38 protein-coding genes (2 of these 38 cut by a window edge) are annotated in these 57,671 nt (G+C 68.3%); 13 read left to right on the top strand and 25 right to left on the bottom strand.

Annotation, left to right across the window (positions count from 1 at the left end):
* From MNI96_RS18170 to rfbC, 12 genes are all read right to left on the bottom strand, one after another.
* On the bottom strand, positions 1-203 hold the 5' end (the start) of the coding sequence (locus MNI96_RS18170) for an HAD family hydrolase (RefSeq protein WP_249695448.1). It extends 2,668 nt beyond the left edge of the window; the window shows 203 of its 2,871 coding nt (coding positions 1-203); it begins with the start codon at positions 201-203; its stop codon lies off the left edge, out of view.
* A 25-nt stretch (positions 204-228) separates the two neighbouring features.
* Positions 229-5,301 (bottom strand): glycosyltransferase family 2 protein, encoded by a 5,073-nt coding sequence (locus MNI96_RS18165; protein ID WP_249695446.1) that lies wholly within the window; start codon positions 5,299-5,301, stop codon positions 229-231.
* Between the two features lie 32 nt (positions 5,302-5,333).
* A complete protein-coding gene (gene galE, locus MNI96_RS18160) occupies positions 5,334-6,323 on the bottom strand; it encodes a UDP-glucose 4-epimerase GalE (RefSeq protein ID WP_249695444.1) in 990 nt (329 codons plus the stop codon).
* A gap of 139 nt (positions 6,324-6,462) precedes the next feature.
* Positions 6,463-8,364, bottom strand: a complete 1,902-nt coding sequence (gene cysN / locus MNI96_RS18155) for a sulfate adenylyltransferase subunit CysN (protein WP_249695443.1) — start codon at positions 8,362-8,364, stop codon at positions 6,463-6,465.
* A 2-nt stretch (positions 8,365-8,366) separates the two neighbouring features.
* Positions 8,367-9,275, bottom strand: a complete 909-nt coding sequence (cysD, locus tag MNI96_RS18150) for a sulfate adenylyltransferase subunit CysD (protein WP_249695495.1) — start codon at positions 9,273-9,275, stop codon at positions 8,367-8,369.
* Between the two features lie 323 nt (positions 9,276-9,598).
* The gene (locus tag MNI96_RS18145; protein ID WP_249695441.1) at positions 9,599-10,351 is read right to left on the bottom strand and encodes a class I SAM-dependent methyltransferase; all 753 of its coding nucleotides are present in this window, start codon (positions 10,349-10,351) and stop codon (positions 9,599-9,601) included.
* The gene (locus MNI96_RS18140) at positions 10,351-11,220 is read right to left on the bottom strand and encodes a class I SAM-dependent methyltransferase (protein ID WP_249695439.1); all 870 of its coding nucleotides are present in this window, start codon (positions 11,218-11,220) and stop codon (positions 10,351-10,353) included. Before MNI96_RS18140 ends, MNI96_RS18145 begins: the two co-directional genes overlap by 1 nt.
* 17 nt (positions 11,221-11,237) lie before the next feature.
* On the bottom strand, positions 11,238-12,560 hold the full coding sequence (locus MNI96_RS18135) for a rhamnan synthesis F family protein (protein WP_249695436.1): 1,323 nt from the start codon (positions 12,558-12,560) through the stop codon (positions 11,238-11,240).
* A 12-nt stretch (positions 12,561-12,572) separates the two neighbouring features.
* Complete coding sequence (gene rfbA / locus MNI96_RS18130) at positions 12,573-13,442, bottom strand: glucose-1-phosphate thymidylyltransferase RfbA (RefSeq protein WP_249695434.1); 870 nt, start codon at positions 13,440-13,442, stop codon at positions 12,573-12,575.
* Positions 13,439-14,314: a dTDP-4-dehydrorhamnose reductase gene (gene rfbD, locus MNI96_RS18125; protein ID WP_249695432.1), complete on the bottom strand. Its 876-nt coding sequence runs from the start codon at positions 14,312-14,314 to the stop codon at positions 13,439-13,441. Before rfbD ends, rfbA begins: the two co-directional genes overlap by 4 nt.
* Before the next feature lie 7 nt (positions 14,315-14,321).
* Positions 14,322-15,344: an NAD-dependent epimerase/dehydratase family protein gene (locus MNI96_RS18120; protein WP_249695430.1), complete on the bottom strand. Its 1,023-nt coding sequence runs from the start codon at positions 15,342-15,344 to the stop codon at positions 14,322-14,324.
* A gap of 232 nt (positions 15,345-15,576) precedes the next feature.
* The gene (gene rfbC, locus MNI96_RS18115; protein ID WP_249695428.1) at positions 15,577-16,134 is read right to left on the bottom strand and encodes a dTDP-4-dehydrorhamnose 3,5-epimerase; all 558 of its coding nucleotides are present in this window, start codon (positions 16,132-16,134) and stop codon (positions 15,577-15,579) included.
* Positions 16,135-16,325: 191 nt separating this feature from the next.
* Here rfbC and MNI96_RS18110 point away from each other — a divergent pair, with 191 nt between their 5' ends.
* The 7 genes from MNI96_RS18110 (at position 16,326) to MNI96_RS18080 (ending at position 23,503) form a co-directional block, all read left to right on the top strand.
* Positions 16,326-17,420: an NAD(P)/FAD-dependent oxidoreductase gene (locus MNI96_RS18110; RefSeq protein ID WP_249695427.1), complete on the top strand. Its 1,095-nt coding sequence runs from the start codon at positions 16,326-16,328 to the stop codon at positions 17,418-17,420.
* 106 nt (positions 17,421-17,526) lie between these two features.
* The gene (locus tag MNI96_RS18105) at positions 17,527-18,312 is read left to right on the top strand and encodes an ABC transporter permease (RefSeq protein ID WP_249695425.1); all 786 of its coding nucleotides are present in this window, start codon (positions 17,527-17,529) and stop codon (positions 18,310-18,312) included.
* Entirely contained in the window at positions 18,309-18,962 is a 654-nt protein-coding gene (locus tag MNI96_RS18100) for an ABC transporter ATP-binding protein (RefSeq protein WP_249695423.1), read from the top strand. Before MNI96_RS18105 ends, MNI96_RS18100 begins: the two co-directional genes overlap by 4 nt.
* 28 nt (positions 18,963-18,990) lie before the next feature.
* Positions 18,991-20,274: a KpsE/RkpR family capsule polysaccharide export protein gene (locus tag MNI96_RS18095; RefSeq protein ID WP_249695421.1), complete on the top strand. Its 1,284-nt coding sequence runs from the start codon at positions 18,991-18,993 to the stop codon at positions 20,272-20,274.
* Between the two features lie 79 nt (positions 20,275-20,353).
* Positions 20,354-21,730, top strand: a complete 1,377-nt coding sequence (locus tag MNI96_RS18090) for a KpsE/RkpR family capsule polysaccharide export protein (protein WP_249695419.1) — start codon at positions 20,354-20,356, stop codon at positions 21,728-21,730.
* A 27-nt stretch (positions 21,731-21,757) separates the two neighbouring features.
* A complete protein-coding gene (locus tag MNI96_RS18085) occupies positions 21,758-22,849 on the top strand; it encodes a hypothetical protein (protein ID WP_249695417.1) in 1,092 nt (363 codons plus the stop codon).
* Positions 22,850-22,996: 147 nt separating this feature from the next.
* On the top strand, positions 22,997-23,503 hold the full coding sequence (locus tag MNI96_RS18080) for a hypothetical protein (protein ID WP_249695414.1): 507 nt from the start codon (positions 22,997-22,999) through the stop codon (positions 23,501-23,503).
* Positions 23,504-23,529: 26 nt separating this feature from the next.
* Here MNI96_RS18080 and MNI96_RS18075 read toward each other — a convergent pair whose 3' ends face one another.
* The 8 genes from MNI96_RS18075 to MNI96_RS18040 form a co-directional block, all read right to left on the bottom strand.
* Positions 23,530-24,372: a class I SAM-dependent methyltransferase gene (locus MNI96_RS18075; RefSeq protein ID WP_249695413.1), complete on the bottom strand. Its 843-nt coding sequence runs from the start codon at positions 24,370-24,372 to the stop codon at positions 23,530-23,532.
* A gap of 114 nt (positions 24,373-24,486) precedes the next feature.
* Positions 24,487-25,251: an ABC transporter permease gene (locus MNI96_RS18070; RefSeq protein WP_249695411.1), complete on the bottom strand. Its 765-nt coding sequence runs from the start codon at positions 25,249-25,251 to the stop codon at positions 24,487-24,489.
* Positions 25,248-26,036 (bottom strand): ABC transporter ATP-binding protein, encoded by a 789-nt coding sequence (locus tag MNI96_RS18065; protein ID WP_249695400.1) that lies wholly within the window; start codon positions 26,034-26,036, stop codon positions 25,248-25,250. The genes MNI96_RS18070 and MNI96_RS18065 overlap by 4 nt, the downstream gene beginning before the upstream one ends.
* A gap of 168 nt (positions 26,037-26,204) precedes the next feature.
* Complete coding sequence (locus MNI96_RS18060) at positions 26,205-27,215, bottom strand: ABC transporter substrate-binding protein (protein ID WP_249695398.1); 1,011 nt, start codon at positions 27,213-27,215, stop codon at positions 26,205-26,207.
* 174 nt (positions 27,216-27,389) lie between these two features.
* Positions 27,390-29,276, bottom strand: coding sequence for a sulfate adenylyltransferase subunit CysN (cysN, locus tag MNI96_RS18055; RefSeq protein WP_249695397.1), 1,887 nt, complete (start codon positions 29,274-29,276; stop codon positions 27,390-27,392).
* Between the two features lie 10 nt (positions 29,277-29,286).
* A complete protein-coding gene (gene cysD, locus MNI96_RS18050; protein ID WP_249695396.1) occupies positions 29,287-30,192 on the bottom strand; it encodes a sulfate adenylyltransferase subunit CysD in 906 nt (301 codons plus the stop codon).
* A 428-nt stretch (positions 30,193-30,620) separates the two neighbouring features.
* The gene (gene cysQ, locus MNI96_RS18045; protein ID WP_249695492.1) at positions 30,621-31,463 is read right to left on the bottom strand and encodes a 3'(2'),5'-bisphosphate nucleotidase CysQ; all 843 of its coding nucleotides are present in this window, start codon (positions 31,461-31,463) and stop codon (positions 30,621-30,623) included.
* Between the two features lie 56 nt (positions 31,464-31,519).
* On the bottom strand, positions 31,520-32,839 hold the full coding sequence (locus MNI96_RS18040; protein ID WP_249695395.1) for a UDP-glucose dehydrogenase family protein: 1,320 nt from the start codon (positions 32,837-32,839) through the stop codon (positions 31,520-31,522).
* Between the two features lie 297 nt (positions 32,840-33,136).
* On the opposite strand from MNI96_RS18040, the gene galE (MNI96_RS18035) reads away from it, so the two are divergent.
* The 3 genes from galE (MNI96_RS18035) (at position 33,137) to MNI96_RS18025 (ending at position 43,580) form a co-directional block, all read left to right on the top strand.
* Positions 33,137-34,132, top strand: coding sequence for a UDP-glucose 4-epimerase GalE (galE, locus tag MNI96_RS18035; RefSeq protein WP_249695394.1), 996 nt, complete (start codon positions 33,137-33,139; stop codon positions 34,130-34,132).
* Between the two features lie 407 nt (positions 34,133-34,539).
* Positions 34,540-42,153 carry a type I polyketide synthase gene (locus tag MNI96_RS18030; protein WP_249695393.1) on the top strand — a complete coding sequence of 2,538 codons (7,614 nt, stop codon included), beginning with the start codon at positions 34,540-34,542 and terminating at the stop codon, positions 42,151-42,153.
* 86 nt (positions 42,154-42,239) lie between these two features.
* Complete coding sequence (locus MNI96_RS18025) at positions 42,240-43,580, top strand: aminotransferase class I/II-fold pyridoxal phosphate-dependent enzyme (RefSeq protein WP_249695490.1); 1,341 nt, start codon at positions 42,240-42,242, stop codon at positions 43,578-43,580.
* A gap of 31 nt (positions 43,581-43,611) precedes the next feature.
* Here MNI96_RS18025 and MNI96_RS18020 read toward each other — a convergent pair whose 3' ends face one another.
* From MNI96_RS18020 to MNI96_RS18005, 4 genes are all read right to left on the bottom strand, one after another.
* Complete coding sequence (locus MNI96_RS18020) at positions 43,612-45,192, bottom strand: capsular polysaccharide export protein, LipB/KpsS family (protein ID WP_249695392.1); 1,581 nt, start codon at positions 45,190-45,192, stop codon at positions 43,612-43,614.
* A gap of 32 nt (positions 45,193-45,224) precedes the next feature.
* Entirely contained in the window at positions 45,225-46,523 is a 1,299-nt protein-coding gene (locus MNI96_RS18015; protein ID WP_249695391.1) for a capsule polysaccharide biogenesis protein, read from the bottom strand.
* Complete coding sequence (locus MNI96_RS18010; RefSeq protein WP_249695389.1) at positions 46,507-47,859, bottom strand: capsule polysaccharide biogenesis protein; 1,353 nt, start codon at positions 47,857-47,859, stop codon at positions 46,507-46,509. Before MNI96_RS18010 ends, MNI96_RS18015 begins: the two co-directional genes overlap by 17 nt.
* A gap of 93 nt (positions 47,860-47,952) precedes the next feature.
* Positions 47,953-49,086 carry a polysaccharide biosynthesis/export family protein gene (locus tag MNI96_RS18005; protein WP_249695388.1) on the bottom strand — a complete coding sequence of 378 codons (1,134 nt, stop codon included), beginning with the start codon at positions 49,084-49,086 and terminating at the stop codon, positions 47,953-47,955.
* Positions 49,087-49,652: 566 nt separating this feature from the next.
* Between MNI96_RS18005 and MNI96_RS18000 the strand changes: the two genes are divergently transcribed.
* Together MNI96_RS18000 and MNI96_RS17995 are read left to right on the top strand one after the other, a co-directional pair.
* Positions 49,653-51,515, top strand: coding sequence for an autotransporter assembly complex protein TamA (locus MNI96_RS18000; protein WP_249695387.1), 1,863 nt, complete (start codon positions 49,653-49,655; stop codon positions 51,513-51,515).
* A gap of 248 nt (positions 51,516-51,763) precedes the next feature.
* On the top strand, positions 51,764-55,819 hold the full coding sequence (locus tag MNI96_RS17995) for a translocation/assembly module TamB domain-containing protein (protein WP_249695385.1): 4,056 nt from the start codon (positions 51,764-51,766) through the stop codon (positions 55,817-55,819).
* A gap of 450 nt (positions 55,820-56,269) precedes the next feature.
* Here the strand turns inward: MNI96_RS17995 and MNI96_RS17990 are convergent, their stop codons facing one another.
* A complete protein-coding gene (locus MNI96_RS17990; protein WP_249695383.1) occupies positions 56,270-57,298 on the bottom strand; it encodes an Ldh family oxidoreductase in 1,029 nt (342 codons plus the stop codon).
* A 281-nt stretch (positions 57,299-57,579) separates the two neighbouring features.
* Here MNI96_RS17990 and MNI96_RS17985 point away from each other — a divergent pair, with 281 nt between their 5' ends.
* Positions 57,580-57,671: the 5' end (the start) of a GntR family transcriptional regulator gene (locus MNI96_RS17985; RefSeq protein WP_249695382.1), read on the top strand. Its footprint extends 625 nt past the window's final position; only the first 92 of its 717 coding nucleotides appear in the window; its start codon is at positions 57,580-57,582; the stop codon falls past the right edge of the window.

Below are 57,671 nucleotides of genomic sequence, written 5' to 3'. Positions count from 1 at the left end.
CCGGCCCGCTCGCCGATCGTCAGGAACAGGTCGATGGGCCGGAACACGCCCTCGCGCCGCAGCAGCGTCTCGAAAATGTCGAAGGAGATCACGTCGAAGGGCGCGAGCCGGCGCAGGACGACGTCCAGTTCCTCGCCCGCATCCGCGGGGATTGCGGCAACGGGAAGGCGCGCCACGTCCAGATCGAGATGGTTCAAGGTCATGAGCGTTACCCTCGCGCGCGCCCGATCAACGACGCTTGGTGATCAGCTTCTCGATATGCTTCATGTGCTCGCCCCGGTCGTTGAGCAGCTTTTCCAGCCAGTGTATGTGCTGGCGCAGCTGGTTCAGCTGGTCGGTGACCTCCCGGTGCATCTCGCCCATGTAGAGCATCTGCCCGTCGCCGCGGCCCTCGCCCACGCCATCGCGCATGTGCCGGTTGATGTAAAGCGCGCGCTGGATCCGATGCACGTCCTTCTGCGCCACGACCGTGTTGCCGTACTCGCTCGTCGTGCCGGCGGAGCGGTGGTGGTAGAAGGCGAGCGGCTCGCGCAGCACGTCGATGCGGAAGCGCTGCGCCGCGCGCAGATGGAAGTCCCAGTCGCCCAGCACCGGCAGCTCGCCGTCGAACAGGCCGACCGTTTCCATCACCACCCGGCGGAACAGGAAGGAGATCGGCGGGAACTGGTTCTCCACCGAAAGCCGGGTCAGCTCCAGCGCCTCCATGTTCTTGAACAGGAAGCGCTGGCGCTCAATGACCTCGTCGCCCTCGATATCCTCGATCACCACCGTGGCATGGGTGACCACGCCGCCGACATCCGGCGGCGACGTGTCGAGATGGGCGATGCAGCGCTCCAGGAAGGTCGGGGCCCAGGCATCGTCGTCGTCATGCACGACGAGGAACTCGCTCGCCGAGTTGGTGACGCCGGCATTCGAGGCGTTCTCCATGCCGGTCGAGACCGGATTGTTGATCACCAGCACCCGCCCCTGGAAAGCGGCGCGGCGCGCCTCCACCAGCTGACGCACCGGCTCGGGATCGCCGCCGTCGTTGACCACGACCAGCGCCCAGTCGGTGTAGGTCTGCGACAGCACGCTGTCGAGCGCGCGCTGCAGCAAGATCGGCCGGTCTTTGGTGCGCATGATCACGGCGACGCGGCCATAGGCGATGCGGCCGGCGACCGGCAACCCGCTGCGGGCCGGCAAGTGCGGATCGACCGGCGGCTGGCCCCAGCGCTGGGTCAGACCCTGCGCCAGCATCAGCATGCGGTGGATGCCGTGCGGCAACTCGTGGGAATAGGCGCGGATGTTGCGCTGAAAATCGACCTGCGCGCTCTCGCGCCCGCGCAGCATGCTTTGCGCCGCCACCCGGTACCAGAAATGCGCCCGGTTCAGCAGCTCGTGCCGCAGGCCGAGCGTGCTCGCCCGCGCAAACAGCTCCCAGTCCTCGTGGCCGCGGCCGAAATCCTCGGTGAACCCGCCGATGGTCTCGAAGGCGGCCCGGGTGATCAGCATGTTGGCATCGCCGAAGCAGTTGGACAGCACGCCGACGGCAAGATCGGGGATCAGCGGCACGCCGATCTCACGCGGGATGTCGCGGCCCGGCTCGATGGCATCGGTGCCGTCGAACATGGCAAAGCGCGACGTGACGATGTCCGCCCCCGTCGCCAGATGCGCGTCGACGAAGGCGTCGATCATACCCGGATGGGCAAGATTGTCGTCGTCCATGAAGACGATCAGCTCGCCGGTGGAATTGCGCACCGCCGTGTTGCGGGCCGCGCCCAGATAGCTGTTCGGCTGGCGCACGACCTTGCCGTTGACGCCGGCAAGCTCCGCCTCGATCTCCGCCAGTTCCCCGGCGATGCCCGGCACGGCGCTGCCGTCGTCGACGACGACGATCTCCAGCTCCGGATAGCCGCAGGCCAGCACGGAGGCGAGCGTCTGCCGCAGCAGACTGGTGCGGTTGAAATGGCTGATGCAGACGCTGACGCGCGGCCGCGAGGCAGCGCTCGCGGCGGTCGCCGGTTGCGGCACGGCAGCCTCGATCTCTCGCGCCAGGGCAGCGCCCATTGCAGCTGTCGCAACGCCCGAGGGCTGCGGCGCGCGGGTCCCGGCGAGCGTTGCCTCCAGCGCATCGGCAAGGTCGGTGGCATTGCCCGCCCGCACGGAGGTCAGGTCGGCCAGGGGTAGCCCGGCAGCGACCGCCAAGCCGTCCCAGGCGGAGCCTTCCACCGCCGGCAGGCGAATGCCGATGCCGTTTGCGGCGAACGAGCCGAGCAGCCCGGCGAAACTGTCGAGCGTCAGGTCGAGATGGATGCGCAGGCCGAAGCGCCACTTGCGGGCCCGCTCGCGGATATAGGCGCTGGCGCGCCGGCCGCGCACCCAGTCCTCGGTGCCGGCGAAGACCACGCCGACCGTATCCGGATCGAGGCCCGGGCGACGCATCAAACGGTCGAGGGCATCGCAAAGCTGGACGAGGCCGGTGCGGGTGCGCAAGGGGGCCGCAAAGACCAGCCAACGGCGCGCGTCCGCCTCCTGCGGGAAACCGGCGGCACTTGCCGCCGTGCCGATCTCCGCCGGGACGACGAGCGCGCGCTCGCCGACGGACGGCTCCAGGGCGGTGCAGGTCTCCAGCACCTGAGCGGAGGGCGCAAGGATCCGGGTGCAGGCGGCAAGGGCGGCCTTTTCCAGCGCCTCTTCCACCAGCAGTTCGGGCCGTTCCAGCAGCTGGTCGCGGTCGAGCAGATCCTGCACGGCGAAGGTGTCGGCCAGAATCACCACCTGCGTCGTGGTGGGCAGCAGGCCCTGGCGGCGCGAGGCGGCGCAATAGGACAGGATGCCGGACCGGCTGGTGCCGGCGATCAGCGAGAAGGCATTGGCCCGCGCCCACAGGTCCAGCGCATAGGCGCGCTCCTGCGCACCGCCGGCCGTCGAGGGCAGCACCGCCTGCGGCAGCGGCACGAAGGCTGCGGCCGCCAGCAGGGCCGCATTCTCGCGGCCGATGAGATCTTCCACCAGCGGGGCGAGATCGCCGCTCGCACCGCGCAGCGAGGCGCGGTGGCCGCAGGAGACGACGGTGATCGGCGCGACGCCGGCGCGCGCGGCAGCGGCCGCCGCCAGCAGCACGGCACGCGCCTCCTCGCGCGACTGCGCATTGGCCAGCGGATCGGGCATGACGAAACAGGCACCGGCGCGGCCATGACCGGCATCCTGCAGCCGGTAGGCCCCGGCGCCGAGGGCGACCGCCTGGTCCAGCAGCACCCGCCCGTCGAACGTGGCGCGCACGCGCACCGCCGCCTTTTCCGGCAGGGCGCGCTCGAAGCGGAAGCCATGCGCATCGGTGAGGAAGCTTTCGGCGGCCAGCTGCGGATGGGAATCGCGCGCGGGGCGCGTCTCCACCACCTTGCCGTCGACGATCAGCGAGACCTCGGCGACCGCCTCGCCGTCCCAGGGCAGCACCACCCAGCCGGACACGACGCCGCCGAAATATTCGACGCGGGTCAGCGCATTGGTGCGCGGTTCGCCCGCGCGGAACATCAGCGGCCGCTCGGGCCAGCGGCGCTCGTCGCCGACGATGCGGGCCTCGACCCGGTGCGGCAGCCCGTCGCGCCAGCGCGCCGAGATGGACACCGCGAACCGGCCGACACCGGCATCGTCGTCCGGCAGCCCGCGTGCCACCTCGATGGCCACCGGCTTGTCGTCGATCAGGATCTCCACGGCCGTTTCGCGGTTGTCCTGCCAGCGGTCGGCGACCTTGCCCGATATCCGGTCGTCGGCAATGTCCATCGACAGGTCGAAGCGGCGGAAGGCAAGCTCCCGCGAGACCGCCACGGCACCCGCCTTGCCGTCGGCATCCGCCACGCCGATACGGACCTTGTGGGTTCCGTCTTCCAGCTTCAGAGCCGGCACATGCGTGTCGAAGGAGAAGGACGGCGCGGCGGAAATCTCCGCGACCCGCCCCTCGCCGATCCATATGCCGCAGGCCCCGCTCGCTGCCGTCAGCAGCAGGCCCTCGCCTGCGATCCTGCGGTCGGAGACCTCTTTCACCGCAACCACAAGCGAACCGTCGGCGGCGATGTGCAGCGGCACCTGCGCCGAACCGGCCGGCTGGCCGTTGGCGCTCACGGCAACGCGCACCGTCACCGGCCCATTCTTGCCCCCCTGCATGCCTGCGGACTTGATCAGGGCGGCGATGTCGGCAGGCGCCGCCCGCCAGGAAAAGGCATGCAGGGCATCGGTCGCGCCCTTGTGCACCACCTTGCCGTCGAGCGAGATCTCGATATCCACCGATCTGCCGGCGCCGTGCGGCAGCCAGGCCGAACCCTCGACGGCGAGCGGCGTCAGCAGCGACAGCTCGCAGCGCACCTTGGCGAAGCTGCGGGCCTGCACCACGTAGAACGGCTTGGGCCGTCCCTTGCATCGCAGCTCGATGGCGTGCGAACGGCCGTCGCGCAGAACGGCCGGGATAGCGAAGCGGAACATGCAGGAGCCGCCGGCCTTGCCGGCATCGGCAAGATCCTGCCGGTAGAGGTCGGCCACGGTCTCGGCAAGAACGACGCCGTCCTCGACCAGTTCCAGCGGCAGGCGTTTTTCCGGCGTCGCCGGGGCCCAGATCCAGCCGACGATCCCCTCGTCGCTGACCGTGTCGATAGCGAAGTCCAGCGCCGAGGCGGAGGCCGCCTGCGGAAAGACGTGAAACGGCACGCGCGCGCCGGCAAGCCGCAGGCTGAGCCGCGCCGGCGGCGTCTTCGCCACCTCCTCCGGCAGATGCATGTCGAACGCATGGGCGCCGCCGCCCTTGCCGGCCTGCTTCAGGTCCTCGCGGTACCCGTCGGCAGTGGCGGTGGCGACCACCCGGCCGTCGGCCACGGCCTCGATGCGCAGACGCTCGCCCGGCCGCTTCGGCATCCAGGCCCAGCCGGTGATGCGGCCTGGCGTCTTGCTGTCGATGTGGAACTGCACCTTGCCGGCGGCAACGCGCGGCGCCTGCCAGAACGGGCGACGCGCGCCCTTGCAGCGCAGGCCGAGCCGGCCGGTGACGCCCGGTTCCGGCAGGGTGATCAGGAAGCCATGGGCACCGTCGCCCTTGCCCGCTTTCAGCAGGTCGTCGCGGAACTGATTGGCCTCGACCGTGGCGACGACCTGCGCGCCGTTCAGAATCTCGATGCTGATCCGCTCTCCAGGACGCTCCGGCCACCAGGCCCAGCCCGCGATCAGCATCGGTCCCGTCTTGTCGACATGGAAATCGGGACGCGGCCCGCGCCAGAAGACAAGATTGGCCAGCAGATTCTTCTTCGAAGGCCTGTTCGTCCCAGTGTTCAACATCGCTGTCCCGATCTTCAGGTCTTGCCGATCATTCAGGTCTTGTAGGCGCCACGCTGATGCCAGCGCCATGCATCGGAAATCATCTCATCGAGCGTCGAGCGCTGCGGGTCCCAGCCCAGCTCCGTGCGCGCCCGGGTCGAGCCGCAGACCAGCTGCGTCGCATCGCCCTCGCGGCGTGCGCCTTCCAGCACCGGCACCGGCTGGCCGGTGACGCGGGCGGCGACCTCGATCACCTCGCGCACGGAGAACCCGCGTCCCGTGCCCAGGCAAAAGACGCGGTTGCTGTTCCCCTGCCTCAGCCAGTCGAGACCGGACAGATGCGCGTCGACCAGATCGCACACATGGACATAGTCGCGGATGCAAGTGCCGTCCGGCGTCTTGTAGTCGGTGCCGAAGATGGTGATCGCGTCGCGCCGGCCGCTGATCGCGTCGAGCACCAGCGGAATGAGGTGGGTTTCCGGCACGTGGCACTCTCCGATCTCGCCGTCGGGATCGGCGCCGGCCACATTGAAATAGCGGAAGATCGTGTGGCGCAGGCCGGCCGAGATCGAGAAGTCGCGCAGCATGTCCTCGATGGCCCGCTTGGAGGCGCCATAGGCGTTGATCGGAGCCTGAGCAGTGTCCTCGTCCAGCATGACGCCGTCCTGCTCGCCATAGGTGGCGCAGGTGGAGGAGAAGACGAAGTCGAGGCAGCCAGCGGCAATCGCCGCCTCGATCAGGGTGAGCGTGGCGCCGACATTGCCGCGCCAATAGCGGCCCGGATCCTTGATCGACTCGCCCACCTGGGACAGCGCGGCAAAATGCATGACGGCCACCGGCTTCCACCGGGCGAAGACCTCGTCGAGCCGCGCGCGGTCGGAAAGGTCGCCCTCCTCCAGCGGCCCGAAGAGCACCGCCTCGCGCCAGCCGGTGGCAAAATTGTCGAAAGCCACGGGAAGATAGCCCGCACGGCGCAGCGCCTTGCAGCAGTGCGAGCCGATATAGCCGCCTCCTCCCGTCACCAGAACAGTTTCTTCGGCCATGCCCCGATTCCCGTCGCTTCCGTTTGTTGCAGCGCATCATGGCCAGCCGTCGCAGCAACATTGTGACGCGTGTCACAAGCTTGCCGTTCCCGCCGCCATTGGTCCCCACTCCTTCCGATCACGGAGCCGGGGCCGGCGTTTAGATCAGGTCGTTCGCCTCCAGGTAGGCGATGATCTCGTCGACGATCTCCTCCGGGTCGCGGCCCATCGTGCGGATGTGGATTTCCGGATTTTCCGGCGCTTCGTAGGGGCTGTCGACACCCGTGAAGTTGCGCAACTCGCCCGCATCCGCCTTGCGGTAGAGGCCCTTCGGGTCGCGCCGGCGGCACTCCTCGATGGGCGTGTCGACGAAGACCTCGATGAAGCGCCCGTCCGGAAACAGCTCGCGTGCCATGGCGCGCTCGCTGCGGAACGGCGAGATGAAGGAGACCAGCGTCAGCAGACCGGCATCGACGAAAAGCCGCGCCACCTCGCCGACCCTTCGGATGTTCTCCACCCGGTCGGCATCGGTGAAGCCGAGGTCGCGGTTGAGGCCGTGGCGCACGTTGTCGCCGTCCAGCGTGTAGGTGTGGCGGCCGCGCACATGCAGCTTCTTTTCCAGAAGCGAGGCGACCGTCGACTTGCCCGAGCCCGACAGGCCCGTGAACCAGAGCGCCGCCGGCGTCTGGCCGAGGCTCTGCGCGCGCGCCGCCTGGTCCACTTCCAGCGCCTGCCAGTGGATGTTGGTCGCCCGCCGCAGGGCGAACCAGACCATGCCGGCGCCGACCGTCGCATTGGTCAGCCGGTCGATCAGGATGAACGAGCCGGTCGTGCGGTTCGCCTCGTAGGGGTCGAAGGCGACCGGCACCGTCAGCGCCAGGTTGGCGAAGGCGATCTCGTTCAGCTCCAGCGTCTTGGCCGCGGCCCGCTCGAACGTGTTGACGTTGATCTTGTGCTTGATCTCGGTCACCGAGGCGGTGACCGTCCGCGTGCCGATCTTGAGCAGATAGGACCGACCCGGCAGCAGCGGCTCCTCGGACATCCAGATCAGATGCGCGGCGAACTGGTCGGCGACATCCGGACGGGCGGCGGCGGCGGCAATGACATCGCCGCGCGAGGCATCGATCTCGTCGTTCAGCACCAGCGTTACCGCCTCGCCGGAGCTCGCGCTTTGCGTCTCGCCCACCTGCGACAGGATGGTCTTCACCGTCGAGGTGCGGCCCGAGGCGGCGACCACCACCTCGTCGCCGACGCTGACGCGCCCGCCGGCGATCGTGCCGGAAAAGCCGCGGAAGTCGAGGTTCGGGCGGTTCACCCACTGGACGGGGAAGCGGAACGGGCGGGCATCGTCGTCGCGGCCGACCTCGACCGTCTCCAGATGCTCCAGCAGCGTCGGCCCCTCGTACCAGGGCATGTTGTCGCCCGGCGCCGTAACATTGTCGCCGTAGCGCGCCGACAGCGGGATCGCCACCAGCGTCTCGAAATCGAAGCCTTGCGCGAAGGCGCGGAACTCCGCCTCGATCTGGTTGAAGCGCTCCTGCGAATAGCCGACCAGGTCGATCTTGTTGATGGCCAGCACCACGTGGTGGATGCCCAGCAGCGAGGCGATGAAGGCATGACGGCGCGTCTGGGTCATCAGCCCGTTGCGCGCATCGACCAGCAGCACGGCCAGATCGGCGGTCGAGGCGCCCGTCGCCATGTTGCGGGTGTACTGCTCGTGGCCGGGCGTGTCTGCGACGATGAACTTGCGCCGGTCCGTCGCGAAGAAGCGATAGGCGACGTCGATGGTGATGCCCTGCTCGCGCTCGGCCTCCAGCCCGTCGACCAGCAGCGCCAGGTCGATGTCGTCGCCGACCGTGCCGTGGCGGGTGGAATCGCGCTCCAGCGCGGCCAGTTGGTCCTCGAAGATGAGCTTGGTGTCGTAGAGCAGCCGCCCGATCAGGGTGGACTTGCCGTCGTCGACGCTGCCGCAGGTGAGGAAACGCAGCTGGTCCTTGTTGACCTGGGACAGGATGTACTCGCGCACGGCCTCGTCGGAGGCGGTCGGATCCGGATTGCGCATGGTCAGAAATACCCCTCGCGCTTCTTCTTTTCCATCGAGGCGCTGTCGTCGTGGTCGATCAGGCGGCCCGAACGTTCGGAGGTGCGGGCGATGAGCATCTCGCGGATGATCGCCGGCAGCGTGTCGGCGTCGGACTCGATGGCGCCGGTCAGCGGGTAGCAGCCGAGCGTGCGGAAGCGCACCATCAGCTCCTCCACCCGGTCGTCCGGACCGATCGGCATGCGCTCGTCGTCGACCATGATCAGCATGCCGTCGCGGCGCACCACCGGCCGCCGCTTGGCGTAGTAGAGCGGCACGATGGGAATGCCCTCCAGCAGGATGTACTGCCAGATGTCGAGCTCGGTCCAGTTGGACAGCGGGAAGGCACGGATCGACTCGCCCTTGGCGATGCGCCCGTTGTAGAGGTTCCACAGTTCCGGGCGCTGGTTCTTCGGGTCCCAGGCATGGGCCTTGCTGCGGAACGAGAAGACGCGCTCCTTGGCGCGGCTCTTCTCCTCGTCCCGGCGGGCGCCGCCGAAGGCCGCATCGAAGCCGTACTTGTCGAGCGCCTGCTTCAGCGCCTCGGTCTTCATCACATGCGTGTGCACGGAGGAGCCGTGGCTGAACGGGCCGATGCCCTGCCGGATGCCGTCCTCGTTCGTGTGCACGATCAGGTCGGCGCCGATGCGCTTAGCCGTCTCGTCGCGGAAGGCGATCATCTCGCGGAACTTCCACGTCGTGTCGACATGCATCAGGGGAAACGGCAGACGCGAGGGCGCGAAGGCCTTCATCGCCAGATGCAGCAGGACGGAGGAGTCCTTGCCGATCGAATAGAGCATGACGGGATTGCGGAACTCGGCCGCCACCTCCCGGATGATGTGGATGCTTTCCGCCTCGAGCGTCCGCAGATTGTCGAGGCGGCCGGGCGCCATCACGTCTTCTTGCAAGTTCGACCCTTCCTGATGCATCACGCCGCCTCGCACCGCTCAGCGGCCCCGTTCGCGACGAGGCCGGTGCGATGGTGCACAAGGCAGGCCGGTGTCTGGCTGCCGGATTGTCCGTACTGGCTCTTCTGGCCTGCTCCGCCCCCGCCTGCCGCACAATCGCGCGGCCCGGTCGGGCTCCCTGGCGAACGGAAGGACCGGCGGCTGAAACCCGCTTCGACACTCATTCCGCGCACTCCTTCTAGTTGCTCGGTGCGGCGCGATCAAGCCGCTGAAACAGCGTCCTGAACCACGGTTTTCCGCTACCTGCCCTAGCGTTCGAGACGCCGCAACACGGCGCCGGTCTGACCGAGGCGCCCGTCCGGCACGATTTCGCGGTTGCCATCGATGTAGGTCTCGACGGCAAAGCCGAGCTTTTCCGCCCAAAGTTCGATGACGTTACGCTCGATGAACATGTTCATCACCGGCTTCGTCCCGTTTCTCTGCTGCTCGACACTGCCGAGGAAGACCGGAAAATGGCCGCGGCTGCCGAATTCCAGGAACGAGAACAGGAAGGTTCCGCCCGGGCGCAGCACTCGCCCCACCTCCTCCATGTAGAGGTAGGTCTCCTCGTGCAGCAGATGGGTGAACAGGCTGAACGAGTAGACGATGTCGGCGGACGCATCCGCGGCCGGGATCTTCAGGTCGGTGGAGATGTGGAAGCGGTAGTCGGCCGGGGTATGGGCGCGGGCATAGTCGATGAGGTCCTTGACCACGTCGATGCCCAGATAGGCGTAGCTGCCGTTGGCGGCCAGTTGCCTCGCCGTGCGGCCGCTGCCGCAGCCGAGATCGATGAGGCTGTCGCCGTCCTTCAGCCCCAGCGAGCGCAGCAGCTCCAGGTGTATCCGGCCCTGGATGTCGTAGTGGCCGCCGACGGCCAGCGACATCGCCTCGTCCAGCGGATGGCTTTCCTTCAGCTTGCGGACGTGGCGCTCGTAGTCGCGCTGGAAATGCGGCTTTTCCGCCTCCTGGCGCGCCTTGGCGCCGGTCAGCGCGCCGACGATCCGTTGCAGGACCCCGGCCATCAAGCGCTCTTTCGCTTCCTGGCGACAAAGGTCAGCGCCGGACCATTGGCGTGGGCCGGGTCGTCCTTGCCGATCTCCACGTCGAAGCCGAGCACGTCGAACAGGCGCAGCAGCGAGTCCTTCTCCACCCAGCGGGTCACCCGCTCGGCGCCGCCGCAAAAGCCCTTCCAGTCGAGCACCTGCTGCACATAGGTCTGCCGGCTCATGGTCAGCGGCACGCCGCGATGCTCGATCGTCTCGGGCGCAGCGAAGCGGCTGGCATAGACCGGATGGCGCGAGAGGATGTCGTGATCGTAATAGTGCGTCCAGATGCCGATGGCATCCGCCGTCCTGCACATCGCTTCGATCAGCGCCACCGGATCGCTCATGTGGTAGAGCACGCCGCTCGCGACGATGGCGTCGAAGCTGCGCGGCTCCTCCTCGAGATATTTCAGGAAGTCGCCGAGCAGGAACCGCGCCTTGTGCAGACCGTAATTGTTCTTGACGATCAGGCATTTGAAATAGGCGCGCGTATTCGCCTCGATGGAGGTGATCGAGGCTGCGCCCTTCATCTGCAGCATATAGGTGTGGCTGCCTTCCAGCGGCCCCAGTTCCAGCACGTGCTTGTTGACATATCCGCCGCTGGCGCGCTCGAAGAAGTCGACGCGCGGGTCGGTATAGAAGGCCGGCTTGCCGTTGGGCGGCAGGCCCGGCAGCGCGCCGGACCATTCGCCCTCGAACAGGTCGACGGCGTTCTCGGGCCGTGCCGTGCGCATGTCGTAGCGGTCGTCCAGCGCCTTGTCTTGGTGCCCGCGCGCCTGCGGCAGCGCCACCGCGCGCCGCACCCCCGCAAGCGTGTTCATCAGCCGGCCGAGCAGCCTGCTTGCCATGATTGCTGCCCTCATCCTCAGATCGAGCCGTAGCGGAACAGGACCTTCTTGAAGCCCTTGTAGTAGCGCCCCATCCCCTTGCTGCGGATGTCGACGCGAATTTCCTCGGCGAACGGCAGGTCCAGTTCGTCGATGATCTTGTTGATCTGCTCGAACGTGTAGACGCCGCGATAGACCAGGTCGCGCTTCAGGACCGGGATGCCGAGGAACTTGTAGTAGAGAAATCCGCCGAAATGGATCTGGTTGCGCTCGGTCAGCAGCTTGACGTAGCCCTCGATGAATTCGGCCACCTTGAAGTCGCTGAGGTTGCGCCGGCTCTGGAAGTCGTAGCGCAGGTCCAGCGCCTTGGTGACGTCGTCGTCGTCGGCCAGCGACGTGCCCTTGGCGCGCGCCGCCGTGACGAGATCGGCGAACCGCTCGATGAACTGGCCCTGCGCCAGCGCCTCCTCGGAGATCGCCTGGCTGGAGCGCATCTCGATCAGCTTGTAGAGCTGCTTGCGCAGCAGGTTTCTGTTGCGGAACGGCACCAGGTCGATGGTCGACTTGAGTTCGCCGAAGTCCATCCCGACGAGGACGTTGTAGACCTCGACCGGGTTGACGATGATGTGCGGGCCCTGGCCGACCTTGCGCAGCACGCATTTGGTCAGGCCCACCTCGCCCTTGTGCACCGACCAGCGACGGGTGCTGATCGGCAGGTACGTGTCCCAGTATTCCAGGAAGGCCGGCGCCTCGATCACTTCGCGGTTGAACGCCAGCAGGAACGACTGGACGTGATAGTGGTGCTCGAACACTTCCGTGAGGCCGATGAACGGTTCGTCCGCGTCCAGCTTGGCGAAGATCTCGTCGAGACCGCTCGGCAGGTAGTAGACGCTGTCGTTCATCAGGATCAGCTTGTCGATCACCGGCTCGCGCTTGCGCAGCAGGCTGAAGCCGTCCTTGTAGGCGCCGAAGTCGCGGCCAAGGTTCTCGCGCTCGATGAGCAGATGGCAATTGTCCAGCAGGTCCTCGCGCACATCGCCGCTCGCCCGCATGTTGGTCACGAAGACGATGTTGATGCCGCGCGCGTTGAGCGCGTCGATGGCCGTGCGGGTGAAGACCTGGATGTCGGCCTTCGTGTAGATCACGAAGATCGCGAAGCGCTTGCCCTCGTGCGAGCGGCGCCCCTCGGTCACGCCCAGGATGCGGCGCTTTTCCGAGTAGAGCTTGGGGTCCAGCCGGCAGACGAAGCGGGCATAGACCTCGTAGGGCATGATGACGAGGAAGTACCAGTACAGGTACCAGAGCCTGTTCAGGATCTTGTAGAAGAAGAAGATGACTGGGTGGATGACCTGCCCGAGCATGTTCCGTCTGGCCTATTTTCGTCCGCTGATCTGCAGGAGGTACTCGCCATACAGCGTCTTGGCGAGCGGCTTGGCGAGTTCGGCGACATCTTCCGGGGCGATCCAGCGGTTCACCATGGCGATCTCTTCCAGGCAGGCGACCTTCAGCCCCTGCCGGTGCTCGATCGCCCGGATGAATTCCGAGGCTTCCATCAGGCTGTCGTGGGTGCCGGTGTCGAGCCAGGCAAAGCCCCGGCCGAGCTTTTCCACCGTCAGCTGGCCCGCCTCGAGATAGCGGCGGTTGATGTCGGTGATTTCCAGCTCGCCGCGCGCGGATGGGCGCACCTGGTGGGCGTGCTCCACCACTTCGGCATCGTAGAAATAGAGGCCGGCCACCGCCCAGTTGGACTTCGGGCTCGCCGGCTTTTCCTCCAGCGACACCGCGCGGCCGGCCTCGTCGAACTCGACGACGCCGTAACGCTGCGGATCCTGCACGTGATAGGCGAAGACCTTGCCGCCCGCGGTCAGCGCCGAGGCCTTGACCAGCCGCTCGGACAGGCCGTGGCCGTAGAAGATGTTGTCGCCGAGCACCAGGGCGCAGGGGCTGCCGTCGATGAAGCGCTCGCCCAGGATGAAGGCTTCCGCCAGGCCGCGCGGCTCCTGCTGCACCACATAGGAGAGCTTGATGCCCCACTGGCTGCCGTCGCCCAGCAGCGCCTCGTAGCTCGGCAGGTCGCGCGGGGTGGAGATGATCAGGATCTCGCGGATGCCCGCCAGCATCAGCACCGACAGCGGATAGTAGATCATCGGCTTGTCGTAGACCGGCAGCAACTGCTTGCTGGTCACCCGGGTCAGCGGATAAAGGCGGGTGCCGGACCCGCCGGCAAGCACGATGCCCCTCACGCCAGGTACCCCTTCTCGGCGAGATAGTCGTCCAGCGCCTCCTGCCAGGGGCGCGGGGCGCCGATGACGGAAGCCAGTTTTTCGTTCGACAGGACGGAATAGGCCGGCCGGCGCGCCGGCGTCGGGAATTCGGAAGACGGGATCGCCTCGACACTCGCCTTGATGCCGGACCTGCGGATGATCTCCTCGGCGAAGCCGTGCCAGGTCGTCGCGCCGGAATTCACCACATGCCAGATGCCAGAGGGCACCTCGTCGCGCAGCATGGTCAGCAGCGCGGCGGCGATGTCCTTCGTCGAGGTCGGCGACATGTGCTGGTCGGCGACGACGCGCAAGTGCTCGCGCTCGCGGCCGAAGCGGATCATCGTCTCGACGAAATTGCCGCCCTTGCCGCTGGCGCCGGCCACGCCGAATAGCGAGGCGACGCGCAGGATCAGCGTGTTCTCGCAGGCGAGCCGGGCCAGATCCTCGCCCATCGCCTTGCTGGCGCCGTAGACGTTGACCGGTGCGCGCGGGTCGGCCTCGTCGAGAGGCTCACGCTTGTCCTGGCCGCCGAACACGTAGTCGGTCGAGACATGGACGAAGCGGGCCGACCTCGCCTGCGCCAGTTCGGCCAGCAGCGCGACCAGATGGGCGTTGATGGTGAAAGCCTGCTGGGCGTTGCCCTCGACCTCGTCGGTCTTGTGATAGCTGGAGCAGTTCACCAGCACGTCGAAGTCGGCCGTCGACAGCAGCTCGCGCACCCGGTCGAAGTCGGCAAGGTCGAGCCGGTCGCGGCCGACGGGGACAATGTCCAGCACGCTGCCCGCGGCCTCGTTCGCCCGTCGGATATCCGTACCGAGCTGGCCGCCGGGACCAAGGAGGATCGTCTTCATGGGAACCTCAGATGCGCAGCATGCCGCCGTTGAGCTCGAGCTCCTTGATGCGCTCGTGCCAGGTGACCAGTTCCTTGTACCAGGCGAGCGTGATGGTCTGGGTCGTCTTGTCGGTACGCCCGTCTTCCAGCGCCGCCAGAACGTCGCGTACCCCGTCCACCGCCGTCAGCTCGGCCTTGAAGCCCAGCGCCTCGATCTTGTCGAAGCCGACTCGGTAGGAGCGGTGGTCGGGGTCGCCGTACCATTCGATGGCGACATCGTTCGGCAGGGTGTCGGCGACGATCTGCGCCAGCGGGCCGATCTGGTAGTTGTTCTCGTCCGAGCCGACATTGAAAATCTGGCCGTTGATCTTCTCGGCCGGGGCGCTCAGCATGAAGATCTGGGCGCGGGCCGTGTCGCGCACATGCACCATCGGGCGCCACTGGGTGCCGTCGCGCATGAGCGGCAGCTTGCCGGTCTTCCAGGCGCCGAACACCATGCCGTTGATCGCAAGGTCGAAGCGCATGCGCGGGCTGTAGCCGTAGACGGTCGCCTGGCGCAGCACCACCACCGTGAAATCGTCCGAGGCGAGCGGCAGCACGCCGTGCTCGGCCATCTCGTTGGCGCGCGCATAGGCGGTCAGCGGATTGGTCGGCGTCGTCTCGGTGGCGATGACGCCCGGCTCCTGGAAGCCGTAGAGGCTGCAGGAGGACGGCAGGACGTAGCGCTTGACGCCGGCCTCGCGGGCGAGCTTTGCGGTGCGAACGCGCGAGACGTGGTTGATCTGGTCGGTCTCGCGGCTGAATTCCTCGCCGGAGGGGTCGTTGGAAATGGCGACGAGGTCGATCACATGGTCGATGCCGGCAAACAGCGCCGGATCGATCAGCCGGGCATCCTGGCGCACGATCTCCAGCCGCTCGTGCTCGGGCAGCAGGTCGCGGCCGAAGAAGAAGCGGTCGACCGCGCGCACCGCGTAGCCCGCCTCCAGCAGCAAGGGCACCAGAGTCGTGCCGATATAGCCGCCCGCACCTGTAACCAGAACAGTTTCCATGCAAACACCGACCGCGTTCGAGTTGCAGGCCGGCACAACTGCCAGCCCCTTGCATTTCCAGGAAGGCCTCCTGCCCCGGATGCCTTCTTCCCTGCCCGACTCTCGCCCAGGATCACGCGATGTCGCTTACCGACGGCCGCATTTTGCAGCGCAAGACGATCCGATCAACCCGCACTTTCGCGAATCTTCAAGAAATCGTCGTCGCGTGCCGGCCCGCTTCGCGCAAGACGTGTCAGAACCAGTGGACCACATCCTTGAAGAAGGGCTGCGCCTTGTCCTTGTCCGAGAGGATCACCTTGTCCTCGTCGACGCCCCAGTCGATGGCGAGGTCCGGATCGTTCCAGCGGATGCCGAAATCGTGGGTGGGCGCGTAGTGGCCCGTGACCTTGTAGATGATCTCCGTGTCCGGCTCGAGGGTCAGGATCGCGTGGGCGAAGCCGACCGGTACCAGGATCTGGTTCCATTCGGCGGCGGAGATCTCCGCCGACACCCATTTGCCGAAGGTCGGAGAGGCCTTGCGGATGTCGACCGCCACGTCGAGGATCCGGCCGCGTATGCAGCGCACCAGCTTGTCCTGGGCGAACTCCCCGCCCTGGTAGTGCAGGCCGCGCAGGGTCCCCGCTTCCGCCGAGTAGGAATGGTTGTCCTGGATGAAATCCAGCTCGATCCCGGCCTCCGCGAAGGCCTTCCTGTTGTAGACCTCGGAAAAGAAACCGCGATGATCGCCGAATTTCCTTGGCCGGATAATCTTCACTTCGGGAATTTCGAGGCTGACAACATCGACCGACATGAAAAGAAAGCCTGTGCTTGAGAGTTCGGGTACCGGAACGGACCTGGCGTTGTATAGAAGACGCAACCGAGGCGAACAAGGCCGCAGCGCAACCAGAACGATTCCCGCCTGTTGCGGCGCCCCTGCCGATGGCCTAAGCGACGTCACACGGAAATGCGGCGCTTTGCCGGCAGCTGTTGAAGGAGCGGGGGATGGATGTCGAGACGGTGGTGATCGGCGCCGGCGTGATCGGCCTTGCGGCCGCGCGCGACCTCGCCCTGCGCGGCCACGAGGTGATGGTGCTGGAAGAGCACACGATCATCGGCTCGCAGACCAGCGCCCGCAACAGCGAGGTGATCCATGCCGGCATCTACTATCCGGCCGGCAGCCTCAAGGCGCACGCCTGCCTTGCCGGGCGCGAGCTGCTCTACCGCTTCTGCGAGGAGAACGGCGTTCCCCACCGCCGGCTCGGCAAGCTGATCGTCGCGACCGCGCCCGACCAGGTCGAGACGCTGTCGGCGATCCGCGCCAGGGCGGAGGCGAACGGCGTCGACGACCTGCGCTTTCTCACCCGCGCCGAGGCTCTGGCGCTGGAGCCGCATCTTGCCTGCGAGGGCGCGCTGCTCTCCCCCTCCACCGGCATCATCGACAGCCACGCCTTCATGCAGGCCCTGCAGGGCGGGCTGGAGGCGCATGGCGGCCAGGTGGTCTGCGGCACGAAGGTGACGGGGCTCGGCAGGATCGACGGCGGCTACCGGCTTACGGTGGCGGATGGCGCCGACGGCTTCGCCCTCACCTGCCGCAACCTCGTCATCGCCGCCGGGCACGGCGCGCCCTCGCTTGCCGCCCTCCTTTCCGGCACGCAGGCACCGAAGGCCTATTTCGCCCGCGGCTGCTACTTCTCCATTTCGGGCCGGGCGCCCTTCTCGCGGCTGGTCTATCCGGTTCCCGAGCCCGGCGGCCTCGGCGTCCACCTGACGCTCGACATGGGCGGCCAGGCCCGTTTCGGCCCGGACGTGGAATGGATCGACGGCCTCGACTACACGGTCGACCCGCGCCGCGCCGACGGCTTCTATGCCGAGATCCGCAAATACTGGCCGGGCCTTGCCGACGGCGCGCTCCGGCCCGACTACAGCGGCATCCGGCCGAAGATCTCCGGCCCCGGCGAGCCGGCGGCGGACTTTCGCATCGACGGACCTCGCGAGCACGGCCATGCCGGCCTCGTGGCGCTTTACGGCATCGAGTCGCCCGGCCTCACCTCGGCTCTGGCGCTGGCCGGTCTCGTCGCCGACCGGCTGGGGGAATAGCCGCATTGCCCTGCCGGTCCGGACATGCCATGGAATCGTCGCGTTCCCCGGTCAATTATCCCGCAATGCAACATCCGCCGGCGGGACCGGAAGCTTCGGGAGTGACATGAGGACGTCCTTCGTCGCCGCCCTGGCCAATCAGAAGGCCGTGCTGGGCGCGCTCATCCTGCGCGACATGCGCACCCGGTTCGGGCGCACGGCGATCGGTTTCGTCATCGCGGTCGCGTGGCCGCTCACCCACCTTCTGGCGATGCTCGGCGTGTGGGTGGCGATCGGCCGCGCGGTGCCGCTCGGCACCAACAATGTCGTGTTCTTCGGCACCGGCATCATGCCCTACATCCTGTGCCTGTATCCCGGGCGGATGATGATGCTCGCCATCCAGCAGAACAAGCCGATGCTGCTGTTCCCGGTGGTGAAGGTGATCGACATCATCCTGGCGCGCGCGCTGCTGGAGATGATCACCGCCATGTGCGTGCTGCTCGCCTTCTGCACGATCCTCTACATCGCTGGCGTCGACTTCCTGCCCAACCGGCCCGACATCGCCATCGCCGCCATCGCGGTCACGGTGCTCTACGGCATCTCGGTCGGCCTGCTCAGCTGCGTGATCCTGGTGCTGTTTCCCATGTGGGTGGCGATCTTCATCCTGATCATGATCGCCCAGTGGATCACCTCCGGCGCGCTCTACCTGCCCAGCATGATGCCGCACTGGGTGCTGGAATACATCGTCTACAACCCGCTCTATCACTGCATATCGTGGCTCCGCACCGCCTATTACGACGGTTACGGCGGCAGCACGGTCGAGCCCATGTATGTGGTGCAGGTGTCGCTCTTCACCCTGCTGCTGGGCTTTGCGGCGGAGCGGGCGGTGCGCGGAAAGCTCTTGATGAAATGATCAGGTTCCAGGACGTCTTCAAATTCTACCGCACGCAGAAGACGCTCAAGATCGTGCTGGACCATATCAGCTTCCGGCTGGACAAGGGCGTCAGCTACGGGATCATGGGCATCAACGGCGCGGGCAAGTCGACCCTGATGCGGCTGATCGCCGGCACGGAGATGCCCAACAGCGGCCGCATCGTGCGCGAGGCGCGCGTGTCCTGGCCGCTCGGGTTCGCCGGCGGCCTGCATCCGGCGCTGACCGGGCGCGAGAACATCCAGTTCGTCGCCCGCGTCTACCGGCAGGACATCCGCAAGGCGGTGCGCTTCGTGGAGGACTTTTCCGAGCTCGGCCCCTTCATCGACGCCCCCTTCGGCACATATTCCTCCGGTATGCAGCAGCGTCTCGCCTTCGGACTGTCGATGGCGATCGACTTCGATTGCTACCTGATCGACGAGGTCATGGCGGTGGGCGACTCCCGCTTCCAGCAGCGTTGCCGGGACGAGTTCAACAAACGCAAGCAATATTCGGATATGATCATGATCTCGCACAGCATCGAGCTTGTGCAGATGTATTGCGACCGTGGCATCGTGCTGGCCGATGGAAAGATGTATTTCTTCGATTCGGTCTCGGATGCGGTCGAGATGTACAAGCAGTTGAACATGTAGCGGTGCCGGGCCGGAAGGCCTGGCGCGGATGGCGGAGAAGATGTCGGACGCGCTGATAGACGTGGTGCTCGGCGGCGGCGACCTTGTCGAGGAAGCGCCCAGAAGCGGCAAGCGAACGGAAGCGATCTCGGCGGCCCTCAAGGAGGCCAGCCGGCGCATCCGCTCGAACCGTCGCGTCATCGGCGGCGGCGGCTTCCGCCGCCGGCGCGGCGAACGGCTGTTCCTCATGTCGGTTGCCGCCAGCTGGCTGCTGGTGGTGCTGGTGCCGGTGCTGGTGTCCGGCATCTATTTCGGCCTCATCGCCTCGGACCGCTACGCGTCCGAGATGCAGTTCTCGCTGCGCAACTTCAAGGCCTCCGCGCCCGCCGCCTTCATGTCGCTCACCGGGCTTCCCACCGGCAACCTGATGCAGGAGGCCAAGGTGGTGGAGAGCTATGTGCACAGCCGGGCGCTGATCGACCGGCTGCAGGAGCGCATCGACCTGTTCGCCAAGTTCAACGCGCCCGGTATCGACTATTTCTCGCGCTTCCCCCAAGGCGATCCGATCGAGGACTTCATGGACTACTGGCGCGAGCGCGTCGGCGTCCATGTGGAGAGCCTGTCGGGCATCGTCACCGTCTCGGTGCAGGCCTTCTCGGCCGAGGACGCGCAGCAGATCAACCGGCTGATCCTCGAGGCCATCGACGAACTGGTCAACGACCTGTCGGTCCGCGCCCGCGCCGACCTGTTGCAGTTCAACCGCCAGGACCTCGACCAGGCGCAGGATCGGCTGAAGACCCTGAGCGAGGACCTTGCCAACCTGCGCAACACCACCGGCCTGCTCGATCCGGAGACCTATGCCAAGTCGATCTCGGCGGTCGCGACCGAGCTGGAGGTGCGCCTCACCGAGATGAAGGTGCGGCGGCAGACCCTGCTCGGCTCGATGGACGCCGACACGCCGCAGATGCAGTTCCTCACCCGGCAGATCGAGACACTGGAGGGCGAGATCGCGCGCCTGCGCCGGGAAATCGCCTCGCCGGGCAGCACCGGCGAGACGCTGTCCACCACCAAGGCGCTGTTCGACCGCTACCTGCTCGACCAGGAGATCGCCCGCAAGCAGTACACCCAGGCGAGCCTGGAATACGAGCGGGCCCGGCTGGACGCTGACCGGAGGCAGGTCTATACGGCGGTCGTGATGCAGCCGACCCTGCCGGAAGATGCCGAGTATCCGCGCCGGATCTGGTCGTGGACAGTGGTTCTGGTGCTGTGCATTTCCGCCTGGGGCGGCCTCGTCGGCCTTGCGGTTCTCATCCGCAACCATCTGGCGGCATGACGATGGGAGCGAGGCTGGAGCAAATGCTGCGGGCCGCACACCCGCATGCCGCGGAACCCGCGAGGCGCTGGACGTGACGATGCAACGATTGCTTTCGCGGCTTCCCGGCACCAGGGAACGGACCCCCAAGACGCAAGGAGCGAAGTCCGAGGGGACTGCGGGCGGGCGCAAGGCCGCCAGGCCGGAGGGCGTCGCCGCCCGCGCCGTCAAGGTGACCGGCGGCGACACGGATCCCGACAGCCTCGTCCCGCGCGGCCGCGGGCCGCTGGCACGTGCCGGCAGCAAGGTCTCGGGCCTCGTGCGGACCGTTCGCGAGGACCTGAAGGAGCTGCGCGAGACCGACGCGACCGGCCGGCGCGGCGGCGGGTTGTGGCGCAGCTTCGGCATCTTCGTGCTGATCCCGACGATGCTCGCCGCGCTCTATTTCCTCGTCCTCGCCTCCGACATCTTCGCCTCCGAGACCCGCTTCATGGTGCGCAGCGGCGATACCCAGCAGGAGGTCGGCTCCGGGGCGTTGGCCATGGTCGCCAAGGTCGCCGGCGTGTCCGGCACCAGCCCCGACAGCTTCGCCGTGCTCAACTACGTCAAGAGCCGCGCGATCATCGAGGACATCGGCGGCAAGGAAACCGTCTTCCGCCTGTTCAATCGGGAGCGCGGAGACTATTTCGCGACCATCGATCCCGAGGCGACGTGGGAGGACATCGTCGAGTATTGGCAGGGCCGGGTGACGGCCTCGCTCGACACCCAGTCCGGCATCATCACCGTGGAGGCGACGGCCTTTTCCGCTGAAGAAGCCGACTGGCTGGCCCGGCAGGTGGTGGAGAAGAGCGAGACGCTCGTCAACGAGATCTCCCGCCGGGCCCGCGAGGAGGCCTTGCGCGTCGCCCTGGCCGATGTGGAGCTTGCCCGCTCCGAGCTTGCCGAGGCGCGCGAGACCTTGCGGGTCTACCGGAACACCAGCGAGATCATCGACCCGACCATGACGGCCGAGTCCATCGGCGAGGTCCTGTCGCAGCTGATGATCAAGCGAATCGAGCTGGAGGCGCGGCTGGAGACGACCGCCTCGATGATCGACCAGGACTTCGCGCCGCGCCAGGTGATCGAGCGCGAACTGGCCCAGGTCAAGGCCCAGATCGCCGAGCAGGAAGGCCTGCTCGCCTCGCAGGGGCGCAGCGGCGGCACCGTCTCGGACGTGGTCGCCAGCTTCGAGAACCTGCGGCTCGAAGAGGAATTCGCCGCCAATCGCTATTCCATCGCCGTCTCCTCCTACGAGAAGGCACGGCAGGAAACCGAGCGCCAGCAGCTTTACCTCGTCGAGATCGTCCGCCCCGCCGTGCCAGACACCGCGCTCTATCCGCGCGTTGCGGCAGGCATCTTCATGATCTTCTTCATTTCCTTCGTCCTGTGGGCGATCGCCTCGCTGATCGTCGCATCGGTGAAGGACCACGCGATCTGACGGGACAGCCCCGGGAGACCCGGCACAGTGCAGTTTCACATCGACCGACAGGCCAACGGCGTTCTTTCCGGCTGGATCGTGCCCAACAATCCGGGCGGGACGCCGCATGTGAAGGTCATCGTCAACGACGAGGAAATCGCCGTCATCGGCCCGAACGTGAACCGCCAGGACATCAAGGACCTGGGGCTTCACGCGACCGGCTTCGTCGGCTTCCACATCGACGACAAGATCGTCAAGGGCATCCAGAAGGCCGACAACGTCCAGCTCGTCGAGCAGGAAACCGGGCTGATGGTGCACCGGCACACGGCCTCGCCCTTCCGCATCGAGAAGCGGGTGATGTTCTTCAACCTTTGCGTCGTGCCGCAGATCCGCATGCGCAACATGGCGAGCGACCTGTTCAGCCTGACCTATACCAACAGCGAGCGCATCACCTTCGCGACGATCTCCAGCATCCTGATCAACCACAATGCCCATTCGCAGTTCGTGATGGGCCGCAACAACCACAATCGCATCGCCGAGTTCCTGCTGAGCCGCGAATACATGCGCATCGCGCTGCTGCGCGATCCCATCGTCGAGCTCGCCGAGCGGCTGATCATGATCAAGCAGATCTCGCGGTCCTCGAATCGCAAGCTGCTGGAGAACCTCGTCTCGGGCCTCGAGAACCTGTTCGGCCTGTGCGAGACCATCGACCTGGAGAGCGAGGACTCGCTGCAGGACGCCTTCACCCGGCTGCGCCCGCAGCAGGCCCAGGCGATTGCCGACCCCTTCGTGCGCACGCTGGTCTGCGACCAGGGCGACGCGCCGGAGGAACGGCATATCAGCATGGCGCTGGACCGGCTGGCCGAGTTCGATGCGGTCGGCGTCGAGGAACGGATCGACGCATTCAATACCTGCGTCGAGGAAGTCACCGGGCGCGACATCTTCGGCGGCTACGAGCCCTACGTTCTGCCGGGCACGATGGAGCTGGCCGAGCGGCTGCACGGCATCGACAAGGTGCAGGAATACCTGGAGTTCGACGCCCTGCTCTATCGCGAGCTGCGCGGCGTCATCGACACCGAGTTCGGCACCGCCTCCCCGGCTCCTGCGAGCGGCGTCCCGCAGGCCGCCCAGCGGCGTTGAGACAGCTCACACCCCCTCCGCGCGCGTCCGCCTCGACAGCAGTCTCCGATAAACGCACCTGTGTCGCTCGGACAGACACATAAGTTCTGAAGCTCAGAAATATTCCTGTATGTTCATTCTGGTTACGCTTAGAGAAATCAAGCCATCATGGTTCAAGGCATTGTACTCCCCCGCTTCAAACCACTCACACGCATCCTGACAGCGCTCTTGATAGGGCTTTGCATTCTCAATTTTGTGATCAAGCTCTGCGGAATACAGATCTTAAAGACGCCTCACTCTACAGGCTCAAGAGGATTCGGTGATGAGACCTGGAACCTCTGGGTAGAGTACACGCTATTCAAACTGGTGCTGGTGGCGGTCGCGCTGCTCATGTGGATGACCGCAATGCTGCGCGAGATGTGGCGTGTCGTGGCGCAAGGATGGCCGGCTTGGCGACTTTCCTTTCAGACGGTTTATCTCATTCCGTTCAGCGCCATAATCGCCGCGATGCCTGTTCCCGTTGCAACGAGCTCGCCAGCTGCAAAGTTCATCGTCTTTGCGCTTGGCCAAATGTTTGTCTTGCTTGGCGCCTTGAGCCTTGCAGGGCAACTTATGCTGGAGCCGGCGAAGATGGACACGATGCTACGACGCACAAAGGCTCGCTTTCCCTCATAGTCGAAAGCTACCCCCGTGCTCTCCTCTCAGCGCTTGACGCAGCAGACCGCGTAGTCGAGGCGGCGGCCGTCGACATATTCCTGGTAGCGCATGGTGCCGGGCATGTCGGCCCAGTCGAGCGCGTAGTCGCGGAACGGCCAGGGCACCCGGTTGATCAGCTCGCGGCGGCGCGGCACGTCCTCGGCGATGGCCGCGAAGACGTTCTCGGTGATGTCGACCACCTTGTGCACATCGAGCCCGTTCTTCTCGCAGAGCTCGTCGACGATCTTGCGCTGGTCGGCGAACTCCTTGTCCGTGTAGCCGACCGAGAAGCTGAGGACGCCGCCGGGGCGCAGCACGCGCGCCGCCTCCTTCATGAAGGCGTCCATGCCGACATAGCTCGCCGCGCCGACGCTGAAGATCATGTCGAAGGAGCCGTTGGCCAGCGGCAGGTCGCGGGCATTGCCCTGCAGGATGCGGATGCCGGGGAACGGCTGCATGCGCTTGCGGCAGACGCTGACGGCGCTCGCATTGACGTCGACGCCGGTGATCCGCGCCTGCGGGAAGCGGTGATGGGCGACCTGCACGCCGCCGCCGAGGCCGCAGCCGATGTCGAGGATGTCGGCCCAGTCGGCGCCGCTGCGTCCCGCGTCCCGGGTCAGCTCCCACAGGACCTTGTCGTAGAGCGTCGCCTGCAGCGGCTCGCGGTCGAAGGGCGCCAGCTCCGTCCAGGGCGCCTCAGCCGGCGAATAACCGCTGTTGAAGAAGTTCTGGTGGCGGGCCGGCGACAGCCGGTAGAGCGCGAAATAGATCGCCTCCTGGAGCTTGCGCTGGAGCGGCTTGGGCAGGTTCCGCTGGATGCGGCGCTTCAGGACATAGAGGAACGACATGCAGGTCTCCGGCCGGCTGGATGCGCCGACCGTGTTACAGGCTCGCGTGCCGCTTGCCTACACCCTGCCGACACTCCGGCGGCAGGTTCCGCCGGAGTGTTGCACGGGAAACGATCAGTTCCGGCCCGAGCGGTGCGCCCAGCCGGTCATGCGCATCTCCAGCCAGGCCATCGCCGCATACATGACGATGCCCAGCACGGCGAGCGCCACGAGGCCGGCCCAGACCAGCGGCACGTTGAACTGCGACTGCGCCGCCAGCATCATGTGGCCGATGCCGGCATTCGCGGCCACCGTTTCGGAGATCACCGAGCCGACGAAGGCCAGCGTGATGGCGATCTTCAGCGAGCCGAAGAAATAGGGCATGGAGCGCGGGATGCCGACCTTCAGCATGATGTCCATCTTCTTCGCGCCCAGCGCGCGCAGCACGTCCTCCATCTCCGGCTCGATGGTGGCGAGCCCCGTCGCCACGTTGACGACAATGGGGAAGAAGGCGATCAGGAAAGCGGTCAGCACCGCCGGCACCGTGCCGATGCCGAACCAGATCACCAGGATCGGCACAACGGCGACCTTCGGAATCGAGTTGAAGCCGATCATCAACGGATAGAGGCCGGCATAAATCGCCCGGCTCCAGCCGATGGCAAGGCCGAGCGCCAGTCCGCCGGCCACCGCCATCAGGAAGCCGACGGTCGTGGTGAACAGCGTCTGCAGCGAGTTCTTCCAGATCGGCGACCAGTACTTGACGATGGCCGCCCAGATGTCGGTCGGCGCCGGCAGGATGAAGACGGCGATGTCCAGCCCCTTGCACGCCGCCTCCCAGACGACGAACAGGCCGATGGTCCACAGCCAGGGGGCGGCCTTGATCCAGCGATCGTTGGTCATGCGGCGGCCCTCGCCTCGGCAATGTGTCCGCGCAATTCGTGGACGATGTCGTTGAAGCCCCCGTCATAGGTCAGGTCGATGGGCCGGGGGCGCGGGAAGTCCACCTCCCGCTCGACGATGATGCGGCCGGGACGCGCGCTCATCACGAAGACGCGGTCGGCCAGGAACACCGCCTCGCGCAGGTCGTGGGTGACGAGGATGACGGTGAAGCCCTTTTCCGCGTGCAGGTCGCGCATCACCTGCCACAGCTCCTCGCGGGTGAAGGCGTCGAGCGCGCCGAACGGTTCGTCCAGCATCAAGAGCGCCGGATCGTGGATCAGCGCCCGGCAGAGGTTTGCGCGCTGCTGCATGCCGCCCGACAGCTGCCAGGGGAACTTGTCGCCGAAGCCCTTGAGGCCGACCACCTCCAGCAGGCTCTCGGCGCGGGCGACGTAGCTCTCGTATTCGCTCTTCAGCCTGCGCCGGTGCGGCTGGACGATCTCCAGCGGCAGCATGACGTTCTTCAGCGTCGTGCGCCAGGGCAGCATGGAGGGGTTCTGGAAGGCCATGCCGGCGACGGAAACGGGCCCGTCCACTTCCTTGCCGGCCACCTCGACCGTGCCTTCCTGCGGGCGGATCAGCCCGGTGGCGAGCTTCATCAGGGTCGACTTGCCGCAGCCGGACGGGCCGACGACGGCGGCGAATTCGCCCTTCTTCACGGCCATGGTCAGGCCGTCGAGGGCAAGCGTGCCGTCGCCGCCGTCATAGGCAAGGCGGATGGTGTTGAGATCGACGAAACCTGTCACGGCTGGGCGAAACTCCGAAGGATGATGCGGCCGTGCAGGCCGCAGGACGGGCGAATGCACCCGGCGCGAGGCGCCATGCGGGGGCTGGCGCCGAAGGGTCGTGGAAACGACGCCCGCGCCTCCCCTGCCCGTCTCGCGCGACGGGGAGAAAAGGCGCGGGCGCAGGCCTTACTTGATCATGCGCTCCTCGACCGGCGGCAGGTAGGAGGGGTCGAACACCCGCTCCGGCGCCGGCGGCGTGTCGCTCACGCCCATGGAGGTCTTGAGGTATTCCATCGACTTGGCGAGCTTGGCCATGTCGACGCCGCCGAAGCCGTTGGCCTTCACCGCCGGGGTGGCGATTGAGCCGTCCACGGCCATCAGGATGCGGTCGGTCTCGGTCGCCTCGTCCAGCACCTCGTTGCGCTTCAGCACGTAGGGCACGGAGGCTTCCGGATCGGCGATCGTGTCGAGGAAGCCGCGCACCAGCGCCTTGACGAAGCCCTTCACCGCCTCCGGATTGCTCTCGGCGAAGTCGGTGTTGACCATCACCACATTGCCGTAGAGGTCGAGGCCGTTCTCCGCCATCAGGATGGTGGCGATGTCGTCCATCGGCACGCCTTGCGACTTCAGGTTGATCACGGAGGAGAAGGAGAAGCCGAAGATCGCGTCGACCTGGCCCTGGGCCAGCATCGGCTCGCGCACCGGGAAGCCGACATTCTCGATGGTCATGCCGGAGGTGTCGAGGCCGGCGACGTCGACGAAGGCCGGCCACTGGCCGAAGGCGGCATCCGGCGGCGGGGCGCCGAGCTTCTTGCCCTCGAGCGACTTCGGATCCTCGGTGACGCCGAGGCTCTTGCGGCCGATCACCGCGAAGGGCGGGCGCTCGTAGGCCATCATCACCGCCTTGACCTTCAGGTCCGGCTGCTCGTCCAGCAGCTTGATCAGCGCGTTGATGTCGCCGAAGCCCATCTGGTAGGCGCCGGTGGCGACGCGCGGGATCGATTCGCGCGAGCCCGCGCCCGTGTCGATGGTGACGGAAAGGCCCTCCTCCTCGAAATAGCCCTTGTCCTGGGCGATGAAGAAGGGCGCGGCCGGAGCCTCGAACTTCCAGTCGAGGGTGAACTTGATCTCGGTCTGCGCCATCGCGGCCGGAGCGGCCAGCGTCAGCGCGAAGGCAATGCCAAACAGTCTGCGCATAGGGTCCCCACTGGTGTTTTTATGAAGGGTCACCAGGAAGACTGCCCCGCAATTGCCCATTCATCAAGCAATTTTGGCTCGCGCTCAATTCGCGTGCAAGACCGCTCAAAAAGACGGCAAAACCGACCGGAAGCACGTCTTCCGGCCGGTTTTTTCGGCATTTCGCCTCAAGCCCTACAGGCCGAGATAGCGGATCACCTCGTCGGCCAGATCCTCGGCCGGGCGCGACACCGTGTCGAGCACCAGTTCGGCGCTTTCCGGCGCCTCGTAGGGGCTGTCGATGCCGGTGAAATTGCTGATCTCGCCGGCCCGCGCCTTGCGGTACAGCCCCTTGGGATCGCGCGTCTCGGCCACTTCCAGCGGCGCATGGACGTGGATCTCGACGAACTCTCCCGGCGCGAAGAGGTCGCGCGCCATCTGCCGGTCCGAGCGGAACGGCGAGATGAACGAGACCAGCACGATCACGCCGGCTTCCGTGAACAGGCGCGCCACCTCGCCCACCCGCCGGATGTTCTCCACCCGGTCGGCCTCCGAGAATCCGAGGTCGCGGTTGAGCCCGTGGCGCACGTTGTCGCCGTCCAGCAGGAAGGTCAGCCTCCCTTGTGCGTGCAGCCGCTGCTCGACCAGGTTGGCGATGGTCGACTTGCCGGCGCCCGACAGGCCGGTGAACCAAAGCACGCGCGGCGTCTGCCCGGTCAGCCTGGCGCGCGCCGCCCGGTCGATGTCGAAGGCCTGGCGGTGGATGTTGTCCGCCTTCCTCAGGCTCGCCCAGATCAGGCCCGCGCCGACCGTCTGGTTGGTCAGCGGGTCGATCAGCACGAAGGACCCCATCTCGCGGTTGACCTCGTAGGGGTCGAAGGCGATGGGCGCGCTCAGGTGGATCTCGCAGAAGCCGATCTCGTTCAGCGCCAGCGTGCTCGCCGGCAGGTGCTTCAGCGAGTTGACGTCGATGCCGTGCTCGATGCGCGCCACCACGCCGGTGGTGCTGCGCTTGCCGGCCTTGATCACGTAGTTGCGGTCGGTGCGCAGCCCCTGGTCGCCCATCCAGATCACATGGGCGCTCAGCCGGTCGGAGACCTCCGGCCGGCTTTCCGGCGTGCTCAGCACGTCGCCGCGCGAGATGTCGACCTCTTCCTGCAGGGTGATGGTCACCGCATCGCCCGCCACCGCCTCGTCCAGGTCGCCGCCCATGGTGGCGATGCGCGCCACCGTGGCAACGCGGCCGGAGGCGGCCACCGCCACCTTGTCGCCGGGGCGGATCGCGCCGCTGACCACGGTGCCGGCATAGCCGCGGAAGTCGAGGTTCGGCCGATTCACCCACTGCACCGGCATGCGGAACGGGCCGAGCCGGTCCTCGCCGGCGACATCCACCGCTTCCAGATGTTCCAGCAGCGTCGGGCCGTCGTGCCAGTCCATCGCCGCGCTGCGGCGGCTGACGTTCTCGCCCGTCAGCGCCGACATCGGGATCACTTCCAGCGTCTCGAAGCCGAAGCCTTGCGAGAACGCCTCGTAGTCCGCGCGGATGCGCTCCAGCACCTCGCGGTCGTAGCCGACCAGGTCCATCTTGTTGACGGCCACCACCACGTGGCGGATGCCCAGCAGCGAGACGATGAAGGAATGCCGGCGGGTCTGCTGCAGCACGCCCTTGCGCGCATCGATCAGGATGATCGCCAGGTCCGAGTTGGAGGCGCCCGTCGCCATGTTGCGGGTGTACTGCTCATGGCCCGGCGTGTCGGCGACGATGAACTTGCGCGCCTCGGTGGCGAAGAAGCGGTAGGCGACATCGATGGTGATGCCCTGCTCGCGCTCGGCCTCCAGCCCGTCGACCAGCAGCGCGAAGTCGAGTTCCTCGCCTTGCGTGCCGTATTTGCGCGAATCCTTCTGCAGGGCCGCCACCTGGTCCTCGAACACCCGCTTGGTGTCGTGCAGCAGCCGGCCGATCAGCGTCGACTTGCCGTCGTCGACGCTGCCGCAGGTGAGAAAGCGCAGCAGCCCTTTCTGTTCATGATCGCCGAGATAGTCGGCCGCCTCGACGGCGAGGGAAGGCAATGCCTGGTTCATCGTTCAATCCTCAGAAATAGCCTTCGCGCTTCTTCTTTTCCATCGACGCCGCCTCGTCGTGGTCGATCAGACGGCCGGAGCGCTCCGACGTGCGGGCGATCAGCATCTCGGTGACGATCTCGTCGAGGGTGGTGGCGGAGGAGTCGATCGCCGCCGTCAGCGGATAGCAGCCGAGCGTGCGGAACCGCACCTGGCGCATCTGCGGCACCTCGCCGGGGCGCAGCGGCAGGCGCTCGTCGTCGACCATCACCAGCATGCCGTCGCGCTCCACGACCGGGCGCTCGGCCGCGTAGTAGAGCGGCACGATGGGGATGTTCTCGGAGCGGATGTACTGCCAGATATCGAGCTCGGTCCAGTTGGACAGAGGGAAGACGCGCAGCGATTCCCCCGGGCGCACCCGCGTGTTGAAGATCGACCAGAGCTCCGGGCGCTGGTTCTTCGGGTCCCAGCCGTGCGAGGCGGTGCGGAAGGAGAACACCCGCTCCTTGGAGCGCGACTTCTCCTCGTCGCGCCGCGCACCGCCGAAGGCCGCGTCGAAGCCGTAATGCGACAGCGCCTGCTTCAGCGCGTCGGTCTTCATCACCTGGGTGTAGTAGGACGAGCCGTGGTCGAACGGGTTGATGCCGTCGGCGAGACCCTGGTGGTTGGTATGGGTCAGCAGTTCCATGCTCGCTTCCGCCGCCATGCGGTCGCGGAAGGCGATCATTTCGCGGAACTTCCAGGTCGTGTCGATATGGAGCAGCGGAAACGGCGGCGGCGCAGGGTAGAACGCCTTGCGTGCCAGATGCAGCATGACGCTCGAATCCTTGCCGATCGAGTAGAGCATCACCGGTCGCGACATCTCGGCGACGACCTCTCGGATGATCTCGATGGATTGCGCCTCGAGACGGCGCAGATGGCTTCCCCGGTTGGACACGGATGTCTCCTCGTGCACGAGGCCGGAAGGCGGGCGACGCAGGCGGGAGCGCCCTTGGCGCCCCGTCCCGTTCGCCGCTCCCGGCAGCTATCGTCCACGACTTACGCAGCCGCGCGCTCAAGGGCGAGAAACAGGATTGCCGACAAACGGCCCTCGTTAAAAAATCTCTGTCATTTCGCAGCTTTTGCGGCCGCCTCGGCCACCCTCGCGGCGGGGATGACAGCCGTGGAGGTGGCGATGCGCTCCCGTCTCGCGCCTGCCGAGGTTGCCAATGGGTCGGCTCTGCGCTTGCGCGCGGCCCCATGCTCCCCTCTCCCCCCTTGAGGGGGAGATGTCGGCGCAGCCGACAGAGGGGAATAAACATCTGAGGCGAAAGGGGAAACACGGGACCGACCCGCCCCGTCAGCCCCTTTGCGCCATCCGGCGGTTTATGCAGACGCCTCGGCCACCTTCGCGGCGGCGGCGCGCACGAGATCGGCCGTGCCGGCCGCGAGGAAGCCCGGATTGGCGAAGTCGGAATCGTGCGGCTGATTGCGCTTGCCATAGAGGAAGGGCGCGCCGTCGAGGCGGCAGACGCTGCCGCCGGCGGCCAGCAGTACGCCGTGGCCCGCCGCCGTGTCCCATTCCATCGTCCGTCCGAAGCGCGGGTAGAGATCCGCCTCCCCGCGCGCCACCAGGCAGAACTTCAGCGACGAGCCGACGCTGACCGTGTCGCTGACGCCCATCGCGGTGAGCAGCGCGTCGGTCTGCGCGTCCCGGTGCGAGCGGCTGGCGACTGCCACCGGCGGCACCTTCGGCTCGGCCCGCACGCGCAGCGGCACCGCTTCTCCGCCGGCCCCGGCGCTTGCCGCCGCGACCGTTTCCTCCACCGCGCCCTCGCCAAGCCGCCCGAGATAGAGCGCGCCGCGATGCGGGGCGTAGACGGCACCCATCACCGGAACGCCTTTTTCCACCAGGGCAATGTTCACCGTGAAGTCGCCGCGGCCGGAGATGAACTCGCGCGTGCCGTCGAGCGGGTCGACCAGGAAGAACCGATCGCCGACGGTCTCGGGCAGCCGTCCGGCGGCGACCTCCTCCTCGGCGACCACCGGCACGCCCGGAAAGGCCTTCGCGAGCCCTGCCAGGATGATGGCCTCGGCGCGGCGGTCGGCCTCGGTCACCGGGCTGTCGTCGGCCTTGCTCTCCACCGCGACGCCGCCGTGGAAATAGTCGAGCAGCACCGCGCCCGCCTCGAGGCAGAGCGCTCTCAGCGCCTGCATGTCGTCCGTCATCCGCATGGCCTGTCTCCGGTCTTGTTCTGTGCGTGAAGGGATCGGTCGGGCCGGCGTCAGCCCACCGTGAGCGGCGCCTTGCCGATGCCCCGATAGTCGAGGCCGGCGGCGGTGACGTCCGAGCCCTGCCAGATGTTGCGCATGTCGACCACCGCGCGCCCGCGCATGCGCCGGGCGATCTCGGCAAGGTCGAGGCCGCGATAGGTGTTCCACTCGGTGATCACCGCAAGGACGTCGACCTCGTCGGCGACGTCGTACGGATTGGCCCGCCATTCCAGGCCCGGCAGCAGCGGCTCGGCCTGGCCGCGCGCTTCCGGATCGTGGGCGACGACGGTGACGCCGGCCGCCTGCAGCGCCGGCACGATCACCAGCGAGGGCGCATCGCGCACATCGTCGGTATTGGGCTTGAAGGCGATGCCGAGAATGCCGACCCGCTTGCCGGCGGTCTCGGGGCCGAGCGCTGCCAGCACCCGTTCCGCCATCTGCCGCTTGCGCTCCTCGTTGACGGCGATGGTGGTCTCGACCAGCCGCTGCGGCGCGCCATGCTTGAGGCCCGTGGCGGCCAGCGCGGTCGTGTCCTTGGGAAAGCACGAGCCGCCGAAGCCGGGGCCGGCATGCAGGAACTTGGAGCCGATGCGGTTGTCGAGGCCGATGCCGCTCGCCACCTTCTGCACGTCGCCGCCGACCTTCTCGCACAGGTTGGCGATCTCGTTGATGAAGGTGATCTTCACCGCCAGGAAGGCGTTGGCGGCGTACTTGGTCAGCTCGGCATTTTCCAGCGTGGTGACGAGGATCGGCGTCTCGCGCAGGTAGAGCGGCCGGTAAAGGCGGCGCAGCGCGCTTTCGGCGCGCTCGTCCTCGGCGCCGACCACCACCCGGTCGGGCCGCATGAAGTCCTCGATGGCCGAGCCTTCGCGCAGGAATTCCGGGTTGGAGGCGACGGAGAAGTCGACGCCCGGCCGCTCCTCGCGGATGATCTCGGCGACCTTGCGGCAGGTGCCGACGACGACGGTCGACTTGATGACCACCACCGTGCCCGGCCGCATCGCCTTGGCGATCTGGCGCGCGGCGGCATAGACATAGGTGAGGTCCGCTTCGCCGTCGCCGCGCCGCGAGGGCGTGCCGACCGCGACGAAGACCACGTCGGCCTTGGCGACGGCCGTGTCGAAATCGGTGGTGAAGGACAGGCGCCCGGCGGAGAGGTTCCGCTCGATCAGCCCGTCGAGGCCGGGCTCGTAGATGGGCACTTCGCCCGCATTGAGCCGCTCGATCTTGCCCGCGTCGATGTCGACGCAGGAAACATCGAAGCCGAACTCGGAAAAGCAGACACCCGAAACCAGGCCGACATAGCCGGTGCCAATCATTGCGATGCGCATGCGTGCTCCTGGACTTTCCTGGAAAGAGAGGCCTGCGGGCGGGCGGGACGCGGCGCCGCGAGGCCGTACCGGTGCTGTTCACGTCACGATCTGCGGGCGGAACCCCGACGGGTGTCCCGGGTCCTGGCGGCCCTTCGATCCGCATGCGGTGCGCGCACCGCCCCAGCGTCGAGGCATGCCGGTCCGGCTGCGTTCCTGTTCGCTTGCCACCCGTTTGTCAACCCGCTAACACGGCGGAGGCTGGCACGCGCGGACGGGCGCTGCGCCCGCCGCCGCGATCACCGGCAGGAGGGAAGGATGGCAGTTCTTGTAACCGGCGGCGCAGGTTACATCGGCAGCCACATGGCGTGGCGCCTGCTGGACGCGGGCGAGCGCGTCGTCGTTCTCGACAGCCTGAAGGGCGGGCACGACTGGTCGGTGCCCCCGGCCGCCGCCTTCCTGCGCGGCGACGTCGCCGACCAAAACGCCCTTGCCCGCGCGCTGGAGCTTGCCGGCGAGCCGGTCGATGCGGTGCTGCATTTCGCCGGTTCGGTCTCCGTGCCTGAATCCGTCGAGCGTCCCGAGAAGTACTACCGCAACAACACCTGCGCGACGCTGGCCCTCGTCGAGGGCTGCCGCGCGGCCGGCATCGCCAACGTCATCTTCTCCTCCACCGCCGCCGTCTACGGCGAGGTCGGCAGCGACCCGGTGGACGAGGCCGCGCCGACGCGCCCCACCTCCCCCTACGGCATGTCGAAGCTGATGAGCGAGCGGATGCTCGCCGATATCGCGGGCGCCCACGGGCTGCGCTGCGGCGTGCTGCGCTATTTCAACGTCGCCGGCGCCGATCCGCAGGGCCGCACCGGCCACTCGACGCGCGGTGCGGCGCATCTGCTCAAGATCGCCTGCGAGGCCGCGCTCGGCCTGCGCGACGGGCTGACCATTCACGGCACCGACTATCCTACCCGCGACGGCACGGCGGAGCGCGACTTCATCCATGTGAGCGACCTGGTGGAGGCGCATTACCTCGCCCTGCTGCAACTGCGGGCAGGCAGCGCCGGCTTCACCCTCAACTGCGGCTACGGGCGCGGATACACCGTCCTGGAAACCATCGAAGCGGTGAAGCGGCTGTCGGGCCGCGACTTTGCCGTCCACACCGGTCCGCGCCGGCCGGGCGACATCGCCAGCGTCGTTGCGGACAATCGGGCGATTCTCGCAAGGCTCGGCTGGACGCCCGTCCACAACGATATCGACACGATCGCCGGACATGCCCTCGCCTGGGAGCGCAAGCTTTTGCAACGCAGCGAGAGCTGAGTGTCATCATATTGAAAGACGAGCCGTTTCCGATGGCACGCCCGATGATTCCGTTGGGGCACAAATATCTGGAGAAATTCATGCTGCGATGCAATATTGCCATATTATAGACGCTTTGAAGACCGCCTCGTCCTGATATATTGAAAAAACCCGTCCACGGCCGGCGAACACGCTTTGCGGTTGTGGCGGGAGAAGATGCTCGGTAGGGAACGGCGGCGAGACCCGCTCCCGATCCGGGGGCTGGGCAAGCAGGCAGGATCCGGGTGCGGATCCGCATCGTCGGCCGCAAGGCGCGACAAAGCGGTTGCAGGGGACATGCAACCTGACGACAACATCCGGTGGCATCCTCGCGGATTGCCTCCGCTTGGCAGCATTGGCTCGCGAGAGCCGCTACGGAAGAGTTATGGATGTCCTTGCGCGCGAATAACACTGTCATCACCGGTTATGCGGCACGCCTTCCCGGTGCCGGGACAGTGGATGCCTTCTGGACATTGCTCGACGACGGGCTCTGCTCCGTCAGCGAGATTCGCCCCGACCGCTTCGACACGCGCGGCTTCCACCATCCCCGCCCCGGCACGTCGGGCCGCAGCTTCACCTTCGCCGCCGGCCAGATCGACGACGTGTGGGGATTCGACGCCGGCTTCTTCGGCATTTCCCCTCGCGAAGCGGTGCAGATCGATCCGCAGCAGCGGCTGCTGCTCCAGGTCGTGTGGGAAGCCATCGAGAACGCGGGCCTTCGCCCCTCCGACCTCGCCGGCACCCAGACCGGCGTCTATGTCGGCGCCTCGGGCCTCGACTATCACCAGCGGCTGCTGTTCGACCTGCCGTCCGTCGACGTGCAGACGATGACCGGCAACACGCTGTCGATCATCTCCAACCGCGTCTCCTACATCTTCGACCTGCGCGGGCCGAGCTTCACGCTCGACACCGCCTGCTCCTCCTCGCTGGTGGCGCTGCACCAGGCGGTCAGCGCCATCGAGAGCGGGCAGATCGACACGGCCATCGTCGCCGGCGTCAACCTGCTGCTCAGCCCCTTCTCCTTCATCGGCTTCGCCCGCGCCTCGATGCTGTCGCCGCAGGGCCTGTGTCGTGCCTTCGACGCCTCGGGCGACGGCTACGTCCGCTCCGAGGGCGCGGTGGCGATGGTGCTGCAGCGCGACACCACGGCGCGCGAGCCGCGTGCCCGCATCCTCGCCACCGGCATCAATGCGGACGGGCGCACCGCCGGCCTGTCGCTGCCCTCCTCCCCGGCGCAGAAGACCCTGCTGGAGAGCATCTACAGCGACGAGCTCGGCATCTCGCCGGACGATCTCGCCTTCGTCGAGGCGCACGGCACCGGCACCCAGGTCGGCGACCCGGCCGAGGCGAACGCCCTCGGCACCGCCATCGGCCGCAAGCGCGGGGCGCCGCTGCCCATCGGCTCGGTCAAGACCAATGTCGGCCATCTCGAGCCGGTCTCCGGCCTCGTCGGCATCCTCAAGTCCGTGCTGGCGCTGCAGCACGACCGGCTGCCGAAGTCGCTGCATTTCGACGAGCCGAACCCCAACATCGACTTCGCCGGCCTCAACCTTACCGTCGCCGCCGAACCGGTCGAGCTGGCACGGGGGACGCGCCCGCGCCTTGCCGGCATCAACTCCTTCGGCTTCGGCGGCACCAATGCCCATGCGGTCATCGGCGACGTCGCACCGCTGGGGGCTGCGGACAGCCGCGTGGCCCATACCGCCCCGCTGGTCATCTCGGCGCGCTCGCAAGCCGCCCTGCGCGAACTGGCCGGCCGCTACGCCGCGCTGGTGGAGGATCATGCCGACACGGCCGGCGCGGTGATCGATGCCGCCGCCCGCCGCCGCGACCTGCACGACCACCGCCTCGTCGTGCTCGGCGACAGCGCCGCCAAGATCGCCGCGCTGCAGGCCTTTGCCGAGGGCAAGGAGGCGCCCGCCGCCATCGAGGGCAAGACCGCCCCGCGCACCCGCGGCGTCGCCTTCGCCTTTTCCGGCAACGGCTCGCAATGGGCCGGCATGGGCCAGGACGCCTATTCCGGCGACAAGGTGTTCCGCGAGGCGCTGGAGCTGGTCGACCGGCATTTCATGGCCGTCTCCGGCTGGTCCCTCGTCACCATGCTGTTCTCCAAGGACCTGGAGACGGAGATCGAGCGGACCGAGATCGCCCAGCCGCTGCTCTTCGCCGTGCAGGTGGCCCTGGTCACCGCTCTGAAGGCGCGCGGCATCGCACCTGCCGCCGTGCTCGGCCACAGCGTCGGCGAGGTGGCCGCCGCCTGGTGCTCGGGCATGCTGGATCTCGCCACCGCAACGCGAATCATCCACGCCCGCTCGACGCAGCAGGAGGTGGTGCGCCATCTCGGCAGCATGGCCGCGCTCCTGCTTCCGGCGGAGGAGGCGCGCGCCGCCATCGCGGAAGCCGGCCTGCCGGGCATCGAGCTGTCGGCCATCAACTCGCCGCGCAGCGTCACCATTTCCGGTCCGTCCGAGAGCATCGACGCCTTCGCCCGCCTTGCCCGCAAGAAGCGGTGGGCCCTGCGCAAGCTCAACATCGCCTATCCCTTCCACAGCGCGCTGGTCGACCCCATCGAGACGCCGCTGCGCGAGGCGCTCGGCACGCTGAAGTGCAGCAAGCCGGCGATCCCGTTCCTCTCCTCCGTCACGCCGGAACAGGACGAGGTCACGCCCGACGCCACCTACTGGTGGGAAAACGTCCGCCGCCCGGTGCGCTTCACCGATGCGGTGGTGCGCCTTGCCGAGCAGCCGGTCGACCTCGTCGTCGAGATCGGCCCCAAGGCGGTGCTCACCACCTATGTCCGCGACACGCTGCGCAGCGTCGGCAACCAGACCCAGGTCCTCGCCAGCCTGGAGATGCCGCGTAGCGAGGACGCGAAGGCTGCCGATATCGACACCATCGCCGCCCGCATCGTCGCCCATGGCGCAATGCCCGATCTCGATCTCTATGTCGGGCCGGAAGGGCGCAACCTGCCGGTCCTGCCGGACTATCCCTGGCAGCTCGCCCCCTTCCTGACGCCGGAGACGGACGAGCGCATCGCCGCCCATAGCGAGCGCGGCTGGCCGCTGGCCGGCAAGCGGCTGCGGCCGGAAACGGCGGAATGGTTCAACCTCGTCGACCTCGACCTGCTGCCGTTCCTCGCCGACCACAAGGTGGAGCAGACCGCCGTCTTTCCGGCCGCCGGCTTCATCGAGATGGCCCTGCGCGCCGCCCTGCAATGGACCGGCGAGACGCGCATCGAGGTGCGCGACCTGGAGATCCTGCGCCCGCTGGTGCTCGACGAGGGCAAGACCTTCGAGACCATGGTGCGTCTGTCGCCCGACGACCGGGTGATCGAGATCCATGCCCGTCCGCGCCTTTCCGGCGCCGACTGGTCGCTCTATGCGAAGGCCGGCTTCCGCACGCTGGCCGGTGCACCGGATGCGCCCGCGCCCCAGATCGGAACCGGGGCCGGAACCGCCGGCACGCAGGTGTCCCACGACGAGATCTACCGGCTGACGCTGGCGCACGGACTCGACTACGGCCCGGCCTTCCGCCTCGCCGACAGCGCCGTGCTGTCCGGCGAGCGCGAAGCGCGCCTTGCCCTGCTGGCCCCGGCCGCCCTGCCGGAGCCGGGCAGCTTCGCGCTGCATCCGGCCGTCGCCGATGCCGGCTTCCACGGCCTCTTCGCCCTGCTGGGTCAGCGCGCGGAGCCGGCCGAGGGCGGCTTCCTGCCGATCCGCTTTTCCGGAATCGAGCTGCATGCCCCCGCCTCCGTTCCCGTTGCCGTGCGCATCCGGGTGGACAAGGGCAGCGCCCGCTCGCTCGTCGCCAGCTTCGACTATCTCGACGCCGAGGGCGGCCTCGTCGCGCGCCTCGCGGGCGCCCGCTTCAAGGCGGTGCAGTTCCATATGACTGAGCGCGACCACGGCCTCGCCTACCGCGTCGTCTCGCGCCTGCTGACCCCGGCCGAGGCCGGCGCACCGCAGTCGCTCCCGCTTGCCGCGATCGCCGGCGAGCTCGGCCTCGTGGCGAGCGAGGATTACGATCCTTCGGATGCCGGGCTTCTTGCCGACGCGCTCGCCCGCACGGTCGCCCACCGTTCTCTGCATGCCGTGCTCGGCGACAAGCCTTTCGCACTTTCCTCCAAGGTTCGCGACGGCGCTCTGCACGAAAGTGCCGCGCCCTTCGCTGCCCATTTCCTCGATCTTCTCGCCCATCACGATCTGGCGGAGGAAGAGGACGGCAAGTGGCGCATTTCCGATCCCGCCGAGGGGCTCGACCTCGCCTCGCTGGTGCAGACGCTGGTCTTCGAGGCCGGTGCCCACGGCTCGCAGGCCACCCTGCTCGCCCGCCTTGCCGACGACCTGCCGGACCTGCTGCGGCAGGGCCTTCCCGCCAGCGCCGGCGACGTCTTCGCCTCGGCGCTGCTGGCCGGCTGGCGCAATGCCGATCCGGCTGCCCAGGCCCTGCGCCGCGCCTGCATCGGCATCGCCGCACGCGCGGTTTCCGACTGGCCGCAGGACAAGCCTCTCTCCGTGCTGGTGCTCGGCGAGCGGTCGTTCGCCGTCGCCCGCCATCTCGACACGCTGCTGTCGCCCTACAACGCCACGCTCACCGTCGGCGATCCCTCGCTCGGCGCTACCGAGCGGCTGCGCCGCAACTGGCATGGCAGCGCCCAGACGCGCTTCCTTTCTCCGGAGGATGGCGCCCTTGCCGAGGGCGGTCCCTACGATCTCGCGATCTGCTGCGACACGCTCAGCGGCGCCGGCGATGCCATGCTCAAGGACCTTGCCGCGATGCTGTCGCCCGGCGGACAGTTGCTGGCGCTGGAACGCGCGCCCGCCACCGATGCCGAGCTGATCCTCGGCACCGGCGCCGACTGGTGGCTGCCCGTTCCCGGCTCGCCGCGCCCCGCCACCCCGCTGCTCGACGGCGAGGGATGGGCCGCGCGCCTTGCCGCCTTCGGCCTGACTGGCGTGGAAGCGTTGCCGCTTGCCGGCGGCGAAGTGGACGCCAGCATCCTCGTTGCCGGCGCCCCCGCCCGCACCTCGGCCGCCAACGGCAACGGCACGGCGGAGACCGGCGCCGAGCCACGCCGCCTGCTTGTCGTCTGCGATGCGGACGGCCCCTCCCGCGCCGTCGCCTCGGCGCTGCGCGAATGCCTGAAGCCGCATCGAATCGAGGCCGTGCTGGCCGCCTCCGATGCGGCCGCGGCGGATGACGACACGATCGCCGCCGATCTCGAAGATCCCGCCGTCTGGGGCGAAGAGACGCCGCTTGCCGCTGCCGCGCGCGACGGCATCGTCCATCTCGCTGGCGCCTATGCCAGCAGCCAGCAAGGGGCCGGCTCCGATGCTGGCGAAGATGCCAGCGCCCTGCTCTCGGCCCGCACCTGGCAGCTGGCTCAGATGCTCAAGGGGCTCGGCAACACCGCTGGCCCGGTCGTGGTCGTCGCGCCGGAGGGCGCGCGCGCCCCGGCCTGCGGCACCGCGCCCGATCCGGTGCAGGCGGGCGTGTGGGCCTTCGGCCGCGTCGCCATGAACGAGTTTCCCTCCGCCGGCCTGCGGCTCGTCGACATCCGCCGCGATCTCGATGCCAGCGCCGCCGCCCTGCGTCTTGCCGCCGAGATCGTCGGAGCCGACCGCTCCGACGAGCGCGAGCTGGTGATCGACGGCGACACCCGCCTTGGCCTGCGCCTGGAGCGCGGGCCGGAGCTGCCGCAGCCCGGCAGCAGCGAGACCGGCGCAGATGTCCTGCGCCTCGACATCGCCCAGCAGGGCTCGCTCGACCGCCTCGCCTGGTCGCGGGTCCCGGCCCGCGCCCTTGTCGGCGACGAGGTCGAGATCGCGGTGGAGGCGAGCGGCCTCAATTTCCGCGATGTGATGTGGGCGCTCGGCCTGCTTCCGGAAGAGGCGCTGGAGGACGGCTTCGCCGGCCCGACGCTCGGCATGGAATGCGCCGGCACGGTCGTTGCCACCGGGCCGAAGGCGCGGCGTCTGCGTCCGGGCGACCGGGTCATCGCCTTCGCACCGGCCTGTTTCGCCAGCCGCGTCACGGTCTCCGAAAAGGGCTGCGCCCGCACGCCGCAAGGGCTCGAACCGGAGGCGGCGGCGACCATCCCCGTCGCCTTCCTCACCAGCTATTACGCCCTGCACCGGCTCGCCCGGCTGGAAGCGCACGAGACCGTGCTGATCCACGGCGGCGCCGGCGGCGTCGGCCTTGCCGCGATTCAGGTCGCCCGCCATATCGGCGCGACGATCATCGCCACCGCCGGCAGCCCGGAAAAGCGCAGCCTGCTGCGCCGGCTCGGCGTCGACCACGTGCTCGATTCCCGTTCGCTGACCTTCGCCGACGACGTGATGCGGCTGACCGGCGGCAAGGGCATCGAGGTGGTGCTCAACTCGCTGTCCGGCGAGGCGATGGAGCGCAGCATCGAGGTCCTGGCGCCCTTCGGCCGCTTCCTCGAGCTCGGCAAGCGCGACTATTACGAGAACACCCATCTCGGGCTGCGGCCGTTCCGCCGCAACCTCAGCTATTTCGGCATCGATGCCGACCAGTTGCTGATCCACCAGCCGGCCCTGGCCGAGCGCCTGCTCGACGAGCTGATGCAGCTCTTCGCCGGCGGCGCGTTGTCTCCGCTGCCCTATCGCGCCTTCGAGGCCGACGAGGCGGTCGCCGCCTTCCGCCTGATGCAGAAGGCCGGCCATATCGGCAAGATCGTGATCCGCCCGCCGCAGCAGCCCGCCGCCCGGCCGGCCGCGCCCGCGCCTGTCCGCTTCGAGGGCGAAGCAGGCAGCCTGGTCGTCGTCGGCGGCTTCGGCGGTTTCGGCGCGGCCCTGATCTCCCGTCTCGCCGACATGGGCGCGACGCGCATCGACGTGCTGTCGCGGCGCGGTGCCACCACGCCGGAAGCCGCCGCCCTGATCGAGGAGATGGGCCGCCGCGGCGTCGCGGTCGTCGGTCATGCGTGCGATGCCACCAGCGAGAAGGCCGTCGCCGCCGCCCTTGCCGCGATCCGCAAGGAGGCCGGCGCGATCCAGGCCGCCTTCCATACGGCGATGGTGCTGCACGACACCCTGCTTTCCAACCTTACCCGCGAGCAGCTCGACGCCGTGCTGGCGCCCAAGGTGCGCGGCGCGCAGCTTCTCGACGCGCTGACGCGGGGCGATGCCTTGCGCCAGTTCGTGCTGTTCTCCTCCGCCACCACCTTGGTCGGCAATCCGGGCCAGGCCAACTATGTCGCCGCCAATGGCTATCTGGAGGGCCTCGCCGCCCACCGCCGGGCGGAGGGCCTGCCCGGTCTTGCGGTCGCCTGGGGTGCGATTTCCGATGCCGGCTACCTTGCCCGCAACGCCGATGTCGGCGACCTGCTGGCGCGCAAGCTCGGCCGCCATGCGCTCAGCGCGCGCGAGGCGCTGGACGGGCTGGCAATGCTCATGGCCCTGCCGCAGGACGATGTGGTCGCGGCCGCCCCCGGCTATGCCCGCATCGACTGGACGGCGGCGCGGCGCGATCTCGCCCTGCTCGCCACGCCGTTCGCCGAGCGGCTGGGGATTTCCGCGGACAACGAGGGCTCGGGCGAAGGCGGTGCCGTCGACCTTGCCGCGCTGGTCAAGGGGCTCGACCGCGCCAGCGCCATCGCGAAGATCTGCAAGCTGCTGGCCGTGGAGATCGGCCGCATCCTGCGCATCGGCGAGGACGACATCGACCCGGCGCGTCCGCTGACGGAAGTCGGCATGGATTCGCTGATGGCGCTGGAGCTGCGCATGGCGGCGGAGCGCCAGTTCGGCATCGACATTCCTCTGATGTCGCTGGCCAATGGCGCAACGCTCAGCGACATGGCCACCCGCATCGCCGATCAGGCGCTGTCGGGAGAGAGCGGCAACGGCGCGGACCTGTCCAGCGAGGCGCGGACCAACGCCATGCAGCATCTGGGCGAGGACGTGTTCGAGGATGCCGAGACCCTGGCCGACGTGGCGGCCGAGGTCGAGGAACGCACGCGCAACGTCCGCTCGCTGCTATAGTGGGCGATGCGGGCGCCACGCCCAGCTCTCGAGGAGACGGTAACTTGGACCAGCACGGCAGCAAGTCGGACGAGCGGCGCGAGCTGATGGCGAACCTCCGGGCCGGCCGCAAGGCGGCGCGCCAGCGCCAGCCCGCACGCCCGGCCGTGCAGGCCCCGCCGCCTCCCGGTCCGGCCGCCTTCGACTTTTCCGAGCTGCCGCAGCTGCGCCAGCTGCGCATGCACCGGGCCGCGGCCGATCTCATCGGCCTCGACAACCCGTTCTTCCGCGCCCATGCGGGCGTTGCCGGCGCCACCACGGTGATCGACGGCAAGACCTACGACAATTTCGCCTCCTACAACTATCTCGGCCTGAACGGCCATCCGCAGGTGAACGAGGCCGCCACCCGCGCCATCGCCACCTACGGCACCAGCGCCTCGGCCAGCCGCGTCGTTGCCGGCGAACGGCCGATCCACCGCGAGCTGGAGGAGCGCCTTGCGCGCATCCACGGCGTCGAGGATGCGGTGGTGATGGTCAGCGGCCATGCCACCAACGTCACCGTCATCGGCCACCTGATGCAGGGCGACGACCTCATCCTCACCGATTCCCTCATCCACAATTCGGTCACCGAGGGCGCACGCCTGTCGGGTGCGGCGCGCATGAACTTCCCCCATGGCGATCTCGACGCGCTGGAGCAGATCCTGTCGCAGAACCGGCACAAGTTCGACCATGTGCTGATCGTCGTCGAGGGCATCTACAGCATGGACGGGGACTATCCCGACCTTGCCCGCCTGATCCGCCTGAAGCAGAATTTCGACTGCTGGCTGCTGGTCGACGAGGCCCATTCCGTCGGCGTCCTCGGCGCCACCGGGCGCGGCCTTGCCGAGCAGTATTCCGTCGACCCGCGCAGCGTCGAGATGTGGATGGGCACGCTGTCGAAGACCTTCTCGGCCTGCGGCGGCTACATCGCCGGCTCCAAGGCCCTGTGCGACTATCTGCGCGCCACCGCGCCCGGCTTCGTCTTCTCCGTCGGCCTGTCGCCGGCGCTTGCCGGGGCGGCCATCGCCTCCGCCGACCTGATGGAGCGCGAGCCAGAGCGCGTGCAGCGGCTCGCCGCCAACGGCCGGCGCTTCCTGGAGCGCGCACGGGCCGCCGGCCTCGACACCGGCCCCAGCGCCGGCCTCAGCGTCATTCCGGTCATCGTCGGCGATTCCATCGGCGCGGCAACGCTGTCCAATCGCTTGCTGGCACGCGGCATCAACGCGCTGCCCATCGTCTTCCCGGCGGTCGCGGAAAAGTCCGCCCGCATCCGCTTCTTCATCACCAGCGAGCACAACGCCGAGCAGATCGACCGCGCGGTCGATGCCGCGGCCGAGGAACTGGCGAAGATGCGGGAGGAGAATGTCGGCTTCTCGTCGCTGGTCCGAAGCGTCCGCCAGACGAGTTAGGACGGCGAGCCGGACCCGCCGACCGGCGACGTCACAGCCCCAGCTTGCGCCCCAGCCACGACAGTTCCTGCCGGATCCGCGTCGCGATCCGGTGGCGGGCGCTCGCCCGCTGGCTTTCCAGCCGCAAGATCAGGAATTCCGGCCCGCACGGTTCAAGGCTCACCGGATCGACGGTCAGCGGATAGTCGATGAAGGCGACATGGGTGAGCGTCGCCAGATCCAGCCGCCGCCCGCGCCTTGCGCACTCGATCAGGTCGTCCGTCAGCCCCCATCCCGCATAGAACGGCATGCCGTAGACGGTCACGGCTTTGCCGCGCAGCAGCGCCTCGAAACCGCTCAGCGAGGAGAAGGTCTCGACCCGGTCGGCGAGGTCGACGAGGTCGAGGATATCGCAGCCCTCCACCACCTGGTCGGCGAGGCCTTCGGTCTCGCGCGGCTCCAGCCGGCCGGCGCGCAGGCGCGCGGCCACATCCGGATGCGGCTTGAACAGGATATGCGCATCCGGGTTGCGCGCGCGCACCTGCCGCAGCAGCTCCAGATTGACGTTCTGGCAAGCCGCGCAGTCGATGGTCGCCGACAGCGACCGGCGCACGCCGGCATCGTCCGCCACCTGCCCCGGCACCAGGATCACGGGGCGATCCGCCGGCACGCTCGGCAGCGTGCCCTTGCCGCCGACATTGTACTTGGTGACCCGCGCCTTGCGGATGCGGGCGATCAGCCCGTCCGCGCGGGCGCGCTCGGCCGGCGACAGCACCCGTTCGGCCAGCAGCCGCTCCATGCGGCTCGGCCGCAGCGCATCGAAATAGATGCCCTCGTCGTCGAAGCCGACCGAGGCGCCGCGCGCAAGGCCCGCACCGAGCCCGACCGAGCGCAGGAAGCCGTCCTCGATCCGCCACAGCTCGACGCCCGCCCCGGCCGCCGCCGCCTCGATCTCCGCGCTCACGCCCGCCGCCCAGCCGAGCGCCCGTCCGCCCTCGCGCGCGGCGCAGGCAATCGCCTCCTCAGCACTGGCGCAGAAGGTGAAGGCCCCGCCGGGCCCGGCGAGCGCCGCCCGGATCGTCGCGTGGTTCCACGACTTGGCGCCGAAGCAGAACAGCGGCTTGTCCGAAACCTCCGCCCGCCGCGCGGCCGCCGCCGCCCCTTGCAGCGCCAGCGCCGCCGGCAGCGCCATCCCCGCCTCATAGGGCGAGGGGTGGACATGCGCCTGCGCCAGCAACTCCCCGGCCCGCTCCTCGTCGAGCGAAAACCGCTTGCACAGCGCCGCGCCCCAGCCGGCCGTGTCCTCGAGGCCGCCCGCTTCCAGCGCCGCGACAGCTGCCGTGATCGCCGCCGCCTCGCCCACGCGCAGGACCATTGCCGGGTCGACCGGCAGGAGCGCCACTATCAGCGTGTCCTTGGCGAGCGGCGCCGGCGGCGCCTCGAGGCGCAGCAAGCCGGCCAGCAGCAGCGGAATATCGGCCTCCTCCGCCTGCCGCGCGCACGCGTGCACCTCGCCGCTGCCGGCACGGCAGACCAGCCCCTCGCCCTTGCGCGGGGCGCGGGTCGCGGCACCTGTCGGCGCGCCCAGGATCGCGGCCAGCGCGCGCGCATGCGGCCCAAGCTCCTTGTCCACCAGCAGCCAGCGCCGGCATCTCGGCCACCCGCTCACAGCGGCACCCCCATCGCGCGGGCACGGGCAAGACGCGGCGGCGGCTCCACATGCCACTCCGGGTCCGGTGCTGTGTCGTCCAGCAGCCGGGCCGTCATCGTTTCGACCGCTTCGTCCAGCCCCGCGTGGTTGTGGATCGAGCCGCGCAGCTGCGAGCTCGCCACCACCACTTTTACGAAGTCGGCAAGCAGCGCCGGATCGGGCGCACTTGGCGCCCGCCAGAACTCGGCGAGCGGCCCGCGATGGGTCAGCCCCTCAATATCGTAGAGCGCCGGCGTCAGCGTCGCGACCGGCACGCCGGCCCGCAGCGCGTCGAGCCCGGCGGTCGAATTCACCGTCACCAGTCCGGCAAGGCGCGGAAACAGCGGGGCGAGCGACCCGCCGTCGAGGAAGGTGATCCGCCCCCCGTCCGCGCCCGCATGTCGCGCGATCTCGGCGCGCCAGTCCACCTCGCCGTTGTCGAGCGGATGCGCCTTCACCACCAGCCGGGCCTCTTTCGGCGCCTCCTCGCGAAAACCGGCGATCACGCGGGCCAGCGCCGCGCGCATGGTGCCGAACTGAGACTGCGCCAGGATCTGGTAATCCCCCTCCACCTGCAACGGCAGCAGGAACAGCGGCGCATCGACCGCCAGGAGCTCCGCCTCGGTCCGCGCGGCCTCCGCCCTGCGCCGCCGCCCGCCGGCGAGCCGGCGTATCCAGGAAAGGTAATCGGCCAGCGGATGGCTCGGCGTATGGCGGCGATAGAAGGGGTGTAGGGGAAAGCCCGCCAGATTCGGCAGGTGATAGGCAACGTCCTGCCAGGCCTCCAGCGCGAAGGAGCCCGGATAGCGGGGCGACAAGTCCGGTTCGCCCAGCCGCGCCGCCGCCCGGCGGATCGCGGCCGGATCGTCCGGCAGCCGGCTCAGCACGCCCAGCCCGCCGCGCGCCAGCGTCATGTAGCCCGGCCGCACCAGCCCCAGTTCGGTTGCATGGACGGCGATCCCGCGTGCCTCCGCCGCCAGCACCGCCGGGCGGTGATAGGGCCGCGTGTCGCCATGCAGGACGAGGTCGGTGACGGCGTCCTCCTCCATCAGCCGCGCCGCCTCCGCCGGCCAGTCGGCGAGGCGCCCGCGCCAGAAGCGGCACTCGCGCCCGTGCCAGTGCAGCCAGTCGCCGCTGCAGAAATTGACCCGCGTCACCGCGTGGCCGGCCTTGGCCAGCCTTGCGCCGATCTGCCGATAGAGCGGCGACAGCGGCCCCTGCAAAAACAGGAAATGCCGGGCGCGGCTCCCGCGCGTTTCAGCCGCGCCAGGCACGCCACCACCGCCCGATGCGGCCTCGAACCCGCATCTCCTCGGAGAAGGTCATGGGAATGCCGAGCCGCCGCGCCTTGTCCGTTCGCGGTGCCGGGCGCCTGCAGGCGGCAGGTTCGTTGACGCCGTTCTGCGTCAGCCGCCGCGCCAGTTCGCGCGCGGCCGCCTGCTTGCCCTCGGCCGTGTAGAAATTTCCCTGGATCTGGATCGCATGACCCATCAGCCGCTGCACTGCGTCGTAGACGCCGGCATCGGGCGCCTGCGGCGTGCGCCAGAACCGGTCGAGCGGCAGCTGGCAGGTCAGCCCCGGCAGGTCGTAGACGGCAACGCCGAGGATCTTCACCGGACAGCCGAGCCGCACCGCGTGCAGGCCCGTGGTGGAGTTGACCATCAGCGCGCCGGAGGCATGCTCCAGCAGCGTCACCAGATGGCCGCCGTCGACCAGGTGCACCCGGTGCTTGACCCGGTGCTTGCGCGCCAGCTGGCGCACGATCCGCCCCCACGGCTCGATGCCCTGGTCCATCGGGTGGATCTTGACCACCAGATGCGCCGCCAGATGCGCATTCGCGGCGAAGGAGGCCAGCACCTCGTTCAGCGCGTCGGCCAGATGGTCGTATTGTGCGTTGTAGCGCAGCTGATAGTCGCTCTGGAGCTGCAGCGGAAAGACGAAATACGGGCAGCGCGACTCGATCAGGTCGGCGATCAGGATGTTGGCGTTGCGCTCGCGCCGGCCGGAGAAGACCAGCCGCGGGATCATCGCCAGATACTCGAAGATCGGGTGGTAGAACTTGTCCTGGGTGAACCGCGGCCAGAACATGAAGAGGATTGCGTTGACGAGGTGGAAGGTCACCTCGTGCACCGCCTCCAGCCAGAACGGATGGCGATAGCGCACCGTCAGGTCGATGGGCGCCAGCACCGAAGCCGCCTCGCGGATCGCCGGCACGTCGTCCGGAAACAGCGAGCGCGCCGACATGCCGTCCAGTTCGGCGGTGATCCAGTCGGGCCGCAGGTAGCCGTTCTCGTAGGCGACCGTGCGCAGGCCGAGCCGCGCCCCGACTTCGATGGCCGCCGAATGGTAGGGAAAGCGGTCCTGGTAGAAGACGATGTCGGTGACGCCGTGCTCGCGGACATAGCCTTCCAGATAGGCCGGCCAGGCCTTCAGGCTGCCGCGATAGCTGGTGCAGCGGGCATCGTGCCACAGCAGCCAGTCGGACAGGCTCAGGTTGATGCGCAAGCTGCGATGGCCGAGCGCTTCCAGCTCGTCGGCGACGACGCGCGGAAAGTCTGAGGGCGGACCCTGCAGGAAAAGCACCGTGCGCGTTTGCGTCTCTTGCGGCATGTCAGGCGTCCGTTGCGGCGCCGGCCGGATGGCGAAAGCCTGCCGCTCGCAGCGTCACGGGCACACGTCCCCTCGCCGGGGCGAGGGCCGACGTCAATTGGCGGCCAGCGCGTCGACCGTTCTGGCACTGGACAGCAGCGGGCCGATGATCTGCAGGAACTTGCCGAACTCCGCCGTCGGATGGTTGGCGACGTAGATGATGTCCTTGTCGCGCATCTCGAACGAGCGGGCCAGGAAGAACGCCTCGGCGGCGCGCAGGTTCAGCTTGTAGACGACCGGCACCTTGGTCTTGGAGAACTTCTGCGCCACCTCGTCGCCGCGGATCTTGCGGACCAGATCCCGGTCCTCGTAGCGGAACAGGAAGATGCCGCCGGCATCGGCGAAGAAATCCTTCAGGCCGCCGACCTGGGCCAGGCCCTCGGCCAGCGTCACCGATTCGGTCTTGAACGGCACCAACTGCGTGCTCTGCACCGCGCCGAACGCGGAGAACGTGCGCGGCTTGTGCGTCACCAGCACGTTGTCGCCCGGCGTCAGCCAGATGTTGTTTTCCGGATATTCGATCAGGTCGACGAGGCGCGCCTCGCCCGAGCGCGAGCCGCGCTTGACCGTCACCACCGTCTCGTAGGTCGCCTCGCGCGAGCCGCCGGCCCGCGCCACCGCTTCCAGCAGGCGCATGCCGCGCACCGACATGGTGTACTGGCCGGGCTTCATCACGTCGCCGACCACGACGACGCCGCTGCTCTCGTTGCCTTCCACCAGAACCAGCACCTGCGGCTCGATGGCCTTGCCCTTCAGCCGCTCCTGGATCGAGGAGCGCAGCCCCTCGACCGTCAGGCCGTTCGCCTGAATGCGGCCGGCATAGGGAATGAAGATATAACCGGCCTCGTCGACCACCACGGGGACCGAGACGTTCTTGCCGTCGGTGGTGGAGAACAGGCCCTCGGGCGCCGCTTCCCAGATCGTCACGACCAGGCGGTCGCCGATGCCCAGGCGCGTCGAGCGGCCGGCGCCGGGCACCGTGGCGAAATGGCGGGAGAACAGCGCCGGGCGGTAGTCGTGCACCGCCGCGACCGTCGAACGGTCCAGCGACAGCAGCACATAGTCCGAGCTGACCGCATCACCCTCGATCTCTTCGGAGGTAATGGTGATCGCAGCAGGTCCCTGCCCCGGCAGGCCGGCGCAGCCTGCGAGCGAAAACGCAAGGAAAACAGGGATCAATAAACGCATCAAGGCCTCGGTAGTGACATTCCGGACGTGTCACGCCCGCTTCTGTTAGCACCCTCTCGGGCGGGTGTCCAAGCTGGATGGACGCGCGCCGCCGCAAGCCCGCCACCTGTTGTTCATCGGCAACATTGTTTACCCCATTGGTTAATCAAACAGAAAATGAATCTGACAAAATTGCCCCGGTTTTCAGGCATTTGTGGGATGGACTTCGCCGGGTGCAGCAGCAGCGCCCGGCCGTTCCCCTCCTGCGGCAGGGCGGACATCGGCGCCTAGCGGCAGGCGCCGACTTGGCGAATCCGCGGCGGCACGAGATTCGTCAAAGCGCATGAAACATGCCATATGGTGAGCGAATTGGTCCGGACGGGACCTCCGGTTCAGAACCGGTCAACCATTCGGGCCTAGCCTTAGGCTTACAAGATGGGTCGATGAAGGACCTTTCGGGCTCAACCGGAACAGGACGTCTCGTGCGTATCGACGAGATCCGGACAGCTGACCTGCCGGCGTTTTTGGCGGGGAATGCGAGGACGGCACGGCGGGACCATCGCCGGCGCCCCCTTTGCGTTGCGCTGATGGCCGGCACCTTGCTCGGCCTGTCCGCCGCCCCGGCCTCCGCCCTCGACCTGTTCGGCTGGTGGCCGTTCGGCAAGTCTGAGAGCGAGGCCGAAACCGCCGTCGTCGATCCCTTTCCCTATACCGTCACGCTGTCGCTGTCCGGCGGCAACGACGATCTGAAGGAAAAGCTGGAGAGCACCTCCGAACTCGTCAGCGATGCCGACCGCCCGCCCTCGGGCGAGGCCGGGCTGATCGCCCGCGCCAATTCGGACTTCGAGCGCCTGGTCGGCCGGCTCTATGTCGAGGGCTACTATGCCGGCACCGTCGACATTCGTGTCGCCGGCCTGACGCTGGAGGCGGCGCTGCGCATGCCGTCCCTGCCTGGCCCGCGCCCCGTTCCGGTGACGATCCGCGTGTCGCCCGGCCCGCTGTTTTCCTTCGGCAGCCTGTCGGTCGAGAGCACCGCGCAGGACGCGCTCATCGGCACACCGGAAAGCTACGGGCTGGTGAGCGGCGAGACCGCCAATTCCGAGAAGGTGCTGCGCGCCGAGCAGCGCATCGTCGCCGACCTGAAGTCGGCCGGCTATCCCTTCGCCAGGATCGAGCGGCGCGAGATCGTCGCCGACCACGCCACCAACCGGCTGGACGTGCGCCTCGTCGCCGCGCCCGGACGGGACGCGCGCTTCGGCGAGGTCACCGTCAGCGGCACCGAGGCGACCGATCCCGATTTCGTCGTCACCCAGGCCATGCTGCCGGAGGGCGAGCAGTACTCCCCGCAGGCCATCGAGCGCGCCACCAAGCGGCTCTCCGATCTCGGCATCTTCTCTTCGGTGCGCATCGTGCCGGGCGAGCAGGTCGGCCCGGACGGGCGCCTGCCGATGACCATCGAGGTCTCCGAGCGCAAGCGCAACGTCATCGGCGTCGGCGCCAACTGGTCGAGTTCCGAAGGCTTCGGCGTCGAGGCCTATTGGCGCCGGCGCAACCTGTTCGGCCGCGGCGAATTGCTCAGCGTCGAGGGCTCGGTCGGCCGCCTCGGCGACAACAGCCTGTCGGACCTGGAATATGCCGGCCGCATCGCCTTCGAGAAGCCCGGCGCCTTCGGGCCGCTGACCACCTTCACGACGAGTCTCAGCGCCAAGCAGGAAATCCCCGACGCCTATCGCAGCCGCAACGTCACGTTGGATGCTTTCGTGCGGCGCGAGTTCAGCGACCATCTGTCCGCGCGGGTCGGCGCCGAGGTGCAGTTCGCCGACGAGCAGGACGTCTTCGGCAACCGCACCTACCTGCTTACCGGCATCATCGGCGAGGTCGCCTACGACACGCGCGACGACAAGCTGAACCCGACCGAAGGCCTCAACGCCGTCGCCTTCGCCGAGCCCGCCTACGACGCCAAGGGCGGCAACTTCATGCTCTTCACCAAGGCGCAGGTCTCCGCCTACCAGGCGCTGGACGAGTCCCGCCGCTTCGTGCTCGCCGGGCGCGTCGGCGCCGGCAGCATCATCGCCCCGTCCATTCGGGCGGTGCCGGCGGCGCGGCGCTTCTTCTCCGGCGGCGGCGGGTCGATCCGCGGCTATGCCTATCGCAATGTCGGCCCCCGGATCGCCGGCGAGGTCACCGGCGGGCGCTCCTATGTGGAGGCCTCGGCAGAAGTGCGGATGAAGGTCACCGAGACGATCGGCCTCGTCGGCTTCGTCGATGCCGGCAACAGCTTCAGCGCGGTCTATCCGGATTTTTCGGAGGGGCTGAAGGTCGGCGTCGGCGCCGGCATCCGCTACTTCACGCCCGTCGGGCCGCTCCGGCTCGACGTCGCCGTACCGCTCAACCCGGAAAAGGACGACCCGAGCTTCGCCATCTATGTCGGCCTCAGCCAGGCGTTCTGATTTCGAGAAATTGAGACGGTTTGGGCGCTTGAAACGCAAAATTTCTCGAAATTTTGCAAAATCCTATCGAAATTCGATTTTGCGAATCATTCCAGAGGCATAAGCGGGAACGATAAGGTTCCGATTCCGATTCAACGCCTTGACGCATCGATTCAGGGCAAGCTGCCGCCACGCCATGATTTCGCTTCAAGATTGCGGGATAAGTCTTTTCATGACGACTCGTTTTTCAGCCCGTCGGGGTGCATGACTTGACCGCATCGCCGGGCCGCCGCCGTTCCCGCTCCTTCCTGCGCGCCACCGCCCGGTTGCTGCTGCGGGTGCTCGTCGCCGTCGTGGTGATCGTGCCCCTGCTGGTGCTCGGACTGCTCGGCGCGCTGCAGACGGAGGCCGGGCGCAACGCGGTCGTGTCTCTGGTCAACGGCATCGCCGGCGGCCCGGACGGCGGCGTGCGGCTCGCCGGCTTGCAGGTCGGCTGGGGGCTGGATGCCAGCGTCGAGCGGGTCGAGGTTTCGGACGCTGCAGGCACCTATCTCACGGTCGAGCAGGCGCGGCTCGCCTGGGACCCGCTGGCGCTCCTGTCCGGCACTGTCGATGTCGAAGCCATCGACGTTGCCCGCGTTTCTCTCGCGCGCCTCCCCGTCCCCTCGCAGAGCGAGGACACGTCCGGCGGCTCCGTGCCGCTGCTGCCCTTCCGCCTCGGCCAGGCGCGGATCGCGGAGATCGACATCGCCGCTCCCGTCGTCGGTACGCCGGTGCGCCTCACCGCGCAGGCGCAGGCGAGCCTGTCCGACGCGCCGCAGGCGGCCGATGCGGAGCTCACCGTCAGCCGCATCGACGGCACGCCGGGCGACATCGCCGCGACCGTGCGCTTCATGCCGCAGGCGGAGGAACTGTTCTTCGACGTCACCGTGAAGGAGCCGCGCGGCGGTCTTGCCGCCCGCCTGCTGCAGATCGAGGGCCTTCCCGCGCTCGATGTCGCGCTGAAGGGCGACGGCCCGCTCGACGACTGGCAGGCGCAGATGACGCTGGCGCTGGACGGGCGCACGGAGATCGCCGGCACCGCCCGCCTTGCCGAGACCGGCGACACCCGCCAGCTGACCGCGCGGCTGGAGGGCGAGTTGTCCGCCCTTGCCCCGCCGGTCGCCGCCGCGCTGGTCATGGGCCGCACGGTGCTCGACGCGGAGGTTATCCTCACCCGCGATTTCGCGCCGCAGCGGGCGCAGGGCACCCTCGAGACCGGCACGCTTTCCTCCAGCTTCCGCGCCGACCTGCCCGAGGACGGGCGGATCGATGCCAGCGCCGACATGCGCCTGTCGGCCGGCGACGGCGCGATGATCGGCGTCGAGCTGCCCGACCGGCTGATCACCATCGGCGAGACCACCCTGGCGCTGACGGCCAGCGGCCCGCGCGATGCGCTCGGCTGGTCGCTGGCGCTGGACAGCGCGCGGGTGCAAACCACCGAAGCGCAGCTCGAGGGCATCGGCCTGCGCCTTGCCGGCGAGGATCTCGACACCACCGCGGCAAACGCGCCCCTCGCCCTCACCGCGAAACTGACCGCGCGCCATCTGCAGCCGCTGGTCGAGGGCGCGGAGATGCTCGCCGGGCCGCTGACGCTCGATGCGCGCGCCACCGTCGACCCTTCCGCTCCGGGCGCCGGGATCGACGCCCTCGCCCTGACGCTGAACGGCATCGAGACGACGTTCGACGGTGCGGTGACCGCGCAGACCATCGACGGCAGCTACACGGTGACGCTGGCGGATCTTGCCCGTTTCGCGCCGCAGGTCGTGGGCGCGGCCCGGATCGAGGGCACCGCCAGGGGCGCGCTCACCGGTCCCGACGTCGCCGCCACCCTTACCGCGCAGTCCCTGCAGCTCGCCGGCAAGCCGGTCACGGATCTCGAGGTGGACGTCACCGCGACGACGGCGCCGGAGGCGCTGTCGGCCAATATCCAGGCGCGCGGCACCGTCGACGGCAACCGGCTGGATGCGGAGATCGACGCGGAGCCGAAAGGCCCCGGCCTCTCCATCCCGACCTTCTCGCTGGCCACAGGTGAGAACCGCATCAACGGCGCCTTCGAGATCGGCAACCTCACGGATGCGATCGGCACGGTCACCGGCACGCTCGACATCGCGGCACCGAAGCTTTCCGAGCTCTCGGCCCTCGCCCTCACGGAATTGGAGGGTGCGCTGTCGGGCAAGCTCGCGCTGACGGGATCCGGCGCCGACCAGCGGGCGCAGCTGACCTTGCAGGGCGAGGATATCGCGGTTGCCGGCAACCGGATCGCACGGCTTTCCGCTTCCGGAACGGCGCGCGGCGGGCTCGCCGCACCGACGCTCTCGGGCGAGGCGACGCTCGGCGGCATCACCGCCGGCGGCACCGCCATCGAGACGGTGACCGCGACCGCGACCACGCAAGGAACGCGCACCGATATCGAGCTGGATGCCCGCCTCTCGCAGGACGGCAATGCCGACGGCGTCGCCCTGACGGCGGCTCTGCAGCCGACCGACAACGGGCTCGAAATCCTGCTGTCCTCGCTGCAGGGGCGCTATCGCGGCCTTGCCACCCGCCTGGCGCAGGAAGCACGCATCGCGGTTGCCGACGGCACCACGACAATCGAAAACCTGGGATTGCGGATCGGCGAAGGCCGCGTCGATGTCAGCGGCACCGCCGGCGAGCGGCTTGCCATCGATGCGAGGATAAATGCCCTGCCGCTGACGGCGCTCGCGCCTCTCGCCCCCGGCGTGTCGCCCACGGGCAGCGCATCGGGAACGGTCGCCGTGCGCGGCGCAGCCGCCGATCCGCAGGCCGAATGGTCGCTGTCGATCGCCGACCTCTCCGCCGCGCCCTTGCGGGAAAACGGTCTCGCCGCCGTCGGCCTGCGCTCCACCGGCCGCTTCCAGGGCGGCCGCATCACTCAGACCACCGACATCACCGGTGCGGACGGCCTTGCGCTGACCGCCAGCGGGCCGGTCGCCATTGCGGCGCCCGGGGCCCTCGACATCACGCTCAGCGGCAACGTCCCGCTCAGCGCGGCGCGCCAACGGCTGATCCTGTCGGGCTTTTCCGGCCAGGGCGGGCTTGCCGTCTCGGGCAAGATCACCGGCTCCTTCGCCGCGCCGCGCTACAGCATCACGTTGCAGCCACGCCAGCTCTCGCTGACGCAGCTCGCCTCCGGCCTCACCTTGCAGAATTTCACCGGCAGCATCGCCGTCGACAATTCAGGTGTTGCGATCAACGATCTTAACGCAGCCATCGCCGCCGGGGGTAACTTGTCGGCCGGCGGGCGTATCGGTCTCGACGGCGGCATGCCGGCAGACCTCAGGGTGCAGGTGCGCGACGGGCGCTATTCCGACGGGCGCGTGGTGCAGGCAACGCTCAGTGCCGACCTGCGCCTCACCGGACCCCTCGCCGACCAGGCGCGCGGTGCCCGGCTGGAGGGTAACGTCACCGTCGCCCGTGCCGACATCACCATTCCCAGCAGTCTGCCTGGGGCGATCAATCCCCTCGCGGTGACCCATGTCAACGCTCCGGAAGCGGTGCGCCAGCAGGATGCGGCGCTCGCCCGCGACGAGGGCAGGTCCGGCGCTGGCGGCAGCCGGCCGATCAGCCTCGATGTCAACGTCTCCGCGCCGGGGCGCATCTTCGTGCGTGGCCGCGGCCTCGATGCGGAGATGGGCGGCACCTTGCGCATCGTCGGCACCACCGCCGACCCGCAAGCCGTCGGCTCGTTCAACATGCGCCGCGGCCTGATGCAGGTGCTGACGCGCCGCGTCCAGTTCAACCGCGGCGATGTCGGCTTTACCGGCTCCCTGATGCCGCGGCTGGACTTTGCCGCCACCTCGCAGACCAGCAGCGCGCAGGTCACCATCACCGTCACCGGCCCGGCGGCGCAGCCGGAGATCGCCTTCACCTCCTCGCCGCAGCTACCGCAGGACGAGGTGCTGGCGCAGTTCCTGTTCGACCGGTCGATGAGCCAGCTCTCGCCCACCCAGATCGCCCAGCTCGGCGCCTCGGTGCTGGCGCTGACCGGCGGCAGCGGCGAAGGACCGCTCGGCGCCCTTCGCCAGTCGCTCGGCGTCGATGCCATCGACGTCGAGACCGACGGCACCTCCGGCCCCTCGCTCGCGGTCGGCAAGTACCTCAGCGACAACATCTATCTCGGCGTGAAACAGGGCACGGAAGCCGGCTCCAGCCGCGTCACCGTCGACATCGACGTCACCAAGTCGCTGAAGCTGCGCGGCGAGGTCGGCGCGGACGGCGAATCCAAGGCCGGCATCTTCTTCGAGCGCGAATTCGGCAAGTAGCAGGGGCTGGCGGTCGGCTCAGCGCTCGCCCGCCGTCCGGGAGGACGCGGGGAGAGGGCTGCGCGTCTCGCCGTCGCTCTGGCAACCAATAGGCCCCGGGTCGCGCTGCGCTTGCCCGGGGTGACTTCGGAGGGGTACGCCAGGGCCGCGCCTCCCCCTCAGACGTCATCCCGGTCCAGCTTCCCCCCCTCAGACGTCATCCCGGCCGCAGGCGAAGCCGGAGAGCCGGGAACCATTGGCAACCTCGGCAGGTGTTTTCTTTGCTCCAACCTCCCCAGGCGTCATTCCGGGCAAGGCGAAGCCGCGACCCGGAACCGGAGAGCCCCGACGGTCGTGGTGTCTTTCGGGAGCGTGTCCGGCAGGCCCTCGGCACGCCGATCCCGGCTCGGTGCTCACGCGCCGTCCGGGAGGACGCTAAGGAGAGGGCTGTGCGGCAGGACGATGCCCCCCCTACGCGTCGCGCCAGTCCTCGCCGGCCAGCGCCGCGATCTCCGCATGGACCGCTGCGGGGATAGTCAGCCCCTCGCGGGCGGCGCGGGCGCGTGCCTCCAGCCGGCGCGAGCCCGGCAGGCGCACCCCGTCCTCCGCCTCGATGGCCGCGACCAGCGTCTCCATCCGCTCGCCATAGGCGCCGGCCGAACTCATGCCCGGGTCGATGGCGATCACCGTCTGGCCGAGGTCGGGCGCCGCCCCTTCCCCCGAGAACAAGCTGGAGGCCTCGAAGGCAAGGCTCGCCCCGACCAGCGCGGCGGCCATCACCTCCACCATCAGCGCGAGCGCCGCGCCCTTGGCCTCGCCGATGGGGATCATCGTGCCGGCCATGCCCGCATCGGCATCGGTCGTCGGGTTGCCGTCGACATCGAGCGCCCACCCCTCAGGGATCGGCAGGCCGGCTTTTTGCGCCGACAGGATGCGTCCGCGCGCCACGCGCGACACGGCGAGATCGATGACCAGCGGCGCGCGGCCCTCCGACAGAGGCGCTGCGAAGGCGATGGGGTTGGTGCCGAACAGCGGCTTGCGCCCGCCCCAGGGCGCGATGGCCTTGGGCGCATTGCCGAAGACGAAGGCGACGAGGCCCTTTTCGGCCAACTTCTCGCAATGGGCTCCGGCCTGGCCGAAGTGATGCGAGCGGCGGATGGCGGCAAGGCCGATGCCGGTTTCCGCGACGATGCCGGGCAGCGCGTCGATCACCAGGTCGAAGGCGGGATAGGCGAAGCCGAGGCCCGCATCCACCCGCAGCAGGGCCGGCGCGGGGCGCGAGAAGTCCGGCACCGCGTGGCCGTCGACCTTGCCGCTCTTCGACTGCGCCGCATAGGAGGACACCCGCGACAGGCCGTGCCCGGCCTGGCCGTCGGCCTCGGCGGCGACAAGCGCGCGGGCGACGGATTCGGCGTTTTCTGCGGAGGTATCGGCGGCGATGAGGGCGGCGCGGGCAAAGGCGCCGGCTTCGTCCAGCGTGAGGGTGACCGAGGAGGACATGGCGGAGGCTTTCGTGGTCGGCAGGGCCGGGCAAGGGCCGGAATGACGGGCTGCGGCGCGCGCGGCGCCGGATCTTCCCGCCGTTTAGACCGCTTCGTGCCGCTCGGAAAGAGCCCTGTTCGTCTCTCCCGTCCCCGCATGCCGTTACCGGCCGGGGAAAATCCGCAAAAGTCGCTTGTCGTGCAAAACACCCCTCACATTCTTGTATATGATATTTGTCTGATGAATGATCGGATGCAAAGCTCGAGCACCGGCGCCCACGCCCGCATGAGGCCCCCGCAATGATCGCCAAGGCCGGATACAGTCCGCTCTACCGCCGGGTCGAGGAGATCCTGCGCACCCGGCTGACCGACGGCAGCTGGCCGCCGGGCCA

The sequence above is a fragment of the Stappia sp. WLB 29 genome, assembly GCF_023507705.1.
Taxonomy (GTDB): Bacteria; Pseudomonadota; Alphaproteobacteria; order Rhizobiales; family Stappiaceae; genus Stappia.
This window is presented reverse-complemented; position numbering and strand designations above follow the sequence as displayed.

Coding starts and splice junctions, on each gene's coding strand:
- MNI96_RS18095 (WP_249695421.1), top strand. CDS start 18,991: ATGGCGGAGAAGATGTCGGACGCGCTGATAGACGTGGTGCTCGGCGGC.
- MNI96_RS18060 (WP_249695398.1), bottom strand. CDS start 27,215: ATGCGCAGACTGTTTGGCATTGCCTTCGCGCTGACGCTGGCCGCTCCG.
- MNI96_RS18090 (WP_249695419.1), top strand. CDS start 20,354: ATGCAACGATTGCTTTCGCGGCTTCCCGGCACCAGGGAACGGACCCCC.
- cysQ (WP_249695492.1), bottom strand. CDS start 31,463: ATGACGGACGACATGCAGGCGCTGAGAGCGCTCTGCCTCGAGGCGGGC.
- galE (WP_249695444.1), bottom strand. CDS start 6,323: ATGGCCGAAGAAACTGTTCTGGTGACGGGAGGAGGCGGCTATATCGGC.
- MNI96_RS17990 (WP_249695383.1), bottom strand. CDS start 57,298: ATGTCCTCCTCGGTCACCCTCACGCTGGACGAAGCCGGCGCCTTTGCC.
- MNI96_RS18110 (WP_249695427.1), top strand. CDS start 16,326: ATGGATGTCGAGACGGTGGTGATCGGCGCCGGCGTGATCGGCCTTGCG.
- MNI96_RS18080 (WP_249695414.1), top strand. CDS start 22,997: ATGGTTCAAGGCATTGTACTCCCCCGCTTCAAACCACTCACACGCATC.
- MNI96_RS18025 (WP_249695490.1), top strand. CDS start 42,240: ATGGCGAACCTCCGGGCCGGCCGCAAGGCGGCGCGCCAGCGCCAGCCC.
- MNI96_RS18005 (WP_249695388.1), bottom strand. CDS start 49,086: ATGCGTTTATTGATCCCTGTTTTCCTTGCGTTTTCGCTCGCAGGCTGC.
- MNI96_RS18075 (WP_249695413.1), bottom strand. CDS start 24,372: ATGTCGTTCCTCTATGTCCTGAAGCGCCGCATCCAGCGGAACCTGCCC.
- galE (WP_249695394.1), top strand. CDS start 33,137: ATGGCAGTTCTTGTAACCGGCGGCGCAGGTTACATCGGCAGCCACATG.
- MNI96_RS18000 (WP_249695387.1), top strand. CDS start 49,653: ATGGCCGGCACCTTGCTCGGCCTGTCCGCCGCCCCGGCCTCCGCCCTC.
- MNI96_RS18070 (WP_249695411.1), bottom strand. CDS start 25,251: ATGACCAACGATCGCTGGATCAAGGCCGCCCCCTGGCTGTGGACCATC.
- cysD (WP_249695495.1), bottom strand. CDS start 9,275: ATGGCGCCCGGCCGCCTCGACAATCTGCGGACGCTCGAGGCGGAAAGC.
- MNI96_RS18145 (WP_249695441.1), bottom strand. CDS start 10,351: ATGGCCGGGGTCCTGCAACGGATCGTCGGCGCGCTGACCGGCGCCAAG.
- MNI96_RS18120 (WP_249695430.1), bottom strand. CDS start 15,344: ATGGAAACTGTTCTGGTTACAGGTGCGGGCGGCTATATCGGCACGACT.
- MNI96_RS18165 (WP_249695446.1), bottom strand. CDS start 5,301: ATGTTGAACACTGGGACGAACAGGCCTTCGAAGAAGAATCTGCTGGCC.
- MNI96_RS18010 (WP_249695389.1), bottom strand. CDS start 47,859: ATGCCGCAAGAGACGCAAACGCGCACGGTGCTTTTCCTGCAGGGTCCG.
- MNI96_RS18140 (WP_249695439.1), bottom strand. CDS start 11,220: ATGGCAAGCAGGCTGCTCGGCCGGCTGATGAACACGCTTGCGGGGGTG.
- rfbC (WP_249695428.1), bottom strand. CDS start 16,134: ATGTCGGTCGATGTTGTCAGCCTCGAAATTCCCGAAGTGAAGATTATC.
- MNI96_RS18100 (WP_249695423.1), top strand. CDS start 18,309: ATGATCAGGTTCCAGGACGTCTTCAAATTCTACCGCACGCAGAAGACG.
- MNI96_RS18030 (WP_249695393.1), top strand. CDS start 34,540: ATGTCCTTGCGCGCGAATAACACTGTCATCACCGGTTATGCGGCACGC.
- cysN (WP_249695397.1), bottom strand. CDS start 29,276: ATGAACCAGGCATTGCCTTCCCTCGCCGTCGAGGCGGCCGACTATCTC.
- cysN (WP_249695443.1), bottom strand. CDS start 8,364: ATGCGCAATCCGGATCCGACCGCCTCCGACGAGGCCGTGCGCGAGTAC.
- MNI96_RS18040 (WP_249695395.1), bottom strand. CDS start 32,839: ATGCGCATCGCAATGATTGGCACCGGCTATGTCGGCCTGGTTTCGGGT.
- rfbD (WP_249695432.1), bottom strand. CDS start 14,314: ATGAAGACGATCCTCCTTGGTCCCGGCGGCCAGCTCGGTACGGATATC.
- MNI96_RS18135 (WP_249695436.1), bottom strand. CDS start 12,560: ATGCTCGGGCAGGTCATCCACCCAGTCATCTTCTTCTTCTACAAGATC.
- MNI96_RS18105 (WP_249695425.1), top strand. CDS start 17,527: ATGAGGACGTCCTTCGTCGCCGCCCTGGCCAATCAGAAGGCCGTGCTG.